This window comes from Duganella rhizosphaerae, from assembly GCF_040364205.1.
GTDB classification, from domain to species: Bacteria; Pseudomonadota; Gammaproteobacteria; order Burkholderiales; family Burkholderiaceae_D; genus Rugamonas; species Rugamonas rhizosphaerae.
The window spans coordinates 55,590-111,360 of sequence record NZ_BPWK01000013.1; the positions used below are offsets into that span (position 1 = coordinate 55,590).

Consider the following 55,771-nt stretch of genomic DNA (forward strand, 5'->3'; position numbering starts at 1 on the left):
ATCGGCGGCCACCCGGTCGGGGCGACGCTGTCGAACACCTCGGCGGCGGTCGGTTTCATCATCATCCGCCTGCCGAACGGCCAGCTGAAGATGATCACCACGCTGGCCGACGGCACCAACAAGACCTCGCCGCTGTCCGAGCAGATCTCGGCCGACGCCCACCGCACGGGCTGGCGCCGGGTGAAAGGGGAGTAAAAGCGGAGCAAAAGCGGGGCCGGCCCGGGGCAACCCGGGCAAACAGTTCACACGGCGGGGCCAAGTATCGGTAAAATCGAGGGTTTTGCAGCCCCGCCTCAGATCGCGAACAAATGGTCAACGATATCGAAAACGCAACACCCGAGAATAACGACGACGCCGGCGCCACGGCCAACGCCAGGACCCCGGCCCTGATCGCACGTGAAGTCCAGCGCCGCCGCACCTTCGGCATCATTTCCCACCCGGATGCCGGCAAGACCACGCTGACGGAAAAACTGCTGCTGTTCTCGGGCGCGATCCAGATGGCCGGCACGGTCAAGGCGCGCAAGAGCGGCCGCCACGCCACCTCCGACTGGATGGAGATCGAGAAGCAGCGCGGCATTTCCGTCGCTTCGTCGGTGATGCAGTTCGAGTTCCGCGACCACGTGGTCAACCTGCTCGACACCCCCGGCCACCAGGACTTTTCGGAAGACACCTACCGCGTGCTGACGGCGGTCGACTCGGCGCTGATGGTGATCGACGCCGCCAAGGGCGTGGAAGCGCAGACCATCAAGCTGCTCGACGTCTGCCGCATGCGCAACACGCCGATCGTCACCTTCATGAACAAGATGGACCGCGAGACCCGCGATCCGCTGGAGCTGCTCGACGAGCTCGAATCGGTGCTGAAGATCCAGTGCGCGCCGGTGACCTGGCCTATCGGCATGGGCAAGAACTTCCGCGGCGTGTACCACCTGCTCAACGACACCATCATGCTGTTCAAGGCCGGCGAGGAAAAGGCCGACGGCGCCTTCGAGATCATCAAGGGCATCGACAATCCGCGCCTGACGGAGATGTTCCCGCTGGAGATGGACCAGCTGAAGATGGAAGTGGAGCTGGTGCACGGCGCCTCGCATCCGTTCGACCTGGAGCAGTTCCTGGCCGGCGTGCAGACGCCGGTGTTCTTCGGCTCGGCGATCAACAACTTCGGCGTGCGCGAGATCCTGTCGGCGCTGGTCGACTGGGCCCCGGCCCCGCGCGAGCGCGACGCCACCGTGCGTTCGGTCGATCCGAAGGAGGAGCCGTTCACCGGCTTCGTGTTCAAGATCCAGGCCAATATGGACCCGGCCCACCGCGACCGCATCGCCTTCCTGCGCGTGTGCTCCGGCCGTTTCGAGCGCGGCATGAAGGTCAAGCACCTGCGCCTGGGGCGCGAGATCAAGGTGTCGTCGGTGGTGACGTTCATGGCGTCCTCGCGCGAGCAGGTGGAGGAGGCGTATGCCGGCGACATCATCGGCCTGCCGAACCACGGCAATATGCAGATCGGCGACTCCTTCTCCGAGGGCGAGCTGCTGACCTTCACCGGCATTCCGTACTTCGCGCCGGACTTCTTCCGCTCGGTGCGCATCCGTAATCCGCTGAAGATCAAGCAGCTGCACAAGGGCTTGCAGCAGCTGGGCGAGGAGGGCGCGGTGCAGGTCTTCAAGCCGGTGCAGGGCGGCGAGCTGGTACTGGGCGCGGTCGGCGTGCTGCAGTTCGAAGTGGTCGCCAGCCGCTTGATGAACGAATACGGCGTCGACGCCGTGTTCGAAGGCACCAGCATCAGCAGCGCGCGCTGGGTTTCCAGCGACGACAAGAAGGCGCTGTCGGACTTCGAGGACGCACTGGGCCACAACGTCGCCTACGACGCCGCCGGCAACCTGGCCTACCTGGCCACCTCCGGCGTCAACCTGCGCCTGACGCAGGAACGCTGGCCCAAGCTGCAATTCCACGCCACCCGCGAACACTCGGCCAAGCTGGTGTAAGCACCCGACCGGGCCGGCGTTACAGGGCCAGTTCGATCCACACCGGCGCGTGGTCGCTGGGCTTGTCGCGGCCGCGCGCGTCGCGGTCGACGTCGGCCGCGATCAGCGCCGGCGCCAGCGAAGGGCTCAGCAGCAAGTGGTCGATGCGCAGGCCGGCGTTGCGCCCGTAGGCGTTGCGGAAGTAATCCCAAAAGGTATAAATCGTTTCGCCCGGATGCTTGCTGCGCAGCGCGTCGCACCAGCCCTGCGCCAGCAGGCGCTGGAAGGCGGTGCGCACCTCGGGCCGGAACAGCGCGTCGTCCACCCAGCGTTCCGGCTTGTAGACGTCGAGTTCGGTCGGTATCACGTTGAAGTCGCCCGCCAGCACCACGTCGGCGCCGCTGTCGATCAGGCCGGCCGCGTGGCCGATCAGCCGCTCCAACCATCTGAGCTTGTAGTCGAACTTGGGGCCGGGCGCCGGGTTGCCGTTGGGTAGATACAGGCCGGCCACCAGCACGCCGTCCACCACCGCCTCGATGTAGCGGCTTTGCTGGTCGTCCGGTTCGCCCGGCAGGCCGCGTCCCACTTCGATCGGCAACTGGCCGCGCGCCAGGATGGCGACCCCGTTCCAGCTTTTCTGGCCGTGCCAGATGGCCTGGTAGCCGGCCGCGTTGAGCGCCGCTTCGGGAAATTTTTCCTGCGGCGCCTTCAGCTCCTGCAGGCAGACCACGTCCGGCCGCGTTTGCTCCAGCCACTGGAGCAGGGCCGGCAGGCGGCTGTTGATGCCGTTGACATTGAAGGTGGCGATGCGCATGCGTCCAGTATGCCGGCCCCGCTGCGGCCGACTGTACGGCCCCGCACATACCGGCCCGGCGCCGCGCCATTTCCCTCCGAATCGTTATTTTGTTTGACAAGGCCGGTTTTTCGGACTAATGTATTAGTCAACTAATACACTGATACAAAACGATGACCTCCCACACAGCCTCCCTCTACTCGATTGCGACCGGTTCGTCCGAACCGATCTATCGCCAGCTGATCGAGCAGACCCGCCGCCTGCTGGCCGCCCGCGTGCTGGCCCCGGGCGACGTGCTGCCCTCGGTGCGCGAAGTGGCGCTGGCGCTGGCCGTCAATCCGATGACCGTGTCCAAGGCCTACAACATGATGGAGACCGAAGGCCTGCTGTCGCGCAGCCGCGGCATCGGCATGCTGGTGGCCGAGCGCAGGGCGCACGCGCACAGCGCCCACGAACGCGAGGCCCTGCTGCGGCCCACGCTGGAACGGGCCGCCGAGGAGGCGCGCCAGCTGGAACTCGATCCCGACGCCGTACTTGCACTGTTCAATAAAATCCTCAAGGAAGAACCATGAAACCATCGATCGTCAATGTCGCCAACCTGCACAAATCGTTCGGCGGCCAGCAGGTGTTGCAGGGCGTGAGCTGGGACATCGCGCCCGGCAAGGTGATCGGCCTGCTGGGCCGCAACGGCGCCGGCAAATCGACGCTGCTCGAATGCCTGCTCGGCCTGCGCGAAGCCGATGCCGGCGCCAGCACGCTGTTCGGCCAGCCCGCCACGCAGCTGGGCGACGAGGCGCGCGCCTGGATCGGCTATGTGCCGCAGAAGTCGGAGCTGTTCGAGTGGCTGACGCCGTTGCAGATGCTGGACTACTTCAAGGCCCTGTACCCGCACTGGAACGCGGCCAAGGTGGCCGGCCTGCTGGAGCGCTGGGGCTTCGCCGGCGAGGCGCGCCACAAGCAGATCGGCCGTTTGTCGGGCGGCGAGAAGCAGCGCCTGTCCATCATCCGCGCGCTGGCGCACGATCCCCGGCTGCTGGTGCTGGACGAACCGGTGGCCAGCCTCGATCCGGTCGGACGCCGCGATTTCCTGCACGAGCTGGTGGACGGCGTGATCGAACGCGATACGACGGTGATCTTCTCCACCCACATCCTGTCGGACCTGGAGCGGGTGGCGCTGGACGTGGCCTTCCTGCAGGGCGGCAAGATCACCCTGCAGGCGCCGCTGGACGAGCTGCTGGAAAGCGCGCACCGCATCACCGGCACGGCGGCGGCGCTGGCGCGCCTGCACTTCCGCGACGAGATCCGCCGCCAGCAGGACCGCAGCGGCGGCGTCAGCATCCTGGCGCGCCTGAACGGGCAGGAGGCCGCCGAGCTGCGGGCCGGCCCGGACCTGCGGGTGGAAACCCTGAGCCTGGAAGACCTGTTCGTCGAGGTGACCAAATGAACGGCGCCTATACGCAACTGCTGTTGCAGGTGGTGCGCGACCGCTGCGCCAACCGCATGATGGTGCGCATCAGCGCCTTGCTGGCGCTGGGCGCTCTGGTGGTGGCGGTGATGGTGTGGAGCCTGCGCTCGCATATGGAGCTGGCGTGGCAGGCGCCGCTCGGCATGTCGGCGATGCTGATCGTGATGTGGTGTGGGGCTTACCTGAAAAGCGCCGTGCAGCAAAATCACCCGGCCAACGCCTGCCTGGTGCCGCAGCTGCGGCGGCGCCTGATCGTGCTGACCGTGGCGCTGTTCACGGCATGCGGGTTGGCGGTGGCGGTGATGGCGGCGGCGGTGTTCGGGCATTTCGGTTATGCGCTGGTCGGCGCCGGGGCGTTTTTCTGCTACATGCTGTACGCGCAGCGCTACACGGTGCTGGCGTTCCTGCCCACGCTGATCATCTTCGGCTCGTTGTCGCTGAAGGCCTGGCTGGCGGCGCTATGGCAAAGCCTGGCCGCGATGGGCGAGCCGGCGCTGGCGGGCGTCGGGCTGATCGCCGTCGCCGCGCTGGGCGCCGCCGGCATCCAGCTGGTCTTTCCACGCGGCGGCGACCGTCATTGGGCCTGGTATGCGCGCAACGCAGCGCTGATACGCCGCGTCCAGGGGGGACTGCTGAAGCCCGAGGACGTCGGCGCCCGCAACCGCCTCAGCATGTTGCTGCGCTTCGGTTACAGCGCCACGCTGCGTCGCGACAGCCAGCCCGGCGCCACGCCGGCGCGCATGCTGATGCACACCATGGGCCCGACCGCCTATGAGGGCGGCTACCTGGCCTATCTGCTGCTGGTGACGGCGGTGGCCGCCGGCGTGGTGCTGTATGCCGGCGGCGATACGTCCGCAGTGCGGGAGATGATGCGCACCTTCGTCATGCAGATTTGCCTGCTGGTGGCGGTGGTGTTGTATGCGGCCGATCTGCTCAAGAGCGCAAGCCGGCACGGCGCGGAGCAGACGCTGTTCTTCCTGGCGCCGCGCGCGCCCGTCGCGGCACAGGTCAATCGGATGCTGGGCGCCGCCTTGCTGGCGCGTTTCCTGCGCGTGTGGCTGCTGGCGGCCGCCGTCGCCTTCCTGGTCGACATGCTGCTGATCGGCGCGCCGAGGATTTACGGCTCCACCTTTTTGCTGGCGGCGCTGCTGCTGCCGTTTTCTTGCGTATTGCTGCGTGATTACGCGGTCACGCCGGCATCGCATCGCCAGATGACGACGTTGACCTGGACGTTTGTATCGATGCTGGCCTACCTGGTCGCGCTGGCGGCCGAGAACAATCTGCCGGAGCTGTCCTTGTTCTGGGTCGGCGGCGCCGTCATGCTGGTGACTTTGCTGGTGTTGCGTTGGCGCTGGCTGCGCCTGATGGCGCTGCCGGCGGTGCTGCCCGCAGGGCGCTTGCTGACCTGAATGTCCTGAATGTCCTGAAGCCGGGCCTTAGTGGGACTGGAACACCAGTCCCACTGTGACCACCGGTTCGCCGCCGCCGCGCGCCAGCCGCCGGCCCCAGGTGGCGTCGATCTGCAGGCGGTCCGGGATCAGCGCGCGGGCGAGGCCGAACTGGTAGCGCGAGCCGCTGTGCTGGCGGCCGAACACTTCGGCCGTCAAGGCGTGGCGCTGGTCCAGCCTGAACTGGGCGCCGCCGCCCCAGGTGGCGTGGTGACGGCGGCTGCTCTCTCCATGCATCACGCCGGCGTTCAAATGCAGCAGCACGGCGTCGTCGCGCAACGACAGGCTGAGCGGGACGTTGAGCGACAAGTCGCCGTCGCCACTGCTGCCGGCGCGGAACTGGTCGGCCAGCACCAAGCCCAGGCCCCAGCCGTTGGTCTCCAGCGGTTTGAACACGGTCTTGGCCTGCAGCCGGAAGTGATGCGTGGTCTGGCTGCGCGGGCCGGACGTGTCGTCGGCCCAGGCGCCGCCGATCGCCAGCTCCCAATCGCCGCCGACGTTGCAGGCAGGGGTGGCCCAGTATTCGGACAGGTGGTCGGCGCGCAGCGCGTAGGTCTCCAGCTGGCATAATCCGGGAGCGGCAATGGCGGCGTCGTCGACCGTCATCGGACGGCCGGCGTGGGCGGCGGGGCAGGCCAGCAGGCCGGCCAGCAGGCAAGCGGCTGCGCGGGCCGGGAGTGGCGCAAAAGTCATCGGTGCTCAGTTTTCAACGAGGGCGTAGATGGCCACTCTAACGCCCGCAGATGAAATCGTGATGACACTACTTGGCCGGCGTGGCCAGCGGCTTGCCTTTCTCGACCACGTACACGCCGACCAGCTTGAGCTGGCCCTTGCCGACGTTGATGGCGTCGTGGATGGTGCCGGCCGGGATCACGAAGGCTTCGCCGGCCTTGACCCGGCGCGGGTCTTCGCCGTCGATGCGCAATTCGCCTTCGCCTTCCATCACGTAGCTGATTTCGTCGCCGGGATGCGAGTGGCGGCCGGCGGTGGCGCCGGCGTCCAGTTCGACCCTGGCGACGACCGCCTCGCGGCCCGGCACGGAAACGTCGGCTTTCTGGACCACGGTGCGGCGGATGGCGGAGGCTTGAGCGTGGACCGCGCCGGCGCTGACGGCAAGCAGCAGGGCGGCGATGGCGGGCAGGGTGTGGCGGGCGAACGAGACAGGTGGCATGGCGCATCCTTTCTGGTAAGTGGCTGCGCCGGGAGGGCGCCAGCCGATTGTACGCCCACGCGTAGCGCTAGCGGTGGCGTCCCAGCCACAGCGCATCGGCCACCGAACCGATCCAGCAGACGATGCAGACCAGCGCCGCCAGGTTGGTGGCCGGATTGTCGATGCCGGAGCTGTGCACGCGCTCGATGATCAGCAGCGGATCGAGTGGCAGCTTGCCGCTGTTGATTTCGGTGACCAGCGTATCGGCCAGAACCAGCGTGGAGCGCAGCAGGTAGCCGGCCGCCAGCAGCGTCGGCACGATGAACAGCAGGCCGCGTGTACCGCGGCGCAGGGCCAGGTGGCCCAGGCCGGGAAATACCAGCGCCGAGATGAGTGCGGCCTTGATCGATGCTTTCATGAACTTCCTGTGGTTGGCCTTGACTAAGCGCAAGATTGCGCCGCTGCATGCGGCGTAGATTACAACATCTTACCTGCCGGAGTGAATCATGCGCGCTTTATTCTGTATCGCCCTGTTGATGTGCTCTGTGTGCGTGCACGCCGCCTCCAATGAGAAAGATGCGGTCGCGCTGGCCGAGAAGGGGGCGCAGTTCTTGCGCGCGCACGGCAAGGCCGAGATGATCGCCCGCATCAACCGCAAGGACCCGGAATTCAACCAGGGCGCCTTGTACCTGGCCATGCGCGACCTGGACGGCATCACGGTGGCCCACCCGACCACCGCGCTGATCGGCAAGAACCTGCTGGATGTGCCGGACGCCGACGGCAAGCCGTTCCGCCAGGAGATGCTGGCGCTGGCCAAGGGCAAGGGCTCCGGCTGGGTCGACTACAAGTTCCGCAATCCGCAAACGGGCAAGGTGGAAGCCAAGAGCACCTACGTGTTGCGGGTCGGGGACGTATCGCTGGAAGCCGGCATCTACAAGCACTAAACCGTGGACATGCTCAGCAAACTGCGAATAGGACCCAAGCTGCTGCTGGCGCCTGGAGTGGTGCTGATCCTGCTGATCGCGCTGTCGGCGGGCGCCTTCGTCGGATTGGTGCGGCAAAACCACCGCCTGGACGACATGGTGCAGCAGCGCGCCGTGCGGCTCAAGGCGGCGGCCGACCTGGTGGCGGGCGCCAACCGCGCGCACACCGAGATCTACCAGCTGCTCACCTGGATCAACGCCAGCTTCTCGCCGGCGCGCATCGACGCGCTGGTGCGCGACATCCACGCCCGCCACGCCACGCTGGACCGCCAGTTCGCGCAGCTGGAGATGACGACCCAGGGCGATCCGGCCGAGCGCCGCTTCGTCGCCCAATCGCAGGCGGCGCATACCTTGTACGTGAAGGCGATCGGCGACGTCATCGAGTTGAGCATGGCCGATCAATCGATGGCGACCAACGCGATGTCCAAGGCCGAGCGGGCGTTCGACGTGGTGGCGCGGCGGCTGGAGGAGTTGTCGCGGCTGGAGCAGGCGCTCAGCGCGCGCGCCTACAACGACGCCGAGGCCGAGTTCAAAACGCTGTCGACCGTGATGCCGGCGGTGGTGGTGCTGTCGATCACGCTGTCGCTGCTGGTGACGATGGCGGTGCGGCGGGCGATGCTGAAGGAGGTGAGCGAAATCGGCGCGGCCGCCATCGACCTGGCCGAGGGTAACCTGACGGTGAAGAACCGGGTCTACGGCAAGGACGAAATCGCCGAGACCTCGCGCGCGCTGGACACCAGCATCCGCAACCTGAACACCACGCTGAAGACCATCCTGGCGTCGGCGCAGTCGATCGACACCGCCTCGCGCGAGATCGCGCAGGGCAACGTCGACCTGACCCAGCGCACCGAGGCGCAGGCCAGCACGCTGGAGGAGGCCAGCAGCTCGATGCAGGAGCTCAGCGCCACCGTCACCCAGACCGCCAACAACGCGCAGCTGGCCAACCAGCTGGCGCGCTGCGCCACCAACTTCGCGGTGCGCGGCGGCAGCGTGGTGCAGCGGCTGGTGGTGACGATGGCGGCGATACGCGGCAGTTCGCGCAAGGTGGTGGAGATCGTCGGCGTCATCGACGGCATCGCCTTCCAGACCAATCTGCTGGCCTTGAACGCCGCGGTGGAGGCGGCGCGCGCGGGCGAGCATGGCGAGGGTTTCGCGCAGGTGGCGGGCGAGGTGCGCACGCTGGCGCAGCGTTCGGCCACGGCGGCGCAGGAGATCAAGGCCTTGATCGCCGAGTCGGTGGCGGAGATCGAAGGCGGCAGCCGCTCGGTGGAGGAAGCCGGCAGCAGCATGGCGGAGATCGTGGCGTCGGTGCAGCAGGTGGGTGATATCATCGACCAGGTCAGCGCCGCCAGCGCGGTGCAGGCGCAGGGCTTGCAGGGCATGCACCAGGCCATCGTCGAGATGGACCAGGTGACGCAGCAGAAGCTGGCGCTGGTGGAACAAGCCGCCAGCGCGGCATCGAGCTTGCAGCGGCAGGCGGTCAATCTATCGGAGGCGGTGGCGATGTTCAAACTGGATGAAGGCATGGAGCCGCCCCCCAAACTTCCCGACGGCTCCCCCCGCGTCGTGCGCCTGCGACTGGCGTCGGTGCGTAATTGAGCGGCAGGCGAAAGCTCGCAGCGGCCTTCGTTGTTGCGGTAAGCCTGCTGGTCTGCTTTTGGCTCGGCGAGCACAATACAGATCTGCTACCAGTCCACCACTTGCTGGCTGCGGTGCCTGCCGCGGTGATCCTGCCGTTCCTGCTATGGCGGCGGAGTCGATTGGCGGGGATGCTTGCGTCGCCTGCGATCATCGCCGCAGCCGTCGCTGTGTGGATGGGAGGTGCGGCAGAGGGGGCTCGCGCTTTTAACGAATGTGTTGTCCATGGCGAAGAGGTGCGTGTGTTGCTGACCCAGTACCGTGCCGCACATGGGCGCTATCCTGCCAGGCTTTCGGAGTTGCATGCTCGCTTGCCCGGTGAGCTATTCTTTCCACCTCATGTCCTGCATTACGAGCTCACCGCCAGCGGCTACCGCCTTGGGTTCGGCGATTGGCTGGTAAGCCATGAGGCGACCGAATCAGACGCGTTCATGGCTCACAAATAAACTTAGGCTCCCTGACGGCTGGCCGGATTGGCGCTGGACCAGCGGTCGCCGGATTGGCGCAGGTATTTCTTGAAGACGTAACCCCACGGCATGGCGATCGGGATGATGATCACGACCAGGCATTGCATGAAGACTTCCATCGTGTCCGCGTCCATCGTACCGGAGCGCCACGCCGGCACGACGACTACCAGCGTCCAGATGGTCTTCCACAACAGTTCCCACAGCAGCACCGGCAGCATCTGCAGCGGATAGCGCACGCCCAACGCACACAAGGCACCGAACGCCGCCATCATGCAATTGACCACGCCTCCCATCAGGCTCCACGGCTTGTCATGGTGAAGCACGCCAGGCCAGATCACCAGACCCAGACCCACGGCGATAATCAGATATACAGCTCGCAGCATATACAGACGTACTAATGAAACTTCGTTCATTTTGCGGCTCCTGGTAGTGGCAAGGGATTACTCGACTTCCTTCAAAATCCTTTCGATTGCCGTAACGCGCGATTTCAACTCCGACAAGGTGGCATCCATGGATGCCAGCGAGGCGGCAGCTTCGGTGTGCGCCGCCACGGCCTTCTCGGCGATCACGCGATAAGCCTCTTCGTGGGAAAACCGCAGTTTGGCCTGCTGGATGGCCGAAAAGTGGCGCATCGCCGCAACCACCACGATCGCCAGCAACGGCAGACCGATCGTCAAAAGATATACGTGTTCGTCCATAATTGTCTCGATTATTCAGGGTTGGTGGACAGCGACTTGGCCGCTTCGGCGATCGCCGCCGGAGTCAGTTCGAAGTCGAAGTTGGTTACGTCAAAATAGTTCAGCGCCTTGCCGTCCGCCGACAGTTCCATCACGCTGGCGACCAGGCCGGCATCCTCCAGCTTCTGCAAGTGCAGATGCAGCAAAGGGCGACTGATGCCCAGCTCGCGCGCCAACTGGCTCACATAATTGCGTCCGCCGGACTTCAGCATCGCGATGATGCGCAGGCGGTGCGGGTTGGACAGCGCCGCAAGCATGCTCAACAATTGATCTCCACTGGGAGTTGGCTTTTTCGATTTCATGTGTAAAGAATATCTGACATGTGAAATGAAGTCAACCACATAGGATTAAAATTTATCCGGCATAAAAAAACGCAGGCCGAACCGGGTGGTTCGCCTGCGTTCTTCAGATAGCGCGGCGAACCGCGCGTCCCTCAGTTACTTATACGCTTACTCGTAGTCGCTCATCGGCGCGCAGCCGCAGAACAGGTTACGGTCGCCGTAGACGTTGTCGGCGCGGCCGACCGGCGGCCAGTACTTCTGCTTGCGCAGCGACGGCACTGGATAGGCCGCCACTTCGCGGCTGTACTTGCGCTCCCACTTGTCGGCGGTCAGCACCTCGGCGGTGTGCGGCGCGAACTTGAGCGGGTTGTCCAGCTTGTCGAACTCGCCGCTTTCCACCTTGGCGATCTCGCCGCGGATGGCGATCATCGCATCGATGAAGCGGTCCATCTCGACCTTCGATTCGCTTTCGGTCGGCTCGATCATCAGCGTGCCCGGTACCGGGAAGCTCATGGTCGGCGCGTGGAAGCCGAAGTCCATCAAGCGCTTGGCCACGTCTTCGTTGCTGATGCCGGTGGCATCCTGCAGCGGACGCAGGTCGATGATGCACTCGTGCGCCACCAGGCCGTCGTGGCCCGAGTACAGCACAGGGAAGTGCGGCGACAGGCGGCGCGCGATGTAGTTGGCGTTCAGGATCGCGGTTTCGGTCGCGGCGGTCAGGCCTTCCGCGCCCATCATCGCGATGTACATCCACGAAATCGGCAGGATGCTGGCCGAACCGTACGGCGCGGCGCTGACCGAACCGATGCCGGCGTTGTCGCGGATGTAGCCGTTCGAACGCTGGTTAGGCAGGAACTTCGCCAGGTGAGCGCCGACGCCGATAGGACCGACGCCAGGACCGCCACCACCGTGAGGAATGCAGAAGGTCTTGTGCAGGTTCAGGTGCGAGACGTCGCCGCCGAACGAGCCAGGAGCCGCCACGCCGACCAGCGCGTTCATGTTGGCGCCGTCGATGTAGACCTGGCCGCCGTGGCCGTGGACGATTTCGCACAGTTCCTGGATGCCTTCTTCGAACACGCCGTGGGTCGATGGGTAGGTCACCATCACGCAGGCCAGGTTCTTCGAGTGCTGTTCGGCTTTCGCCTTCAGGTCGGCCAGGTCGACGTTGCCGCTGGCGTCGCAGGCGGTCACCACCACCTGCATGCCGACCATATTGGCCGATGCCGGGTTGGTGCCGTGCGCCGACGATGGGATCAGGCAGATGTTGCGATGGCCTTCGCCGCGCGACTGGTGGTAAGCCTGGATCACCAGCAGACCGGCGTACTCGCCCTGCGAACCGGCGTTAGGCTGCAGCGAGACAGCGGCGTAGCCGGTCAGCGCGCACAGCATTTCTTCCAGCTGCGAGATCATTTCGCGGTAGCCGACGGTTTGCGCGTCCGGCGCGAACGGGTGGATGTTGGAGAACTCGGGCCAGGTGACCGGGATCATCTCGGACGTCGCGTTCAGCTTCATGGTGCACGAACCCAGCGGGATCATGGTGCGGTCCAGCGCCAGGTCCTTGTCCGCCAGGCTGCGCAGGTAGCGCAGCATTTCGGTTTCGGAGTGGTAGCGGTTGAAGACCGGGTGGCTCAGGTACTCGCTGGTACGCGACAGCGCGGCCGGGAAGGCCTCTGCAACGGCAGCTTCCACGCCATCGAAGTCCGGGCCGTGGGCCGGGCCGCCGACCGGGTGCGCGAACACGGTCCACAGCAGCGCGATGTCTTCGCGGCTGGTGGTTTCGTCCAGCGATACGCCGACGTGGGTGGCGTCGATCACGCGCAGGTTGACGCCGTGCGAGTGAGCCGACGCATGCAGCTGCTCGGCGTTCTTGACGGCGACGGTCAGCGTGTCGAAGAAGGTCTCGTTGGTGACGGTGTAGCCCAGCGATTTCAGGTTGGTTGCCAGCACGCCGGTGTAGCGGTGCACGCGCTGGGCGATCTGCAGCAGGCCTTTCGGACCGTGGTAGACGGCGTACATCGACGCCATCACCGCCAGCAGCACCTGTGCGGTGCAGATGTTGGAGGTGGCTTTTTCGCGGCGGATGTGCTGCTCGCGGGTTTGCAGCGCCAGGCGGTAGGCCTTGTTGCCCTGGGCGTCGATGGTGACGCCGACCAGGCGGCCGGACATGCTGCGCTTGAATTCGTCGCGGGTCGACAGGTAGCCTGCGTGCGGGCCGCCAAAGCCCAGCGGTACGCCGAAGCGCTGGCTGTTACCAACCACCACGTCCGCGCCCCATTCGCCCGGAGGCGTCAGCATGGTCAGCGCCAGCAGGTCGGCGGCGACCACCACCATCGCGCCCTTGGCCTTGACGGCTTCAACGCCGGCCTTGTAGTCGCGCACCACGCCGTTCACGCCCGGGTACTGCAGCAGCACGCCGAAGCATTCGCCGACGGCGGACAGTTCGGCCGGGTGGAAGGTCTTCACTTCGATGCCCAGCGGCTTGGCGCGGGTCTCGACCACTTCGCGGGTTTGCGGCAGCACGTCGTCGGCCACGTAGAACACCATCGATTTCGATTTGCCCACGCGCTGGATCAGCGTCATCGCTTCGGCGGCGGCCGTGCCTTCGTCCAGCATCGACGCGTTGGCGATGCCCATGCCGGTCAGGTCGGTGATGGTTTGCTGGAAGTTCAGGATCGCTTCCAGGCGGCCTTGCGAAATCTCCGGCTGGTACGGGGTGTAGGCGGTGTACCAGGCCGGGTTTTCGAAGATGTTACGCAGCACCACGCCAGGCGTGACGGTGTTGTAGTAGCCCTGGCCGATCAGCGACTTGAGCACCTTGTTCTTCGAGGCGATCTTTTTCAGCTTGGACAGCGCTTCCTGTTCCGGCATCGGCTGCGAGTACGCGCCCAGCGGCAGTGCGCCTTTGTTGCGGATGTTGGATGGGACCAGGGCGTCGATCAGGGCTGCGCGCGAGGCGTAGCCGAGTACCGACAGCATGGCTTCCTGTTCTGCGGCGTCAGGGCCGATGTGGCGGGCGATGAAGGCGTCGCGGGCTTCGAGTTGGGTCAGGCTGGAGCGGGTCATGATTTGTCAGGGCCGAAAAGAGAGTACGGACGGGGCGCGCGCACCCCGTGCTTTTGGGGTCTGACCCCGTGGGGTCAGACCCCGGCGTGCGGGGTGCTTACGCTTCGGTGGTTTTACCGTAGGCGGCGGCGTCCAGCAGGCCGTTGATCGCGGCGGCGTCGGCCGGCTTGATCTTGAACAGCCAGTTGGCGTAGGCGTCGGCGTTGATCGACTCAGGCGTGTTGACCACGTCGTCGTTGACGGCAACCACTTCGCCGGCGATCGGCGCGTAGATGTCGCTGGCCGCTTTGACCGATTCCACCACTGCGGCGTCGTCGCCGGCGCCGTAGGTCGTGCCGACTTTTGGCAGTTCGACGAAGACGATATCGCCCAGCGCATCCTGTGCGAACTCGGTGATGCCGACGGTGACGGTGCCGTCAGCTTCAGCGCGTACCCATTCGTGGGATTCGGTGTACTTCAGGTCGGCAGGAATGTTCATGTAAGGCTCCAGAAGGGTGATGGGGTGATATGAATATAAACAGCGATTAAACAGCCAGGATTTTACCGTTGCGCACGAACGGCAGCTTGACCACCGACGCGGCCAGTTTCTTGTCGCGGATCTCGACGTGCACGGTGTCGCCGACGGCCACGCCGTTGGGCACGCGCGCCAGCGCGATCGCCTGCTGCATCGACGGGCTAAAGGTGCCGCTGGTGATCTCGCCGGTGGCGTCGGTGCCGGCCACGACCACCTTCTGGTGGGCGCGCAGCACGCCGCCTTTTTCGCGCAGGATCAGGCCGACGAACTGGGCGTTCTGGCCCATCGCCTGCAGCGCCGCCTTGCCGATGAAATCGCGCTCGGACACCAGGTCGATGGTCCAGGCCAGGCCGGCGTCCAGTGGATTGACGGTTTCGTCCATGTCCTGGCCGTACAGGTTCATGCCGGCTTCCAGGCGCAGCGTGTCGCGCGCGCCAAGGCCGGCCGGCTTGACGCCCGCTGCGACCAGCGCGTTCCACAGGTTCTCGGCCTGCTCGGCGGCGACGCCGATTTCAAAGCCGTCCTCGCCGGTGTAGCCGGTGCGGGCGATCATCGCCTCGCCAAAGGTCGGGCTCTGCGCGAAGGCGACGTTGAATGGCTTCATGTCGGCCGTGCCTTCTTTCGATTCCGGAATGACTTGCCACACCTTGGCGCGGGCGTTCGGGCCCTGCACGGCGATCAAGGCCATAGCGTTGGCGCCATCGCGGCGCTGGGTGATGGTCAGGCCGGCGTTGGTGGCGGCGTTGTGCTGCTGCATCCAGGCCACGTCTTTTTCGGCGGTGCCGGCGTTGACCACCAGGCGGAACCAGCTCTCGTTGATGAAGTAGACGATCAGGTCGTCGATCACGAAGCCCTGCGGGTTCAGCATGCAGGAGTACAGCGCCTTGCCCGATACCTGCAGCTTGTCGACGTTGTTGGCCAGCAGGCCGCGCAGGAAGCCGCGCACGTTGTCGCCCTTGATGTCGACCACGCACATGTGGGCGACGTCGAACATGCCGACGTCGGTGCGCACGGCGTTGTGTTCTTCGATCTGGGAGCCGTAGTTGACCGGCATGTCCCAGCCGCCGAAATCGACCATCTTGGCGCCGGCTGCGCGGTGGGCATTATTGAGTGGGGTGGCTTTAAGCGTCATAATTCCTCGGTCCAAATCGAATAGGGGTTAACAGAACATACAAGGAAACGCTCAACAAAAGCTGATTCCACAATGATCGCAGACCCCTCTGTCCTTGGTACCTGAGAGATTACGGGAGGAGGCTGGCTCCTGGTTCCCGTGCGCCCCTTCGGTGGGCCGCCAGCTTGCGCCGCGGCCGCTCTCCAGAGTTGGTCCAGTTGGCATCCCGTCGAATGATTCCATCCGACGGCCGCGCTGGTCCCTTGATCGGTCCTTTTGCCTGAGAGTTTTTGGGTAGTGCCCCTTCGGCGGCAAAGCTGGTTTGCCCTCTCCCGATCAAGACTCGGGAATATATGTCAGAAGTACCTTGTTGTCAATCTGCAGTCCCATTTCAGAGGGACGCGACCGTCGCACGAATGAAATGCAATAATAAGGCCCGAAAGACAACTATTTGCTAGAATAAATCACACTTATTCAAGAGCCCAGCCATGAGCCAAGATTCCACCACTTACGAGGGCCACGCGTGGTTCACCCTGTCCGGCGATGTCAACAGCGACATGGTGCGCCGCGTCTTTGACGCGGTCGCCGATATGACCGAGGACCGCATCACCACCGCCCACATCCTGATCCAGTCCAACGGCGGTTACGTCAGCGACGGCATTTGCCTGTACAACTACCTGAGCAAGCTGCCGATCAAGATCATCACCTACAACGCCGGCGCAGTGGCATCGATCGCGGTGATCCTGTTCCTGGCCGGCGCCGAACGCTACGCCAGCGACACGGCGCGCTTCATGGTGCACAAGTCGCACGCCAGCGCGCCGCACGGCGCCCGTCCGGACGCGCTGCGCATCATCGTCGAAGGCTTGCAGGCCGACGACGCCCGCACCGAACAGATCCTGCGCGACCATGTGCAGTTCAGCGACGAGCACTGGCGCATCCATGAGTACTCGGACCTGCACCTGACGGCGGCCGAAGGCTTGAAAGTGGGGATGGTCAATGCGGTGAAGGATTTCGTGCCGCCGCGCGGACAGAGGGTGACGAACATTTGACAAGGTTGCGGCGCCCGGTGACGGCGCCGCAAGGACCGCGCTGGCCTACTTAGCGGTCTTTATTGCCGGATTGCTTGTTGGCGTCGTTTTTGTGGCTTTGACGGCCGGCCTCCACGTGCTGCTCATGAGTGCCGCCCTGGGTGCCGCTGCCGCTGCTGCTGCCGCGCGAGCCGCCGGACGAGCCCTGGCCTCCCGATTGCTTGCTGCTGCCCTGATCCGAGCCTTGCTTGCTACTGCCACCTTTTTGATTCGTGCTCATGTCGATTCCTTTACGAAAGTGAAAGAACGTACTTGCCAGAACCGTGCCGGCGCTTGCATTCCGGCGCGTTTTTGGTATCGCAATGATGCGGGCTCGATCCGGTGATCGCTATCGGAATTTCTCTTGGTGGCGTGTAGGAGTACGCCTTGCCGGCCCCTTAAAATTCCTCCCATTCCACTTCCTTGCTGCGGTGGCCGCCCTGTGGCGCACGAGCGGCGGGCGCGGCTGCTTTGGCTTTGCTGCACGCCGCTGGCCGCCGTCCGCCGACAGCGTCCGCTTGTGCCATGCGCGTCGCCGGCGCAGCGAGCCCGGCAACGGCCACCAGGGCAGGGGCCGGCGCCGCCTCGCCCTGGGCGGAAAATACGCCGATCGCCTCGTTCAGCTTGCCGGTCTCGGCCTGCATCGCCGCCGTTGCCGAGGCCGCCTGCTCGACCAGCGCGGCGTTCTGCTGGGTGGCCTGGTCCATCTCCGCCACCGCCTGGTTGACCTGCTCCAGTCCGGCGGTCTGCTCGGCGCTGGCGTCGGCGATCTCGCCGATCAGACCGGTCACGCGCTTGACGCTGCCGACCACCTCGTCCATCGTGTTGCGCGCCTGGTCGGCCAATTGGGTGCCGCGCGCCACCTTGTCGACCGAATCGGCGATCAGTTCCTTGATCTCCTTGGCGGCCGCCGCGCTGCGCTGCGCCAGGTTGCGCACTTCCGACGCCACCACCGCGAAGCCGCGCCCCTGTTCGCCGGCGCGGGCAGCCTCCACCGCGGCATTCAAGGCCAGGATATTGGTCTGGAAGGCGATGCCATCGATGACGCCGATAATCTCGGCGATCTTGCGCGAGCTGTCGTTGATGGACGCCATCGTCCCCACTACCTGCTCGACGTCGGCGCCGCCGCGCAGCGCCACGGCGGACGCCGACAGCGCCAGCTGGTTGGCCTGCATCGCGTGCTCGGCGTTTTGCTTGACGGTGGCCGTCAGCTGCTCCATCGACGACGCGGTTTCCTCCAGCGACGCGGCCTGTTGCTCGGTGCGGGTCGACAGGTTCAGATTGCCCTCGGCGATCTCGCGCGCGGCGCCGTCGATGGCGCGGGCGCCTTGCTGCACCTGGCCGATGATGCCCAGCAAGCTGTCGTTCATATGCTGCATCGCTTGCAGCAGCTTGCCGGTCTCGTTGTTGCCGGTAGCGCCGATGTGTGTGCTGAGGTCGCCATCGGAGATGCGCTGGGCCGCCTGCATCGCCCGCTGCAACGGCGCCGAGATCGAACGAGCCAACCACAGCGCCAGCAGCGCGCCGCCGAAGACCGCCATGCCCAGCGTGCTCAGCGTGATCAAGCGGGCGCCGTCGTACAGTTCGTCGGCCGCGCGCGCCGCCTGCTGGCTGCCGGCCATCTGCGCCGCCAGCAGCTTGTCGAGCTGGCCGTTGACGGCGTCCAGCGTCTGTTGCGAGCGGCCCTTGAGCAGGGCTGCGGCCTCGTCCTTCTTGCCACCGGCGGCGAGGGCGATCATGCGCTCGTGCTCGGTGGCGTAGTCGGCTGCCAGGCGCAGCAGTTCCGTGCCTTGCGGCGGTTGCTGCGGCCCCGCCAGCAGGCGCGCCACCTGGCCGGCATGGTCGCGCACGGCGGCGTGGGCCACGGCCAGCTTGCGCTCGGCATCGGCGATGCTGTCCTTGTCGCCGATCACCACATGTTCCAGCTTGCGCTCCTCCAGCAAATCGTTGCGCAACGACAGCACTGCTATAGTCTGTGGCAGCCATTTGTCGGACAATTCCGAGGACGCGTCGTCGATGTGGCCCATGCGGGCCAGGGCGCTCAGGCCCAGCAGGGTAGTCAGGCCCAGCAGGGCGGCGAAGGCGGCCAGCAGCTTGCTGGAGGTTTCCAGGTTATGCAGGAATTTCATGGCGGAGACTCGCTGGCGACGGAGGGAAATTGTTATGTTAGAGAAACTTCAATCTTGTCCTTTGCGCCCCGTCAACACTGGGTTTCATGCCATAAAAGTTGTGGGGAAACAGAAAATACCCGGAAAAATACGCGAAATATTGCACAGTCTTTCCTTTCCGGTATTGCCTTGTGGAAAGAATGTGTAAGAATGTCGTAAACGGACTCCCTTATCAAAAGCAGGCCACATCATGGTTGCAACTTCCACAACACCCGCATCGCCGAAAAAGACGGTCTCGCCGCGGCATGCCTTGTTGGAAGAGTTGATCGGCATCGCCACCAAGCATGCCAGCGACCAGTACCTGGACCTGGCGACCCGCTTGGCCGGGGCGCTGATCGACGCCACCGGCGGCGATCCGCGCACCATGCAGCAGCGCATCCGCGCCGGCAACCAGCTGCGCAACCGCAACTTCGCCTTCCTGCATCTGGCCTCGAGCACCTTGGAGAAGGCGCTGCGGCGCGAGCTCGCCGAGTTGTCGCCGACGGTCAAGGGCAAGCCGCGCGAAGCCGAGCAGCCGCTGTCGCTGGTGCCGTTCGAGGAGATGGACAACAAGGTCGCGCTCAGCGGCGTCAGCAAGCCGTTCGAGAGCTTGTACTCCGACCAGTTGCAAACGCTGAACGTGCGCCTGGCGTTCCTGTTGGATCGCGATATTTTGCGCGTCAGCCAGAACCCGTTCCGGCCCGACGTGTTCCTGGTCGCCTTGCAGCAGGCCTGGACCGAATTCGATACCGAGGCCGAAGCCGCGTCGCTGTTGCAGCCGCTAATCAAGCCGGGCATGTTCATCGAACTGGGCCCGATGCTGGACGCCTTGAACCTGGCCTTGCAGAGCAAGGGCGTGTTGCCCGGTTCGGTGGACGGCCATAAGGGACGCAAGGCGGACAAAGCCAAGGCCGCGGCGCCGTCGCGCGTGCGCGGCAATCAGGCGGCGCTGGCCCAGCAGTTGCGGCAGTTCTTTGCCTCCAGCGATGTGGAGGGTTCCGCTGCGGGCGCCATCGTCGACAACATCGCCGATGGCTTGATGTATGGCGTAGACCTGAGCATTCCCGACCTGCCGATGTCGGCGCTGAACGCCGGCGCGGCCTGGGTGCCGAATGCCGGCGACGGCGCGCATGGCGCGGCGCCAGCCGCTGCGCACGGCGTCATGGCGGTTGCGCAAGGCGCTCCGGGTGCGATGACGATGGCTCCGGGTTTTGCGGCCGCGGTTGCTGGTGCGCCAGCCGTCGTTGCAGGCGGATTCGCTCCCGCCGGCGGCGTCTGGGTGCAAGGCGCCGCGCAAGGCGTGCTGCCTGGCGCACTGAGCAACGAAGACGCGCAGCGCCTGTCGCAGATCGGCGCCAAGCAGCCGCTGCTGGCGTATCTGGCGCAGCTGCAAAAAGCCGTGCCATACGAATCCATCGGCACGCTGGGCACGGTGGCCGGCATCGCTACCGGACCGGTGAGCGCCGGCCAGGCCGCCGTCGATGCCGCACCGGCGGCGGGCGGCAACGTCTTCTACCTGCCGAACATCAAAGCCAGCATGCCGCAGGGCAGCCTGTCGCGTACCGACGAAAGCACCATCGATTTGCTGTCGGCGATCTTCGACACCGTTTTCCACGACCAGAACATCTCGCAGGAAATCCGCGACCTGATTCGCTTCCTGCAAATCCCGGTGCTGAAAGCCGCGCTGGTCGACAAGAATTTCTTCTTCCAGGAAGCCCATCCGGCGCGCCGCCTGATCGACCTGCTGTCGCGCATGGGCTGGGAGCAGCGCAAGGGGCCGGAAGATCCGTTGTTCCAGGCGATGCAGCGCAGCGTGGACCGTGTGGGCCGCGATTACGATCATGAGTTGTCGGTCTTCACCGAAGCGGTCAACGAGCTGGAAGCGTCGATCCAGGCCGAGGAGCGCGCCGCCGCCACCGCCATCGCCGAGCCCATCGCCGCCGCGCTGAAGCAGGAACGCATGGCCGAATCGAGCAAGCTGGCCAAGAACGCCGTGGCGCTGCGCATCGGCACCGGCGAAGTGATCGCCGTGGTGGAAGCCTTCCTCGAACAGCGCTGGGTGTCGGTGCTGACCATCGCCTACAGCATCGAGGACGACAAGCCGGGCGCCGTCAACAACGCCACCAAGACCATGGACGACCTGATCTGGAGCGTGCGCCCCAAGCTCAACGCCGATGAGCGCAAGCAGCTGATCGCCAAGCTGCCGGTGCTGTTGACCACGCTGAACAAATGGCTGGACATCATCAAGTGGCAGGATGCCGACCGTCTGCAATTCTTTGCCGAGCTGGCCGAGTGCCACGCCTCCATCGTGCGCGCGCCGCTGGAGATGTCGGCGGAACGCCAGCTGGAAATTTCGATGCAGGTGGCGCAGCAGGCGGCCGAGCGGCGCCTGGAGCTGCAAGCCAAAGCCGACGCGGCCGCCAGGGCGGAAGCCGAAGCGCGCGCCCAACAGCAGCCCGATCCCGAAGAGGAAGACGCCGCCATCGAAGTCGACAGCCTGACGCGCGGCATGTGGCTGGAGTTCGAGCAGGAGGGCGGCGGCAGCCGCAAGGTCAAGCTGGCGTGGATCAGTCCGCTGCGCACGCTGTACATCTTCTCGACGGCGGCGCGGCAGGAAGCGTTCTCGATGTCCGGCGAACAGCTGGCCAAGCGCTTCCTCGAACAGACCGTGCAAGTGGTGCGCAGCGAAGGCGTGGTCGCCGTCGCGCTGTCGCAGGCGCTGGCCCGCAGCGCCGACAACGACGCCTCCATCGACCCGCCAGCCTCGGCGTTCGGTTAAGTCCTTTCGCCGTTTTACTTCGAGTTCGTCAAGGTCAGCAGGGCACCGCCCATGCCGACGAAGATCACGCCGGTGGTGCGCTTCGCCAGGCGGGTGCGGGCGACGCTTTGTTTGACGCTGCGCTTCAGCCACGACGCGCAGGCCACGTAGAAGAAGTGCGACAACAAGGTGCAGCTGGTGAAGGTCGACGTCAGCAGCAGGAAGCGCACCGGGTCCACATGATCCGGCGGCATGAACTGCGGGAACACGGCGGTGAAAAACAAAATCGCCTTCGGATTGCTCACCGCCACCAGCAGGCCGGCGCGGAAGGTGCTCAGGCGGCTGGCTTCGGCCGCGTCCGGCGCCGCGGCCGTCGAGGCGGCGGTCTCCGCCGTTTCAGTCACCAGGCTGGCGTGGCGCCAGGCCTTGATGCCCAGGTAAATCAGGTAGGCCGCGCCGGCCACCTTCAGCGCGCCGAACGCCAGCGCCGACGTCTTCAGCAACAAGCCCAGGCCGGCCACCGCCGTGGTCGCCACGATGAACACGCCCAGCGCATTGCCGGCGGAACTGTAGAGCGCGCGCCGCGGGCCCATGGTGGTCGCGGTCGAGATCGCCATCAGCACGCCCGGTCCGGGGCTGAACGCCGCCGCCAGGGAAACCGATAAGAACAACAGCCAGGTCGATACAGTCATTGCTAACTCCAAAAGTAAGTGTCAGGGGAGGCCGTTGCAGCCGTGGGTGCGAAAGCCGTCGCGCTCGCTCAAGCGGGCAAACCAGGCGTCGACGGCTGCCAGGCTGGGCCGCGCCATCGGCATCGCGCGCCAGCGGTTGGCCGACAGTCCGAGCACGATGTCGGCCAGGGTCATCACTTCGCCGCAGACGAACGGCCCGGAGGCCACCAGCTGCGCGTCCAGCATGCCCATCAGGCGGTTCCATTCCGCCACGCTGGCCACCAGCGCCGCCGCATCGCCATGCGCGGGACTCTGCCGTATCATCGCCATGAAGGCGTAGCGCCAGGCGTTGTTCAGTTCGGTGGCCTGCCAGTCCATCCATTTTTCCACCTGGGCGCGCGCCATCGGCTCTGCCGGCAACAGGTCGGTGCGTCCATGTTTGCCCGCCAGGTAGCGGCAGATGGTGTTCGATTCCCACAGGCTCTGGCCGTCGTCGATGATGACCGGCACCATGCCGTTCGGATTCATGCGCAGGAATTCCGGCGTGGTGGTCGGCTGGAAGCCGCTGCCGTATTCTTCCAGGCGGTAATCGAGACCGATTTCCGCGCACGTCCACAAGACCTTGCGGACGTTGATGGAGGAGGATTTGCCGAGTATGGTGAGCATGACAACAGTATGCCACGCCCCGCCGGAACGCGTCGGGCACCCTCCGATTTTGCTCCAGATCTATTGTTGCATGGCAATTTTCGATAGAATGCGCCTGCATGTGTTTTAATGACGCGGTGCAAAACAACGATGGGGCGCTTTTAGATGATGATGTGGTGGCACGGTTTGAGTGTGACGGGGAGTCTGGCGGTAACCGGGCCAATTGGAATCGCGATCGCCGTCTGGCTGCTGGCGGGTAAGTCCTGGCGTCTGACGGCGGCTTGGTGCGTGCTGTTCGGCATCGGCATGGCGCTGGTCGTGGCCACCAAGATGGCCTTCGTCGGTTGGGGGCTGGGCGTGGAGTCGGTGGAATTCGCCGGCTTCAGCGGCCATGCGATGCGCGCCGCCGCCGTGTTCCCAGTCGCCTTTTACCTGGCCTTCCGCTCGTCGCCGCCGCAATGGCGCGTGCTGGGCACTTTGCTGGGCGTGCTGCTGGCGGTGCTCATCGCCATCTCCCGCGTCTACGTGCAGGCCCATTCGGTGTCCGAGTCGGTGACCGGCTGCCTGCTCGGCCTGGCCGTGGCGGCGGTGTTCATCTGGTACGCCAGCACCGAGCACCACATGGCGCTGAGCCGGCTGCTGGTGGTGCTGTGCATTCCCGTCGTGCTGATCGCGCCGCGCGTGGAGCCGGTGCCGGCCGAAATGTGGATCACCAAGGCGGCGCTCTGGATGTCCGGCCACGACAAACCTTATACCCGTGCCATTTGGCGTGAACCCAAATCCCCGTTACGATAGGCGCATACCCGGTCCATGACGCGTTTTCGGCCAGATTTGATGCGCAAAATGGTATTATTGTGAACTTTTCCAGCCCACACTCCAGATAACAACGTGCGTCTATCTTCCATCAAATTGTCGGGATTTAAGTCTTTCGTTGATCCCACCAATTTCCAGGTGCCGGGTCAGTTGGTGGGCGTGGTGGGTCCCAACGGTTGCGGCAAGTCGAACATCATCGATGCCGTGCGCTGGGTGCTGGGCGAGTCCAAGGCTTCCGAGCTGCGCGGCGAGTCCATGCAGGACGTCATTTTCAATGGTTCGACCCACCGCAAGCCGGCCGGGCGCGCCTCGGTCGAGCTGGTGTTCGACAACAACGACGGCAAGGCTTCCGGCCAGTGGGGGCAGTATGCCGAGATCGCCGTCAAGCGCACGCTGACGCGCGACGGCACCTCGACCTACTACATCAACGGCCAGCCGGTGCGCCGGCGCGACATCCAGGACATTTTCCTCGGCACCGGCCTCGGCCCGCGCGCCTACGCCATCATCGGTCAAGGCATGATCAGCCGCATCATCGAATCGCGCCCGGAGGAACTGCGCGTGTTCCTGGAGGAAGCGGCAGGAGTCTCCAAGTACAAGGAACGCCGCCGCGAGACGGAAAACCGCCTGCACGACACCCGCGAGAACCTGCTGCGGGTGGACGATATCCTGCGCGAGCTGAACTCGAACCTGGAAAAGCTGGAAGGGCAGGCCGCCGTCGCCACCAAGTTCCACCAGCTGCAATCGGACCAGGAAGAAAAGCAAAAGCTGCTGTGGCTGCTGCGCAAGATCGAAGCCGAGAACGAGCAGAAGAAATACTTCCGCGAGATGGAACAGGCGCAGAACGACCTCGAAGAACAGACCGCCAAGCTGCGCAACGTCGAGCTGTCGCTGGAGCAGATGCGCCAGGGCCACTTCGCCGCCGGCGACCGCCTGCACACGGCGCAGGGCAGCCTGTACCAGACCAACGCCGAAATCGGCAGCCTGGAAGCGCAGATCAAGTTCGTCATCGAATCGCGCAGCCGTCTGCAGGCGCAGCTGGCCGCGCTGACCGCGCAGCGCGACCAATGGCAGCAGCAGGCCACCGAATACGGCGGCCAGATCGAGGAAGGCGAGTTCACGCTGGAAGAACTGTCGGCCAAGGTCGAGCAGTCGCAGATGATGGCCGAACAAAAGGCCGAGTCGCTGCCGATGCTGGAGCAGGTGTGGCGCGAGGCGCAGACCAGGAGCACCGAATCGCGCGCCCGCATCATGCAGGCGCAGCAGCAGCTCGAACTGGAATCGGCGCACCAGCGCAACGCCAACAACATCCTCAACGGCCTGGCCGTGCGGCGCGAGCGCCTGCAGCAGGAAAAGAGCGGCCTCAATCTGCCGGACAGCGCGCATCTGAGCAACCTGCGCCTGCAGCTGGAAGAAAAGCAGCAGGCGCTGGAGGAACAGGGCTACCTGCTGGACGAAGCGCTGGAACAGCAGCCCAAGCTGGACGAGGAACGCCAGGCCGCGCAGCACCAGGTCAACGCCGAAACCGCCGCCAACGCCCAGCTGGAAGCGCGCCTGAACGCGCTGCGCCAGTTGCAGGAGCGCGTGCAGACGCAGGGCAAGGTCACGCCGTGGCTGCAAAAGCACGAACTCGACACGCTGCCGCGCCTGTGGCAAAAACTGAACATCGAATCCGGCTGGGAGACCGCGCTGGAATCCGTGCTGCGCGAGCGCACCTCGGCCTTGCAGATGTCGAACATCGAATGGGCCAAGGCCTTCTTCAACGACGCGCCGCCGGCCAAGCTGGCGCTGTTTGCGCCGTCGCACGCGGTGCCTCCGGCGCCGGTGGAAGTGGCGGGCCTGAAGCCGTTCCTGAATCTGCTCAAACTCAACGATCCGGGCCTGCGCGGCCTGCTGCAGGACTGGCTGCACAACGTCTACATCGCCGAGGACACGGCCGAAGCCTTCGCCGACCGCGCCAAGCTGCCGGCCGGCGCCTGCTTCGTCACGCGCCAGGGCCACGCCGTCACCCAAAACAGCGTGCGTTTCTACGCCGCCGACTCGGAGCAGGACGGCATGCTGGGGCGCCAGCAGGAAATCGACAACATCACCAAGCAGCTGCGCGCGCAGCAGATGCTGGCCGACGAAGCGCGCGCCCGTTCGGTGCGCGCCGATGCCGCCGTCTCCGAACTGACGCGCCGCCTGACCGAGTACCGCGCCAAGCTGCAAAGCCTGCAGCAGTCGGTGCATACCTTGCAGCTGGACGTGGTCAAGCTGTCGGAGATCGAGGCGCGCTTCAACCAGCGCAGCAACCAGATCGAAACCGACCTGGCCGAAATCGCCGCGCAGGAAGAGGAGCAAACCCAGGTCAAGATGGAGTCCGAGGAAAAGTTCGAGCAGCTCGACATGGAACTCGGCAATCTGCAGGGCGACCACGAGGAAGGCCAGACCCTGTTCCTCGAAAAAGAACAGCGCCTGTCCGACGCCCGCGAAGCCTTGCGCGACCTGGAACGCGCCGCGCAGGAAGCGCAGTTCGCCGAGAAGTCCCAGCGCAGCAAGATCGAGGAATTCCGCCGCTCGATCGCCACCGCGACCGCGCAGGTGGCGCAGGTCACGCAAAGCCTGGAAGCGGGACAGGCCGAACTGGCCAACCTCGAATCCGGCCAGGCCAACGAGGGCCTGCAGGAACTGCTGGACCGCCGCACCGGCCAGGAAAAAGCGCTGTCCGACGCCCGCCATGAACTCGATCAGATCACGCAGCAGCTGCGCATGTTCGAGGAAGGCCGCATGTCGACCGAACGCGCCCTGCAGCCGCAGCGCGACAAGATCATGGAAATGCAGCTGAAGGAACAGGCCGCGCGCCTGAACCAGGAGCAGTTCGCCGCGCAGCTGGCCGAAGTGCAGGCCGACGAGGCGGCGCTGGCCGAGAAGCTGCATCCCGACATGAAGGCCTCGTACCTGCAAGGCGAGGTGACGCGCCTGACCAATGCGATCTCGATGCTGGGCGCAGTCAACCTGGCGGCGCTGGACGAACTGGCGACGGCCTCCGAACGCAAGAACTTCCTCGACGCGCAGAACGCCGACTTGAACGAGGCGATCAACACGCTGGAAGACGCGATCGCGCGCATCGACAAAGAGACCCGCGATCTGCTGCAAGACACCTTCGACCGCGTCAACGGCCACTTCTCCGAACTGTTCCCGATCCTGTTCGGCGGCGGCCAGGCCAAGCTGATCATGACCGGCGATGAAATCCTCGATTCCGGCGTGCAGGTCATGGCCCAGCCGCCGGGTAAAAAGAACGCCACCATCCACCTGCTGTCCGGCGGTGAAAAAGCGCTGACCGCAACGGCGCTGGTGTTCTCGATGTTCCGACTTAACCCGGCGCCGTTCTGCCTGCTCGACGAAGTCGATGCACCGCTGGACGACGCCAATACCGAACGATTCTGCCGGATGGTCAAACGCATGTCTGACCACACCCAATTCCTCTTCATCTCGCACAACAAAATTGCGATGGAGATGGCCAATCAACTGATCGGTGTGACGATGCAAGAGCAGGGCGTATCGCGCATCGTGGCGGTGGATATGGAATCCGCCGCAAACTTCGCTTCCGAGGCACAAGCAGCATGACAGACCTACAAATGAGTTTGATCGGAATCGCCGGCGTATTCGTCGCCGGCGTTTTCACGTATAACAAAATCCAGGAATACAAGGCCAAGAAGAGTGTCGAACGCGCCTTCTCGAGCGATCATGACGATGTGCTGATGCGCACCGGCGATGCTCCGCCATCGTCCACTGCGCGCCATGAGCCGAGCTTTTCTCTTGATAGCGCCGCTCCCGGCCTGGCCGGAGGCGAAGCCTCCGCCGCAGCCGCTGCGCTGGGCGCTGTGGCCACCGAATTCGAGCCCGATCCAACGGCGCCGCCGGCCGCACCGCGCGTCAACGCCGTGACGCCGGCGGCCGAACAGGCCACCGCGCTGGTGGACCCGCTGATCGATTGCCTGCTGCCGCTGGCGCTGGAAGGCGCGGCGCGCGGCGACAAGCTGCTGCCGGTGCTGCAAACGCTGCGCATGGTCGGCAACAAGCCGGTGCACTACATCGGCCTGGCCGTCAGCGGCGACTGGGAGCCTATCGTCCACGGCGGCGTCTACACCAAGCTGCAAGGCGGCGTGCAGCTGGCCAGCCGCAGCACCGCGCTGAACGAACTGGAATACTCGGAACTGGTCACGCGCCTGCGCGCGATGGCCGACGAAATCGGCGCCGAACCGGAAATCCCGGACATGATCGAAGTGATGGCCGAAGCGCGCAACCTGCACCGCTTCGTCGCCGGCCACGACGCGCAGCTGGGCGTCAACCTGCAAACCAACGGCGCGCCATGGGCCATCTCCACCTTGCTGGGCGCGCTGGAAAAGCAGGGCTTCGACGTGCGTCCCGACGGCCGCTACGTGATGCCGGACGGCGAGGGCGGTCATCTGTTCTCGTTGTCGACCAACGTCACGCTGGCCGAGGAAACCACGCCGCGCCTGACGCTGCTGCTGGACGTGCCATGCGTGGCGCCTTCCCGCGACGGCTTCGGCGCGATGGTGGCCTGCGCCAAATCGCTGGTGGGCCGCCTGGACGCGACCATCGTCGACGACTACAACCAGCCGTTGTCGGACGCCGCGTTGGCGGAGATCGCCGGCCAGGTACAGGATTTCTACGCCGAGATGAACGACGCCGATATTCCGGCCGGTTCGACCCGCGCGTTGCGTTTGTTTAGCTAGGAAGTAGCATGACCGAAGTGGATTACAAGGCGCGTATCGAGTCGTTGAGCGCTGAACTCAACAAGCACCTGCACGCCTATCACGTAGAAGACGCGCCCACCATCCCGGACGCAGAGTACGACAAGCTGTTCGTCGAGCTGCAAAAGCTGGAAGAAGCACACCCGCAATTCGCGCTGCCCGATTCGCCCACCAAGCGCGTGGGCGCGGCGCCGCTGCCGCAGTTCGACCAGGTCACCCATACGGTGCCGATGCTGTCGCTGAATAACGGCTTCACCGACGAGGATATCGAAAACTTCGATCGCCGCGTGCGCGAGGGCCTGGATGCGGCGGCCGCCGTCGAATACGCGGCCGAAGTCAAGTACGACGGCCTGGCCATCAACCTGCGCTACGTCGACGGCCTGCTGGTGCAGGCGGCAACGCGCGGCGATGGTTACACCGGCGAGGACGTCACCACCAATATCCGCACCATCCGCTCGATCCCGCTGCGCCTGAACACCCCGACGCCGCCTGCCATCCTCGACGTGCGCGGCGAAGTGTTGATGTTCAAGAGCGATTTCGAAGCGATGAATGCGCGCCAGCGCGAAGCTGGCCTGAAGGAGTTCGTCAATCCGCGCAACGCGGCGGCGGGTAGCCTGCGCCAGCTCGATTCGCGCATCACCGCGTCGCGCAAGCTGAGTTTCTTCGCCTACGGCGTCGGCGCGTTGGAAGGCGCCGAAATGCCGCTGTCGCACTCCGCGCTGCTGGACTGGTATCGCGGCATGGGCCTGCCTGTGGCGAAAGAAGCCGCCGTGGTGCGCGGCTACGACGGCCTGATGGCCTACTACAAACAGATCGGCGATGCGCGTCCGACCATGCCATACGAGATCGACGGCGTGGTCTACAAAGCCAACCTGCTGCAAGACCAGCGCACGCTGGGCTTCGTCTCGCGCGCGCCGCGTTTCGCGCTGGCGCACAAGTTCCCCGCTGAAGAAGCGTTGACCACCGTATTGGCGATTGAAGTGCAGGTAGGCCGCACCGGCGCCATCACGCCGGTGGCGCGGCTGGCGTCCGTGTTCGTCGGTGGCGTCAACGTCACCAACGCCACGCTGCACAACGAAGATGAAGTGCGCCGCAAGGACGTGCGCATCGGCGACACGGTGATCGTGCGCCGCGCCGGCGACGTCATTCCCGAAGTGCTGTCCGTGGTGCTGGAACGCCGGCCGTCGCCGGAGCCGGAAGCCTATGTGCTGCCGAAGACCTGCCCGGTGTGCGGCTCGCATGTGGTGCGCGAAGAGGGCGAGGCGATCGCCCGCTGCTCCGGCGGTTTGTTCTGCTCGGCCCAGCGCAAGGAGGCGATCCGCCACTTCGCCGGCCGCCGCATGATGGACATCGAAGGCCTGGGCGACCGCTATATCGACAATCTGGTCGAGCACGGCCAGGTGCAGCGCGTGGCAGACCTTTACGCGCTGAAGCTGGAAGACCTGCTGGAAATGAAGCGCCTGGCCGACGAACGCGAAGGCACGACACCGGAGACTGTGGCCCAGGGCAAGATCGCCACCAAGTGGGCGGACAATCTGCTGGAAGCCATCGCCGCCAGCAAGAACCCGCCGCTGGAGCGCCTGCTGTTCGCGCTTGGCATCCGCCACGTCGGCGAATCCACCGCCAAGACGCTGGCCGAATGGCTGGGCCGTTTCGACCTGGTGCGCCGGGTGCCGGCGCCGTTGCTGCGCGTGCTGCCCGATATCGGCGGCATCGTCGCCGATTCGATCGCCGACTTCTTCGCCGAACCGAAGAACCAGGAAGCCATCGACGCCTTGCTGGCCGCCGGCGTGGCGCCGACCGGCGAGCATCCGCCGAGCGCCAAGCTGCGCGAGAAGCTCGACACCGTCAAGCTGATGGCCGCGCTGGGCATCCCCAAGTTGACGGAACCACGCAGCAAACAGCTGGTCGAACAGGAGGTGACGCTGGAAGTGCTGGCGCACCTGCCGGTGTTCACCGTGTTCGGCCTGCCTGCCGGCGTGGCCGAGGCGCTGGAAGCGTGGATGGCGGAGCCGGGACATCGCGAACAGCTGCTGGCACTGCACCAGCTGCGCGACGACCTGCTGGCGCAACTGCCGGAGCAGGCGGCCGAAGGTCCGCTGACCGGCAAGACCTTTGTGTTGACGGGCACGCTGCCCAACCTGAGCCGCGACCAGGCCGCTGCCATGATCGAAGCGCAGGGCGGCAAGGTATCCGGTTCGGTATCGAAGAAAACGCATTATCTGGTCGCAGGGGCCGACGCCGGCAGCAAGCTGGCCAAGGCCCAGGAACTTGAAGTGACAATACTGGACGAGGCGGGCCTGCTGGCGCTGCTGGAAGCCAGATAAAACAAAGTAGATGATCATGTCCAAAATCAGAAAAGCAGTATTCCCGGTGGCCGGCCTTGGCAGCCGGTTCCTTCCGGCGACCAAAGCGCAGCCGAAGGAAATGCTGCCCATCGTCGACAAGCCGCTGATCCAGTACGCCGTGGAAGAGGCGGTCGCCGCCGGCATCACGGAAATGGTGTTCATCACCGGCCGTAACAAACGCGCCATCGAAGACCACTTCGACAAGGCCTACGAACTGGAAGCGGAACTGGAAGCGGCCGACAAGAAGGGCTTGCTGGAACTGGTGCAGAACGTCATTCCGAAGCACGTCAACTGCATCTACATCCGCCAGTCCGAACCACTGGGCCTGGGCCACGCGGTGCTGTGCGCGCGCCCGGTGATCGGCGACGAGCCGTTCGCCGTGCTGCTGGCGGACGACTTCATGGACACTGCCGACGGCATCAAGCCGGTGCTGGCGCAGATGACCGAGCTGCATGCCTATGAGCGTTGCAGCATCCTGGCGGTGCAGGAAGTGGCGCGCGAAGCCACGCGCCAATACGGCATCGTCAGTGCCTCGCCTTACCAGCCGAAGCTGGAAGTGGTGCACGGCATCGTCGAGAAACCGTTGCCGGATGTGGCGCCGTCCACGCTGGCGGTGGTGGGCCGTTACGTACTGTCGGGCCGGATTTTCCAGTACCTGGAAAACCTCGGCACCGGCACCGGCGGCGAGATCCAGCTGACCGACGGCATCGCCGCGCTGCTGAAGGATGAACGCGTGCTGGCCTACCGCTACGACGGCCAGCGCTACGATTGCGGCTCCAAGCTGGGCTACCTGAAGGCGATGACGGCGATGGGCCTCAAGCATCCGGAAACCGGCGCCGAGTACTGCCAGTTCCTGCGCGATATGCAGTGCGAAATCAACGGAGGCGGCAAATGACGGTGCGTGAAATCCTGAAGATGGGCGATCCGCGCCTGCTGCGCGTGGCCGAACCGGTGACCGAGTTCGATACCCCGGCCATGCGCGAGCTGATCGCCGACATGTTCGACACCATGCACGCCGCCAATGGCGCCGGCCTGGCGGCGCCGCAGATCGGCGTCAACCTGCAGCTGGTGATCTTCGGCTTCAAACAGAACGCGCGCTATCCCGATGCGCCGCAAGTGCCGGAAACGGTATTAATCAATCCCATCCTCACGCCCTTGTCGGATGAAATGGAAGAGGGCTTCGAAGGCTGCCTGTCGGTGCCTGGCCTGCGCGGCAGCGTGCCGCGCTTCACCAGCCTGCGCTACGAAGGCGTGGACCAGTTCCAGCAGCCCATCCTGCGCGATGTCGCCGGCTTCCATGCTCGCGTGGTGCAGCATGAAGTGGATCACCTGCTCGGTGTGTTGTACCCGATGCGCATCACCGACTTCTCCCGGTTCGGCTTTACCGAGGTGATGTTCCCCGACCTCGATCCCAACGACGACGATTGAGGCGGCCTGGCGATGAGTGAAGGTCCGGTGCGCAAGCCTGCGCAAAAGGTCATCCGTCCACGGGTGGGCAATGAGCGCGGCGTATTCCAGATGGGGACCTCGCAGATCAAGCGGGTAGGCCTTGGGCGCCGTTATTGGGGCGACGTCTATCACTGGATGCTGACCCTGAGCTGGCCGCGTTTCTTCCTGCTGGTCGGCGGCCTGTACATGGCCACCAACCTGGCGTTCGCGCTGGCGTTCTTCCTGGTTCCCGGTTCGGTTTCCAATGCGCGGCCGGGCTCCTTCCTCGACACCTTCTTCTTTTCGATCGAAACGCTGGCCACCGTCGGCTATGGCTACATGAATCCCGGTTCGACCTATGGCCACATCGTCGCCTCGACCGAGATCCTGCTCGGCATGGTGGAAGTGGCGACCGTGACGGGGCTGTTGTTCGCGCGCTTCTCGCGACCGACCTCGCGCATCATGTTTTCCGACGTCGCGGTGATCACGCCGTTCAACGGCGTGCCGACGCTGATGCTGAGGACCGGCAATGAGCGCGGCAACCTGATACTGGAAGCCTCGGTGCGGGCCACGCTGATCCGCCGCGAGATGACGCTGGAAGGGCAGATCTTCACGCGCTTCTACGATCTGCAGCTGGAGCGCGAGCGTTCCGGCGTGTTCGCGCTGACGTGGACGATACTGCACAAGATCGACGAATCCAGCCCGTTCTGGGGCAAGTCGCAGGAAGACCTGCACAACGAGGGCGCCACGCTGTCGGTGGCCGTCTCCGGCACCGACGACACGCTCAACGATTTCGTCCACGCGCGCCAGACCTACGCGGCGGAGCACATCTTCTTCAACCACCACTTCGCCGACATCATGTCGGACAAGCAGGATGGCAATGTGCGGATCCTGGACTACAGCAAATTCCACGACATCTACCCGGACGGCACGACCGGCGGCAGCATGCCCGGCGCGGCGCTGGCCCATCCCGGCTGATGTGGGAGGGCGCTACTCGGCGCCCAGCAGGTCGCGTGCATTCAGCAGCGCGTAGACGATATCGGGATGTTTGTTGAAGCAGCGGCGCACGGCGGCAGGCACGTTCTCGCGCGTCTTGCGGCACAGGCCCGGCTGCTCCACCAGGCGTATCTGCAGGCCCATGACGGTGCGCACGCCGTTCAGGCTGGGTGTGATGGTCAGGCGGATGCCCAGCTGCTCCAGCATGCGTTGCTCGATGCGGCCCAGCTCCTCGAAGCTGGCGATGTTTTCGATCTTTTCGATCAGCGCCTTTTCCTGCTCACGCGTGAGGCGCAGGATACGGATGTCGGTGTCGTCCGGTGTGCTGTCCCATTGTTCCAGCAGCTCGTCGCGCCCGCACTCGCAGGCGCCGGGCGGGCATTCTTTTCGAATCTGGAAGGGCAGTGCTTGAGGCATGGCGAAACGACCCGACGGCAGTGGCAAAGTTAAATTCTACTCCGAACACCACACTGTGCGGCGCTTGATTGTTATCATGTATATAATATTATTTTTTAATTCAAGCGTACGCTGCATGAAAAACAAATACTCGACTCTGCCGTTACTGGCAGCGCTGTGGGTGGCATTGCCCGCCGCAGCAGGCCCGGAAACACTGGAACGCTGCCCGCCGGCGGCCAAACCATGGTTACCCGCCGGCGCCAGCCAGAACGTGTGTTCGCAGTTTTCGTCCAACGCCGGCGTCGGCGCGACCAACTACGGTGGCTCGTACAAAATGGCGGCGTTTAGCAAGGACGGCAAGCTGGCGGGACTTCGCAATCCCGACCTGGGCCGCGAAGATCCGGCGCCGAAGGACACCTACGACCCCGCAGCGTGGGAGCAGTCCGGCAGCACCGGGCCGGTCGGTGAATTGTGGTGGGGCCGACGCGACAATATGCATTTGTTTGTCGGCCAGGAGTCGAAGGTACGGCTGACTGTGGAAGCCAGCCGCGGGCCGATGCCCGGACCGGCGGAGCGACAGGCGCGCATGCTGGCGATCTTGGCCCAGGCCCAGGCTATGGCGGCCAACAAACCGATTCCGCAATCGGCCTACGACAATCTGCTGTTCATACATCGCAGCATGGAGTACCGCCAGATCGGCGGCACCGACGCGACCTTCCGCGGCGGCCTTGGCGGCGACGGCTTTATCCCGCCCGGTAAAATATCGGACGCCAAGCTGAAACTAGACAATCTGCCGGCCTACAAGGGCGTGCTCAGTTTCGAGATGAAGGTGGACGGGGTTGCGCGTCGCTTCAGTTTTCCGGTGATGCTGGACCAGGCCACCGACCATCTGATCGCCGCCGCCGTCAACGGCGACAGCTACGTCAAATGCGAGAAACGGCCGAATCGCGGGTCGAATGAATCGTTGTCGTGCCCACTGAACAAGGAGAACTTCCCGGAGCGCTACGACGCCGAGGGAGCGTTTTTCGGCGACCACGCTACGCTGGCGGCGGTGAAAATCTACATGACGGTCAACTCGCCGGCGCGCAATCGTCACGAGGACATCGCCACCGCCGTGATCATCCTGCGCGCCGAGGCTTCACCGCCGGTTGCCGCCGGCCGATGAGTGTTGCAGGCGGTGCTGCAATAGCGCCAGTAGCGCCGCCTCCTCGGGCCCCAGCGCATGCATATCCCGCCGCAGCTGTTCGGGGGCGCGTTGGCGCAGCGCCTTCAGCATGCTGCCGTCCAGGTAGGATTCGATCAAGCTGGGATGCACATAGCACTTGCGGCAGATGGTGGGGGTATTGCCCAGTTTTTTCGCGACCGATTCGATGGCCCGCACCACATTCCTTTTGGCCTGGGCCTCGGAATCGAATTTTTCGTACTCGCGCAGCGCCACCGCCGCCAGCACCGTGCCGGACCAGGTGCGGAAGTCCTTGGCGGTGTAGTCCTCGCCGGCGATGGCTTGCAGGTATTCGTTCACGTCGGCCGAACCGATGGCATGCGGCTTGCCGTCGTCGTCGATGTATTGGAACAGCTCCTGGCCGGGCAGGTCGCGCGTGCGGCGGATGATGTTGGCCAGCCGCCGGTCTTCCACCTCGACGGTGTGCTGCACACCGCTCTTGCCGCGAAAGTGGAATTCGACCTTGCGGCCGTCGAGCCGCACATGGCGGCCGCGCAGCGTGGTCAGGCCGAAGGATTTGTTTTCGCGCGCGTACTCCTCGTTCCCGATCCGCATCATGGTCGCTTCCAGCAGGTAGACGATGGTGGCCAGGATCTTCTCGCGCGGCAGGCCTGGCAGCTGGAGCGCAGTGTCGACCGCGCGGCGTATCGCCGGCAGCGACTTGCCGAAGCCGAGCATGCGGTCGTACTTGGATTCGTCGCGGTGGCTGCGCCAGAGCGCGTGATAGCGGTACTGCTTGCGGCCGCGCGCATCGCGCCCCGTGGCTTGCAGGTGGCCGCGCGGATGGCTGCAAATCCAGACGTCGGTCCAGGCGGGAGGGATCACCAGCGCTTTGATGCGGCCCAGCGTGTCGGCGTCCTTGACGACGTCGCCGTTGGCGTCGACGTAGTGAAAGTGCTTGCCGCGCTTGCGGCGGGCGATGCCGGGCTGGTAGTCGTGCACGTAGCGCAGGCCGGCCGACCGGGCGGCGGCGGCGGTGGCGTCGGTGGCGTTGTGCGAGGCAGCTTCGCCGGTGGCTGCGGGCGTATCGCGTTTCATCGCTATCCTTGGAGGGCAGATTATCGGAAATCGTACCCGGCCGGACCGCGCGATGTTGTGCGTTAGCGCACGCTTTAGTCCATGCGTTTGAGGCGCTGGCCGACGATGCTCCATTTGCAGGCCTCGCCGTCGACGGTGCCGGTCAGCACCCAGCCGGTGCCGAGCTTTTCGACGCCGATTTCGCATTCCAGTTCCTTCGCCAGTTTTTCGGCCCAGCCGCGCGCGGCGCCCTGGCCCTTGAAGAGTTCATTGCCTTCGTAGATAACGGTGGCGTCGAAAACCGAAGCGGCAAAAATGGTCATGATGGTGCTCCAAAAAAGTAAGCCGGTATTGTGCCACTAATTTAAAGTCGCCGGCGGCGCATTCTCCTGTCCCTCCGATACCACTACGTCATTCGACGTATTCCTCGCGGCTTGTCTGCTGGCTAATCTTGCAGCATCCAAAACCGAAAAGGGGAACAAGATGGGTGTGAAACGGGGAATGCTGCTGGCCGCAGCAGCGGCAGTGGTAGTGGTAGCAAGCGATGCGCACGCCGGCGCCACGGTCAACTTTGGCGAAGACAAGTCGGTCAGCGTCGGCTTCGGCATGCGCGAGAGCTACACCAGCGCCAAGGACGGGGCGCCCAATGGCACCGACCGCTCCAGCGATTTCAACCTGGATTCGGCGCGCTTGTTCCTGGGCGCCTCGCTCAACAAAAATATCAAGGGCATGTTGAACACCGAGTGGGACGGCGACAAGATCCGCATCCTGGACGCGGCCGGCCAGTTCGCCATATCGCCCGAGTTGAACATCTGGGCCGGCCGCCTGCTGTCGCCGAGCGACCGCGCCAACATGGCCGGGCCGTACTACTCGCTGGGCGGCGGTTACTGGGCCGGTGTGGCTTCGCGCTACGGCTACAACGGCGGCATCTTCCGCGGCCGCGACGACGGCGTGGTGGTCTGGGGCGATGTCGCCGAGGGCAAGCTGGGTTACTCGTTCGGCGTGTTCGAAGGCCATACCTTCGGCATCGGCTCGATGACGCAATCGCAGGCCAAGGCGGCAGGCGTCAAGGCAGACGACTCGCTGATGTACGCAGGCCGCCTGCAGTACGATTTCTGGGACGCGGAACCGGGCTACTACGGCACCGGCAATTATCTGGGCGGCGCCGACATCCTTTCCATCGGCGTGGCGGGGCGCTACCAGAAGGACGGTATCCTGACCGTAGCCAAGAGCGGTAAATACAGCTCCTACAACGTCGACTTCCTGATGGAGAAACGAGTCAAGGGCTCCGGCGCCTTCGCGCTGGAAGCAGCCTGGTACGACTACAACACCGACGACATCATCAAGTCCGAACAGGGCAAGGCCTATTCGGCCGGCGCTTCCTGGATCTTCGAAGAGAAGGCCGGCTGGGGCAAGTTCCAGCCCTTCGTGCGCTGGCAGAAGTTCGCCGCCGACACCGACATCGACACCAAACAGTACGACGCGGGCGTGAACTACATCATCGACGGCTACAACGCGCAGGCCAGCGCCGTGTACTCGAAGACCAAGATGACCAAGGCCGCCGATACGGACAAGTTCTCGGTCACCTTGCAGCTGCAATTCTAATTCCACCACACGGAGCTATCTCATGCAAAATCGTCGCAATTTCATCGCATCCCTGAGCCGTATCGCCGCCGCCACCGCCATGCTGGCCGCCGGCGCTTCATGGTCCACCTACGCCTACGCCGCCGACACCATCAAGGTTGGCATCCTGCATTCGCTGTCGGGCACGATGGCGATTTCCGAAACGTCGCTGAAAGACGTGGCGTTGATGACCATCGACGAAATCAACGCCAAGGGCGGTGTGTTGGGCAAGAAGCTGGAGGCGGTGGTGGTCGATCCGGCCTCCAACTGGCCGCTGTTCGCCGAAAAGGCCCGCGGCCTGATCGCGCAGGACAAGGTGTCCGTGGTGTTTGGCTGCTGGACGTCGGTGTCGCGCAAGTCGGTGCTGCCGGTGTTCAAGGAGCTCAATAGCCTGCTGTTCTACCCGGTGCAGTACGAGGGCGAGGAACTGGAGAAGAACGTGTTCTACACCGGCGCCGCGCCCAACCAGCAGGCGATACCCGCGGTGGAATACCTGATGAGCAAGGAGGGCGGCGGCGCCAAGCGCTTCGTGCTGCTGGGGACCGACTACGTTTATCCGCGCACCACCAACAAGATCCTGCGCGCCTACCTGAAGAGCAAGGGCGTGAAGGATAGCGATATCGACGAGGTGTACACCCCGTTCGGCCACTCGGACTACCAGACCATCGTCGCCAACATCAAGAAGTTCTCGGCCGGCGGCAAGACGGCGGTGATCTCCACCATCAACGGCGATTCCAACGTGCCGTTCTACAAAGAGCTGGGCAACGCCGGCTTGAAGGCGACCGACGTGCCGGTGGTGGCGTTCTCGGTGGGAGAGGAGGAACTGCGCGGTGTGGATACCAAGCCGCTGCTGGGCCACCTGGCGGCGTGGAACTACTTCGAGTCGGTGAAGAATCCGGTGAATACGGAGTTCATCAAGAAGTGGAAGGCCTACGCCGTCGCCAAGAAGCTGCCGAACGCGAACACCGTCGTGACCAACGATCCGATGGAAGCGACCTATGTCGGCATCCATATGTGGGCGCAGGCGGTGGAGAAGGCCAAGTCGACCGACACCGACAAGGTGATCGCGGCGATGGCGGGACAGAGCTTCAAGGCGCCGTCGGGCTTTACGTTGACGATGGATCCGACCAACCATCACCTGCACAAGCCGGTGTTCATCGGCGAGATCCGCCCGGACGGTCAGTTCAGCGTCGTGTGGAAGACGCCAGGCCCGGTGCGCGCGAATCCGTGGAGCCCGTACATTCCGGGTAACGAGGGTAAGCAGAAGCTGTAACCCGATAAGGCTGGGGTCTGACCCGACTGGGTCAGACCCCTGTGCGCCGCTGTGCGGGGTAAACGGTATCACCTGAGGAATCCATTTTGAAAAAACTCCTGCTCCTGGCCTGCCTGCTGCTGTCCTGCGCGGCGCATGCCGCCATCGACAGCGCATTGCTGGCGCCCCTGGCCGGCGGCGATCCCGACGCCCGCGTCGACGCCATCGTCAAGATTGGCGCGCTGGCCAACGACGACGCCATCCGCCTGCTGACGGCGCTCAAAAGCGACGCCCTGTATGCCACGCCGGACGGCGGCATCTACATCGTCACCGACGATAAAGCCTACAACCCGGCCACCGGCGCAACCGGCCCACTGCCCGAGGGCCTGGACGGCGTGATGGTCAACAACCGCCTGCGCGGCGCCGTCGACGATGCGCTCTCGGCGCTCAAACTGTTCTCCCCAGACCGCGCGCAGCGGCTGGCGGCGGCCACCGAGCTGCAAAAAAGCGTCACCCTCGCGCAAGCCCCGTTGATCGAGAAGGCACTGGCGAACGAACAGGACGCCGAGATCCGCCCCATGCTGCAACTGGTTGCCGCCACCGCCAACCTGCAATCGCCTGGCGCCGCCAAGCGCAAGGCCGCCGTCGAAGCGCTGGCTGACAGCAGCAACGCCAATCTGCGCCCGCTGCTGCAAGCGATGCAGAGCGATAAAGAACCCGACCAGGCGGTGCGCGTGGCCGCCGCCCATACCTTGCAAGCGCTGGACAGCCGCCTGGCCCGCACCGAATTTATCGGCAACGTCTTCTACGGTATCTCGCTGGCCAGCGTGCTGCTGCTGACGGCACTCGGCCTGGCCATCACCTTCGGCCTGATGGGCATCATCAATATGGCCCACGGCGAGCTGCTGATGATAGGCGCCTACACCACCTATCTGTGCCAGCTCGGCTTCCGCAACTACTTCCCATCGGCGGTGGACTGCTACCTGATCGCCGCGCTGCCGGCCGCCTTCCTGGTGACGGCGGCCGTCGGCATCGCGCTCGAGCGCACGGTGATCCGCTGGCTCTACGGCCGTCCGCTGGAAACGCTGCTGGCCACCTGGGGCATCAGCCTGATACTGATGCAGGCGGTGCGCACCATCTTCGGCGCGCAGAACGTCGAGGTGGCGAATCCATCTTGGATGTCCGGCGGCGTAACGGTGCTAGGCTCGCTGGTGCTGGCCTATAACCGCATCGTCATCATCGTGTTCGCGCTGTTCGTGGTGGCAGGTGTCTGGCTGATACTGAACAAGACCCGGCTTGGCCTGTTCGTCCGCGCCGTGATGCAGAACCGTCGCATGGCCGGCTGCGTCGGCGTCTCCACCGCCAGGATCGACATGATGACCTTCGGCCTCGGCTCCGGCATCGCGGGACTGGGCGGCGTGGCCCTGTCGCAGCTGGGTAACGTGGGGCCGGACCTGGGCCAGAGCTACATCGTCGATTCCTTCATGGTGGTGGTGCTGGGCGGCGTCGGCCAACTGGCGGGCACCATCATCGCCGCGTTGGGACTGGGCGAAGCGAACAAATTCCTGGAGCCGTTGGCGGGCGCGGTGCTGGCCAAGATCGCCATCTTGGTCTTCATCATCATGTTTATCCAGAAGCGGCCGCAGGGCCTGTTCGCCATGAAAGGCAGGAGCGCAGAATGAATCATCCCTCTCTCTTTTCACGCCGGGCGTGGAGCGGCATCGTCGCCTGCTGCGTGGTGCTGGCCGCGCTGCCTTTGCTGAACCTGGCCTTTACGGACGGCCATCCGCTGCATGTGCCGAGCTACATGGTCAGCCTGGTCGGCAAATTCATGTGCTACGCGCTGGCGGCGCTGGCGCTCGATATGGTGTGGGGCTATGCCGGCATCCTGTCGCTGGGCCACGGCGTGTTCTTCGCGCTGGGCGCCTACGCGCACGGCATGTACCTGATGCGCGCCATCGGCAGGGAAGGCGTGTACCAGAGCGACCTGCCGGACTTCATGGTCTTCCTCGACTGGAAAACTTATCCGTGGTTCTGGTCCGCCACCGACAGCTTCTGGTACTGCCTGGCGTTGGTGGTGCTGGTGCCGGGCGTGCTGGCGTTCGTGTTCGGCTTCTTCGCCTTCCGTTCGCGCATCAAAGGCGTGTACTTCTCGATCATTACGCAAGCCATGACCTACGCCTTCATGCTGCTGTTCTTCCGTAATAACACCGGCTTTGGCGGTAACAACGGCTTCACTGACTTCAAGCGGATACTGGGTTATTCGATCAGCGCTCCCGCCACCAAGGCCACGCTGTACCTGGTCACGCTGGCGATGCTGGCCGGCTCGCTGCTGCTGTGCCGCTGGATCGTCAAATCCAAGCTGGGACGGGTGCTGCAAGCGGTGCGCGATTCGGAATCGCGGCTGATGTTCATCGGCTATAACCCGCTGTGGTTCAAGTTGTTCGTGTGGACCTTGTCCGCCGTGTTGTGCGGGATAGCGGGCGCGCTGTATGTGCCGCAGGTCGGCATCATCAACCCGTCCGAGATGTCGCCGGCGAACTCGATCGAGATGGTGATCTGGGCGGCGGTGGGAGGCCGCGGCACGCTGCTGGGGCCTATCATCGGCGCGTTCTCGGTCAACGGTTTGAAAAGCTGGTTCACCGGCGCCTTCCCGAATCTGTGGTTGTTCGCACTGGGTCTGATCTTCATCCTGGTGACGCGCTATCTGCCGCAGGGCATAGCGGGACTGGCGGCGCGCTGGCGCAAGGAGCAGGCATGAGCGCCAACGAACATTTGAACATTTCGTCGGGCCGCGTGGCGGAACCCGGACTGGACACCACGCACGGCGCCATCCTGTACCTGGAAGAGATCACGGTATCGTTCGACGGCTTCCGCGCGCTGAATAAACTGAGCCTGGATATTTCGGTCGGCGAGCTGCGGTGCATCATCGGCCCTAACGGCGCGGGCAAGACTACGATGATGGACGTCATCACCGGCAAGACGCGGCCGACTTCCGGCACCGCCTTCTTCGGCCAGACCATGGACCTGAGCCGCATGACGGAATACCAGATCGCCCACGCCGGCATAGGCCGCAAGTTCCAGCGGCCGACCATCTTCGAGCAGCACACCGTATTTGAAAATCTCGAACTGGCGATGAAGACCGACAAGCGCGTGCGGCCCACCTTGTTCGCGCGGCTGTCGTCGGAACAGCGGGACAAGATCGACGAGATCCTCAAGCTGATACGCCTGAACGGCGGCGAGCAGCGCCTGGCCGGGCTGCTGTCGCACGGGCAGAAGCAGTGGCTGGAGATCGGCATGCTGCTGATGCAGGAGCCGCAGCTGATCCTGCTGGACGAGCCGGTGGCCGGCATGTCCGACGCCGAGACGGCGCGCACCGCGGAGCTGCTCAACGAATTGCGCGGCAAGCACTCGATCATGGTGGTGGAGCACGACATGGCGTTCGTCACGGAGATCGCGCAGCAGGGCGTGGTGACGGTGCTGCACGAAGGCTCGGTGCTGGCACAGGGCACGATGTCGCAAGTGCAGTCCGACGAGCGGGTGATTGAAGTTTATCTGGGGCGCTGACGAATATGCTGCAAGTCGAAAAAATCAACCAGTACTACGGCTCCTCGCACACGCTGCGCGGCGTTTCGCTGGAGCTGGAGCGGGGCAAGTGCATGGCGCTGTTGGGCCGCAACGGCGTCGGCAAGACCACGCTGCTCAAATGCCTGATGGGCGTGTTGCCTGTGTCGGCCGGCGCGGTGCGGCTGGAAGGGCGCGATATCACGCGCATGGCGCCGCACCAGCGCGCGCGGGCCGGCATCGCCTACGTGCCGCAGGGCCGCGAGATCTTCGCGCGGCTGACGGTGGAGGAGAACCTGCTGATGGGCCTCGCCACGCATAGCGGCAAGAAGGCGTCCACCATCAAGGGCGAGGTGTATGAGCTGTTCCCGGTGCTGAAGGACATGCTGCACCGGCGTGGCGGCGACCTGTCCGGCGGCCAGCAACAGCAGCTGGCGATTGCGCGCGCGTTGCTGGCCGAGCCCAAACTGATCATCCTCGATGAGCCGACCGAAGGCATCCAGCCGTCCATCATCAAGGACATCGGCAACGTGATCCGTCTGCTGCGCCAGCGCGGCGACATGGCGATCCTGCTGTGCGAGCAGTACTTCGACTTCGCCCACGAACTGGCCGACCAGTTCATCGTGCTGTCGCGTGGTGAGGTGGTGGCCGCCGGCGCGCAGGTGGCGATGAACGAGCCTGACGTCAAGCGTCACCTGGCGGTATAGGCGGGCGCGCCGTAATTGTTAATTATGCTACATTCCGGTTTTTTTGACGGGGATGTGGCAAACATGGCCAGACTTAAGCGCGCGGTTTTTTCATTGTTGGTAGTGATTGCCGTGCTGTAGGCATGGGCGTGGTCCTTTACATTTTCGGAGCATGTGCCGAACGGTGTCGCCGGGCGAGACCAGGTACCGATATCGGACAAGGAAAAGGATAAGGTAGCGCTTGATGAATTGCGCGCGGCGTTGCCACCACCGACCTCCGGCGCCGTCTTTTCGGTTGAGGAGTCCGGGGCCTCATCACCGATGACGCAGGCATGCATTGCCTTCGCGATCATGCAGGACCCGCCACTGCATAATGCGCCGGATGCACGGGGGCCGGGCAAGCTCAAGGCCAAGGAACGTACTGCGTTCCAGCATGTCTGCAGCCCACCCAAGGCGGAGACCAAGGCCGAACGTCTGCGCAACCTCGCCACTCTCGCTCAAGCCGGCGTGCATGGCGCAGATGCCGCCCTGTTGCAAGAAGGGCCGCCTGTGGGCGTCAATGAGCAGGAGTGGAAGCGGGAATTGGAGGCGCGGTTGCAGGCGCACGCGGTGCTGGGGGATACGGAGAGCATCGCCGCGCTGGCGCACAACTACAGCGTGGCCAGTTCCCTGCTGGGTAAGAATCCTGTGCTGGCGCTACGCTATGAGTACGCCAACGCCTTGATATTCAACCGCGTGGCGGCGACTGCAGGACAAGCGCTACCGGCGTTTTCCGTCGAGGTGTTGAAGAACGCCAAGGCAGCAGGCGTGTCGGAGCAGCAGCGGGATGCCGCCATTGCCGCCGCCGAGGCGATGGCTGCCAATGCGCGTACGCGCCGGTATCAATGACGGAGGTGACAAAGCACGCATTTTTCGATTGAATTTCCTGCTACATTGTCTTTTTTGTCACTTTGTAGTCATCATGAAACCGCAACACTCGCTTTATGTCGTTCTGCTGTTGCCGCTTGTGTTGGTGGGGCTGTACTGGTCGTCGAGCCGTCCTAACGGAGAGTCCGAGGTGGCCCGGCAGCAGGCGACCACCCGCGCCGCCTTCGCGGAGACCAGCCGGGCCAAGCCGCCAACCCAGTTGCCCAAACACGACCCGCGCTACACGCTGGCGCAGCAGGTGGACCGACTGGCCGCCACCGGCAGGCCGGCTGATGCCTACGATGCGTACTGGCTGGTGCAAAACTGTATCGACTTCCAGCGCACCGGCGATCTGGCGGTGGCGGACGGGGACTTCATGCGGCCGGCGAACGTCGCCGAGAAGTCCGCGGAAAAACTGCTGTGTGCGGACATGACCGAGCGGATGAAGACTGCGCGATTGGAGTACCTGACCCTGGCGGCCAAGGCGGGCATCGATGGCGCGGACCTGACCTTCCTGCAAACCGGCCCGTTCGGCGATCCTTCGGCGTTGGAGTCCCGGCCCGACGACCCGCTGGTACGGGCGTGGAAGGCGGAGGCGCTGGGCTATCTGGAGGCGCAGGCGCAGCAGGGCGACATCCCCAGCATCATTACGCTGCTGGGCGAGTACAACGAGGACAGTGAGCTGTTGAAGCAGCATCAGGTAGAGGCGCTGCGCTATGCGACCGTCGTGCACGACAACTATGAAATGGTGCTGCGTGGTGCTTCAACGGCTATTCCCAATCCGCTGCCGGATGAATTCATGCAGAAGATGTCGCAAGGGCTGTCGCCGGATCAGGTCAGACTTGCGACCGCCGAGGGCAAGCAGCTGCTGGCGCGCGCCATGGAAAGGCGGCAGTGAGTCATTCCGCATAATTTGGCCGCATTGCCGATTGCTGATAAAGTAACGGTCCTTTTTTATTTGTCAGGTTTGCCGTGGAGTTGCGTTTGCTTTTTTATATCCTCGATCTGATCGGCGTGGCCGTATTTGCCGCCAGCGGCACGCTGGCGGCGATGGCTTCCCATCTGGATCTGCTGGGGATCATGGTGCTGGCCGCGATGACCGCCATCGGCGGCGGCACGGTGCGCGACCTGCTGCTGAACCGCCATCCGGTGTTCTGGATCGAAGATCCCAAGCCGCTGCTGGTGATCGTCGCGTCGGCCGTCTTCACCATCGTCTGGGTGCAGGTGCTGCCGGTGCCGACCGACGCCTTGCTGATCGCCGACGCGCTGGGGTTGGCGCTGTTCGCCATGTCCGGCGCCAAGGTGGCGGAGGCGCAGGGCTGCCGCGCGCTGATCGTCATCCTGATGGGCACATTGACCGGCGTCGGCGGAGGCCTGGTGCGCGACATCCTCGCCGCCAAGGTGCCGCTGATACTGCGCCAGGATATCTACGCCACCGCCGCCATCGCCGGCATCCTGCTGTACATCCTGCTGAAGAAGGCCGGCATGCCGCCACGCTGGGCCTTTGGCGTCGGCCTGGTTGCTATCGTGGTGGTGCGTCTGCTGGCGATTCAACTGGGCTTGCGGCTTCCTTCGTTCTGAGTCGCAGCTTGCCCATCGCGACCGCGGCGGCGGAGGTGCGGGTTTCCACGCCCAGTTTGACGAACACGTGTTCCAGGTGTTTGTTCACGGTGCGGGGGCTGGTGCCGAGTATTTCGCCGATGTCGCGGTTGGTCTTGCCCTTGATGACCCAGTTCAGTACCTCCGATTCGCGCTGCGTCAGTTTGAAGGACGCCATCAGTTTCTCTATCTGCGCGCTGTCCGATTCCTCGCGCAGCACGATCATCCACTGTTCGTTTTCGCTGAACTCCGCCGCCGAGAAGATCAGGCGACGGCTGGCCCGCTGCAGCGTCAGCGGCGGATGCGACTGGCCCTGGCTGTGCGCCAGCTGCGTCGCCGCCAGCCACGCCGTCAATTCCGTATCGACCGCATAGCCCTGCATCAGCGTGCGCGCCAGCGGCGTTTGCCAGACGATTTTGCCGTCGCGCGGCGTCATCGCGATCACCGCGTTGCCGAAGGCGTCCAGCGCGCTGCGGGCCTGGTCCACCAGCCGCGCCGTCTGCATGTGGGAGGTGATCCGCGCCAGTACTTCGCTGGTGCGCAGCGGCTTGGTGACGTAATCGTTGCCGCCGGCGGCGAAGGCCGCCACCACGTGCTCCGCTTCCGTCAGTCCGGTCATGAACACCACCGGGATATGGCGTGTGGCCAGGCTGGCTTTCAGTTGGCGGCAGGTTTCAAAGCCGTCCATGCCGGGCATGACGGCGTCCAGCAGGATGATGTCCGGCTGCGCCTCGGCGGCGCGCTGCAACGCCGTGGCGCCGTTGTTCGCCACCAGCACTGTGTAGCCCGATTCGTCCAATGCATCGTGCAGCACGGCCAGGTTTTCCGGCACGTCGTCCACCACCAGCACGACGTCGCCGCGCGCGGGGTCAATGTTGAAGTTCATTGTTCTGGTTCTTTCGGAGGAAGTCGGCCATCGCGTCCAGCTGGAAGCGGGCGGCGAAATTGCGCATGGTTTGCGTGAAGTGCAGGTAGCGCGCATCGAGCGCGCTGATTTCATCGAGCTTGTTCTGGATGCCGCGCACATAGCCGATGCGGATCAGCTCATTCAACGCCGCCAGCTGCGCGGCGGGCGGCAGCACCAGCTGCGCCAGTTCCGGCGCGGCCGCCGCCACCTCGATGCTGATGGCCGGCTGCGTGATCCATTCCAGCGCCAGGCGCTGGCCTATCCAGTCCAGCAGCTCGACCACGTTGACGGGCTTGACGATGAAGTCCGCCGCCGTGATGCCGGCGGCATTTTCCATGCCCTTGTCGAAGGCGTTGGCGGAGACGATGGCGATCGGCACCTGCGACAGCTGGCGGCGGCGCAGGATGTAGCTGGCCTCCCAGCCGTCCATGGCCGGCATGGCCAGGTCCATCAGGATCAGGTCCGGCTTGAAGGAGGCGTGCAGGTCCAGGCATTCGAGGCCGGATTCGGCCAGCGCCACGTCGAAGCCCAGCGGCGTCAGGATGTTGAGCAGCATCTCGCGGTCGACCCGCTCGTTGTCCACCACCAGAATGCGGCGCCGCGTGCCGCGATAGCCGCTGCGCTGCGCCGCCGGCTGTTCCAGCTCCTTCAGCTCCCGCGCCGAGGCGTGCACGCTGGGCAGGAACAGGCGAATGTGGAATACGCTGCCTTGCTGCGGCGTGCTGCGGATATTCAGTTCGCCGCCCATCAGCTGCGTCAGCATCTTGGAGATCGGCAGGCCGAGGCCCGTGCCGCTGGCGTTGGCGTGCGCGCTGGCGCTGCCGCGTGAGAACGGTTCGAAGATGTGGTCGATCTCCTCTTGAAGGATGCCGGGGCCGCTATCCTCGATCTCGAACGAGGCCATTTCGCGCGCGTACTGCAGGCGCAGCACGATGCCGCCGATGCTGGTGAACTTGACCGCGTTGCCAAGGATGTTGATGAGGATCTGCCCTAGGCGCTTGCGGTCGGCGCGCACGATGCGCGGCAATGCGCCGGTCAGCTCGTAGCGGAAGGCCAGTCCCTTGTTGGCTGCCTGCAGTTCGAACATGCGCACGATCTGGCCGATGAAGTCGGGGAAGTTCAACTCCTTCATGTCGAAGTTGAACTTGCCGCCTTCGATGCGGGCGATGTCCAGCGTGCCTTCGATCAGCGACAGCAGATGCTCGCCGCTGCTGCGGATCACGCGGATGGCTTGCTGGCGGTGCTCCGGTATCGACGGATCGTTGTCGAGCAGCTGGGCGTAGCCGAGGATGGAGTTCAGCGGCGTCCTGATCTCGTGGCTGATGCCGGCGATGTAGCGGCTCTTGGCCTGATTGGCCAGGTCGGCGGTCTTCTTGGCTTGCTGCAGCTGGGCGTCGGTCTGGCTGTGCAGTTCGATCTCGCGCGTCAGCAGGCCGGTCTGGCGGTTCGATTCTTCCTGCGCCACGCGGCGGCTTTCGCTGGTCAGCACCAGCCACCATGCGACGATGCCGCTGGTGAGCAGCAGCGCCGCGAAGATCTTGAAGAACACCAGTTGCAGCTGCGGCAGCAGCGCGGCGTCGCCGGCCGGCAGCACCGACTGTTCGTGGTAGTAGATCAGTCCCAGCAGCGCGCCCAGGAACAGCACCGTGACGATCATCAGCAGCAGGTAGTGTCCCAGTCCGCTGCTCAGGTAGCGCCACAGCGATTTGGGCAGCAGCGCCTGCATCGCGGCCTGCCATTGCGATGACACTTTTGCGTGCGGTTTGCAGACGTCGTTGCAGCGCGCGTCCAGGCAGCAGCACAGGGAACAGATCGAACCCTGATAGGCCGGGCAGTGCGCCATGTCCTCGGACTCGTATTCCTTTTCGCAGATCACGCAGGTCTTGCTGTGCACCTGCGCCGGCTTGCGGGCGATGTAGTACTTGCCCTTGGTGGCGATGGCGATCAGCGGCGACGCCACGAACGCCGTCAGCAGCGCGATGAAGGCGGAGAAGGCCTGCGCCTGGTGGCCGAACAATCCCATGAAGGCCGCCACCGACAGCGCCGACGCCAGCAGCATGGCGCCGACGCCGACCGGATTGATGTCGTACAAATAGGCGCGACGGAACTCGATGCCTTTCGGGCTCAGGCCCAGCGGCTTGTTGACCACCAGGTCCGCCACCACGGCCGTGATCCACGAGATGGCGATGTTGGAGTACAGGCCGAGCACCTGGTCCAGCGCCTGGAACACGTCCAGCTCCATCAGCAGCACGGCGATCAGCGCGTTGAACACGGCCCACACCACGCGCCCCGGATGGCTGTGCGTGAGCCGCGCGAAGAAGTTGGACCAGGCCAGCGAGCCCGCATAGGCATTGGTCATGTTGATCTTGACCTGCGAGATCACCACCAGCAGCGCCGTCGCCAGCAATGCGATTGACGGATTCGCGAACACCTGGCCGAAGCCGGCCAGGTACATCTGCGTCGGGTTGACCGCCTGCGCCAGCGGCACCGCGCTGCTGATCGCCAGGAAGGCCAGCAGCGCGCCGCCCAGCATCTTGGCGATGCCGAGCAGGATCCAGCCCGGCCCCGCGATCAGCACGCCCAGATGCCAGCGCAGGCGGTTGGCGGCGGTCTTCTGCGGCATGAAGCGCAGGAAGTCGACCTGCTCGCCGATCTGCGTGATCAGCGCTACGCCGACCGCCGTGGCGGCGCCGAACATCAGCACGTTGAACTGGCCGTTCTCGCCGGAGCGGCCGGCGTAGTGCAGCAACTGCGGCAGCAGCTCCGGCTGTTTTTGCAGGATGGCGATGAAGGGCAGGGCCATCAGCACCAGCCACACCGGCTGCGTCAGCATCTGGATGCGGCTGATCAGCGTGACGCCGTGCGTCACCAGCGGGATCACGACCAGCGCGCTGACCATGTAGCCCAGATAGAGCGGCAGGTGGAAGTACAGCTCCAGCGCATAGGCCATGATGGCCGCTTCCAGCGCGAACAGGATGAAGGTGAACGAGGCGTAGACGAAGGACGAGATCGTCGAGCCGATGTAGCCGAAGCCGGCGCCGCGCGTCAGCAGGTCCATGTCGACGCCGTATTTGGCGGCGTAGTAGCTGATCGGCAGGCCGGTCATGAAGATGATCAGGCCGACCGCCATGATGGCCCACAGCGCGTTGATGAAGCCGTAGTTGACGGTGATGGTGCCGCCGATCGCCTCCAGCACCAGGAACGAGATCGCGCCGAAGGCCGTGTTCGACACACGGAACACCGACCATTTGCGAAACGCGCGCGGCGTGTAGCGCAGCGCGTAGTCCTCGATGGTTTCGTTGGCCACCCAGGTGTTGTAGTCGCGACGGATCTTGACGATGCGTTGCGCCGGTTCGGTCTCTATTTTTGTCATGCCGGGCCCATAAAAAAAGCAGCTGTCTAAGCTGCTTTTCTAAGCAAGTTGCATGCCCGGCAAGGTTGTCGCGTGAGGTTTAGCGCTGCTTGCTGAGGTTGAGCTTGTCCAGCAAACGCGCCAGCTCTTCCTGCATCGACGGCGACAGGTTGACGAATTGGCAGCCGATCTGCACCTGCTCGCCCAGCAGGAAGGAGCGGAAGGTGCGCGACAGACGGATGTCGAGGTCGGCGATCATCACCGAATCCGGACCCAGCTCCAGCCGCACGCGTTGCAGCTTGCGGCCGACGTACAGGCCGACGCAGTCGCGCGGCGGCGCCCGCATGCCGACGCCACCGGCCGAGAAGTCGTACAGCTGCAGCTCGTAAGGCTTACCGTTCAGGACAAACGAGGCCATGTAGTAGATGCCCAGCGGGGTTTCCAGCCGGGTCGAAGCGCGGCGGTTCAGCACCTGGCACTTGGTCGGGAAATCCAGCGGGATCAGGGTCGGCTCGCCGGGCGTGCAAGCCCAGTCAGGCGAGCTGAGCTTGAACTGCACCTTGGCCGCGCGCAGCCAGGCGACAAACACGGCGTCGCCGGGTGGCAGGAACTCACCTTCGTTCAGTTCCAGCACAAAAAACGGATTTTCGGGATCGACCGATTTGATGCGCGCCATCACCACGTTGGTGGTGCTGGCCGGATAAATGGAGATCGGATCGCCGTTGTCGGCGAGCAGGGTGAGAGAATCGCCGATGTCATGCTCATCGGTCATCTCGTGCGGCTTGGAACCCGCCGGAATTGGTTCCACAGCATCTTTTAGGCTGGGAGGACCGCGGCGGAATTCATTCGGTATGGGATCGTTCACGACGGCATATCTCTTTGGTAATGACTCTACGATGCGAGGTCGATCTACACAGTTTACAGTTTATTCGCGCTCTTGGCTTGCAAAAGAGCAAGAATATTTAGAGATTGTGTCAGAACTGCTCTTCCGGCCGCAGGTAGCGCCATTGGCCCACCGGCAAGTCGCCCAGTTTGACTTTGCCGATGCGAACTCGTTTCAAACCGACAACCTTGAGGCCGACCATGTCGCACATGCGGCGGATCTGGCGCTTCTTGCCTTCGCGCAGCGTGATGCTGAGCTGGTCCTCGTTTTGCCAGCGCACCTTGGCCGGCAGCAGCGGCTTGCCATCCATCCACAGGCCATGGCAGAGCTTTTTCAGGTCGCTGTCCGGCAGCTTGCCGGGCTTGGTGTACTCGACGCGCACCAGGTATTCCTTGTCGACGTCGGTGGTTTCGCCGATCAGGTGCTTGGCCACGCGGCCGTCCTGGGTCAGCACCAGCAGGCCGACCGAGTCGATGTCCAGGCGGCCGGCCGGCACCAGCGAGCGCAGTTGGGTAGGGTGGAAGATTTCCGGCGACGGATCGTCTGGCCAGCGGTTCTCCGGCTTGATCAGCACCACGGCCGGCTGGTAGCCGTCTTCGGCCTGGCCGCTGACGTAGCCCATCGGCTTGTTGATCAGCACGGTCACGCGCTTGGACTGCTCGGCGGCGGCCTGGCGCTCGACGGTGACGCGCTGGCTCGGGTAGATCTTGGTGCCGAGTTCGGAGACGACCTGGCCGTCTACCCGTACCCAGCCGCGCGCTATCCACTCGTCGGCCTCACGGCGCGAGCACAGGCCCAGTTCGGACATGCGTTTGGACAGGCGTAATAATTCTTCGGACATGATGCGTTTTTCTGTATTAAAAGGTCAATGCGGGATCCGTCATTCCCGCGCACGCGGGAATGACGCGGTTGGTGTTCAGTTTATACCTTGATCGCGTCCAGCAGGTCGGTTTCAAGCTGGATCTGGCTGCGGGCGTTGTTGAGCGTGGCGCCGTCGATCAGGAACACGTCCTCGACGCGCTCGCCCAGGGTCATGACCTTGGCGGTGTGCAGGTTGATCTTGTACTTGGTGAGCACGTTGGCGATCGAGTACAGCAGGCCGGTGCGGTCGTTGGCGGCCACCGACAGCAGGTAGTACTGGCCGCGCTCGTCCGGGCGCAGGTCCACCGTCGGCTGGATCGGGAAGGTGCGCGACAGGCGCGACAGCCGGCCCTTGCCCGGCGCCGGCAGCGGCTCCGGGTTGGTCAGCAGCGCGCACAGTTCGTGCTCGATCAGGCTGATGATGTCGCGGTAGCTCTTGGCGAAGCTTTGCTCGGTGACCAGGAAGGTGTCGAGCGCGTAGCCGTGGCGCGTGGTGTGGATCTTGGCGTCCAGGATGCTGAAGTTCTTGCGGTCGAAATAGCTGCAGATGCGCGCGAACAGGTCCGGCTGGTCCTTGATATAGACGGCGATCTGCAAGCCTTCGCCGATCGGCGCCAGCCGGCACTTGACCACCGGCTTGTCGCTGGTGAAGCGGTCGTACAGCGCGCGGGTCTGCCAGGCGATGTCGGAGGCGTCGTGGCGCAGGAAGTAGGCGACGTCGAGCTGCTTCCAGAATGCTTCGTGCGCGTCCGGTGGCAGGCCGTACAGGCGCAGCGTGGCCAGCGCTTCCTGCTGGCGGTGCTTCAGTTCGTGGTCGGCGCTGTGCGGCTCGCCGCCCAGCACGCGCAAGGTGATGCGGTACAGGTCTTCGAGCAGCTTGGCCTTCCAGGCGTTCCACACTTTCGGGCTGGTGCCGCGGATGTCGGCCACCGTCAGCAGGTACAGCGCCGTCAGGTGGCGCTCGTCCTTGGCCACCTTGGCGAAGGCGGCGATGACGTCCGGGTCCGACAAGTCCTGCTTCTGCGCGACCTGCGACATGGTCAGGTGGTTTTCGACCAGGAACACCACCAGCTCGGTATCCTCGGCGCTGACGCCGTGTTCGAGGCAGAACTGCTCGGCGTCGACCGTGCCCAGCTTGGAGTGATCGCCGCCGCGGCCCTTGGCGATGTCGTGGAACAGCGCGCCCAGGTACAGCAGCCACGGTTGCGGGAAGTTGGCCATCAGCTGGCTGCAGAACGGGTATTCGTGCGCGTGCTCGGCCATCGTGAAGCGGCGCATATTGCGCACCACCATCAGGATGTGCTGGTCCACCGTGTAGACGTGGAACAGGTCGTGCTGCATCTGGCCGACGATCTTGCGGAAGTTGGGCAGGTAGCGGCCCAGGATGGACAGGTCGTTCATGCGGCGCAGCGCGTGGATGATGCCCACCGGCGCCTGCATGATGCGCAGGAACAGCGCGCGGTTGACCGGATCGGCGCGGAAGGCGGCGTCGATCTTGAAGCGCTCGTGCCACAGCGCGCGCATGGTGCGCGAGGTCATGCCTTGCAGCGAAGGACGCTCCGTCATCAGCACGAAGATCTCCAGCATCGCCGACGGCGTGGTGGCGAAGGTGTCGTCGTCGCTGATGTCGATCAGGCCGTTGACGTCGTTGAAGCGCTCGTTGATGCGCACCGGCACGCCCGCTTTCGGGAACAGCCGTTCCTCGATATTCTGCAGCAGGATGGTGTTGAGCTGGGTGACGGTCTTGGCGGCCCAGTAGTAGCGCTGCATCAGGTATTCGCTGGCGCGGCGCATGTTGACGCCGCTGCCGGTGGCGGTCAGGCCCAGCGATTCGGCGATCGCGGTCTGGACGTCGAACACCAGCCGGTCCTCGCGCCGGCCGGCGTGCAGGTGCAGGCGCACGCGGATGTCCTTGAAGGCGCGTTCCTTTTCCATCAGCTGCTTGGCTTCGGTCTGCGTGATCAGGCCGCTGGTGGCCAGCGTGCGCCAGGAGTTGGCCAGGCCGGCGGCTTTGACCATCCACAGGATCACCTGCAGGTCGCGCAGGCCGCCCGGGCTTTCCTTGCAGTTCGGCTCCAGGCTGAAGGCGGTGTCTTCGTACTTGGCGTGGCGCTGGCGCATCTCCAGCACCTTGGCGTGGTAGAAGGCGCGCGGGTCCATCGCCGCCTGGTAGCGCTGTTGCAGTTGCTGGAACAGCGGCTCGTCGCCGCAGATCAGGCGCGCTTCGAGCAGGCTGGTTTGCACCGTGATGTCGGCCGCCGATTCGCTCAGGCACTCGTCCACCGTGCGGATGCTGTGGCCGATTTCCAGGCCCAGGTCCCACAGCAGCTGCACCAGTTCTTCCAGCTTGCCGGTGGTGGCGGCGTCCGGCGCTTTTTCCAGCAGGATCAAGAGGTCGACGTCGGAATAGGGGAACAGCTCGCCGCGGCCGTAGCCGCCGACGCCGACCAGCGCGGTGTTGGCCGGCAGCCGGGCTTCGTGCCAGGCCGTGGTCAGCACCGCGTCGACGCTCTGGCGCAGGCTGCGCAGCAGCTTTTCCGGCATGCCGTCGGCCTGGAAGCCGGCGATGACGACCTGGCGGTCGGCCTTCAGCTGGCGCTTCAGTTGTTCGCGCAGTTCCTTCTTCATCGCCGCCGTCGTCATGCCGGGCTTAGGCGGCTACGGCGCTGGCGTTGGTGATGAAGGCCGGCGGCGGCGGGCTGCCGGCCGACAGCGTCAGCACTTCGTAGCCGGTCTCGGTGACCAGGATGGTGTGTTCCCACTGGGCCGACAGGCTGCGGTCCTTGGTTTTGATGGTCCAGCCGTCGCCCATTTCGCGGATCTCGCGCTTGCCGGCGTTGATCATCGGCTCGATGGTGAAGATCATGCCCGCCTGCAGCTCGTCCAGCGTGCCGGGACGGCCGTAGTGCAGCACCTGTGGCTCTTCGTGGAAGATCTTGCCGATGCCGTGGCCGCAGAATTCGCGCACCACGCTGTAGCCGGCTTTCTCCGCGTGCTGCTGAATCACGTGGCCGATGTCGCCCAGGTGCGCGCCGGCCTTGACCTTGGCGATGCCCAGCCACATGCATTCGTAGGTGATGTCGGACAGGCGCTTGGCCAGGATCGACGGTTCGCCGATGAAGAACATGCGGCTGTTGTCGCCGTGGTAGCCGTCCTTGATGACGGTGATGTCGAGGTTGACCACGTCGCCGTTTTTCAGCACCTTGTCGCCCGGGATGCCGTGGCAGATGACGTCGTTGACCGAGGTGCAGATGGCTTTGGGGTAGGGCGTGTAGCCCGGCGGGCAGTAGTTCAGCGGCGCCGGGATGGTGCCCTGCACGTTGACCATGTATTCGTGGCAGAGGCGATCCAGTTCGCCCGTGGTCACGCCCGGCTTGACGAAGGGCGTGATGTAGTCCAGCACCTCGGAGCCCAGGCGGCCGGCCACACGCATGCCGGCGATATCTTCGGCGGATTTAATGGAAATAGACATAATGGATCGCAATCAGCAAAGTAAACGGTAAAAACGCAGGCGGCGAGCGGATGGAATCGGCTCGCGGCGTGCAAATATGTCGAAATTATAAACGACGCGGGGCGGCCCCGCTCGGGAATGCAAGGATGGTGCCCGGTGTGGCGCGTGGGCGCCACGCTCGGGCCGGCGCGCCGGGCGTTCTAGCCCTGGCCGGAGCCGGCGCGCCGGCGGCGCGCCACCACGCCGAGCAGGCCCAGGCCGGCCAGCAACATGGCCCAGGTGCCGGCTTCAGGCACCGGGGTGGCCGCAGGCAAGGGTCGGTCGTCGTCGTCGGGGAGGCGTCCCGGGAGTGGGTGCAAGCGTCCGTCCGCCAGCAGGCCGGTGGTGTCGTCGTCGCCGAGGTCGAACACTTCCACGCCTTCCGGTTGTCCGTTGAGCTGGGCTGCCTTGTCGGCGGCCTGGCGCTGTTGACGCTCTCGCAGGTCGCGCTCGGCCAATTCCTGTTCGGTCAACTCCTCAGGCTCTTGCTTGTCGGCGTCGGCCAGGCCCAGGTCCTTGGCGCCCAGTTTGTCAGCCAGTTTGGCGGCGACGGGCGGCGGTGCGGCGGGCGTCTTGGCGACGGCGGCGGGCAGCCGGTTGATCCGGCTGACGTTGCCGCAAATCTTGGGCACCAGGATGCAGTGCCGGTCGACGCAGTAGACGGCGCCCGGTTCCTGGCGCTTCTCGTCCCATTTGCTGCGGGTGACGGTGGCGCACACCGAGGCGGCGCCGAAGTGCATGTCGCGGATGGCCGGGTCGTACTGGTTCTTGCCGCTGATGC

General features: G+C 64.6%; 51 protein-coding genes and 2 riboswitches (2 of these 53 only partly in view). Of the genes, 27 read left to right on the top strand and 24 right to left on the bottom strand.

What is annotated here, in order from left to right; translation table 11 throughout:
• Together RUGAMON1_RS23900 and RUGAMON1_RS23905 are read left to right on the top strand one after the other, a co-directional pair.
• Positions 1-195 carry the 3' portion of a pilus assembly protein gene (locus RUGAMON1_RS23900; protein ID WP_445232866.1) on the top strand. Its footprint begins 4,464 nt before the window's first position, so only the last 195 of its 4,659 coding nucleotides appear in the window; the start codon falls outside the window, past its left edge; it ends in the stop codon at positions 193-195.
• A gap of 113 nt (positions 196-308) precedes the next feature.
• Positions 309-1,976: a peptide chain release factor 3 gene (locus RUGAMON1_RS23905; protein WP_445232867.1), complete on the top strand. Its 1,668-nt coding sequence runs from the start codon at positions 309-311 to the stop codon at positions 1,974-1,976.
• 19 nt (positions 1,977-1,995) lie between these two features.
• Here the strand turns inward: RUGAMON1_RS23905 and xth are convergent, their stop codons facing one another.
• The gene (gene xth, locus RUGAMON1_RS23910) at positions 1,996-2,769 is read right to left on the bottom strand and encodes an exodeoxyribonuclease III (RefSeq protein WP_445232868.1); all 774 of its coding nucleotides are present in this window, start codon (positions 2,767-2,769) and stop codon (positions 1,996-1,998) included.
• Positions 2,770-2,921: 152 nt separating this feature from the next.
• Between xth and RUGAMON1_RS23915 the strand changes: the two genes are divergently transcribed.
• The 3 genes from RUGAMON1_RS23915 to RUGAMON1_RS23925 are packed head-to-tail and all read left to right on the top strand — an operon-like array spanning position 2,922 to position 5,622.
• Positions 2,922-3,320, top strand: coding sequence for a GntR family transcriptional regulator (locus tag RUGAMON1_RS23915; protein ID WP_445232869.1), 399 nt, complete (start codon positions 2,922-2,924; stop codon positions 3,318-3,320).
• Complete coding sequence (locus RUGAMON1_RS23920; RefSeq protein WP_445232870.1) at positions 3,317-4,192, top strand: ABC transporter ATP-binding protein; 876 nt, start codon at positions 3,317-3,319, stop codon at positions 4,190-4,192. The genes RUGAMON1_RS23915 and RUGAMON1_RS23920 overlap by 4 nt, the downstream gene beginning before the upstream one ends.
• Positions 4,189-5,622, top strand: coding sequence for a hypothetical protein (locus RUGAMON1_RS23925; RefSeq protein ID WP_445232871.1), 1,434 nt, complete (start codon positions 4,189-4,191; stop codon positions 5,620-5,622). Before RUGAMON1_RS23920 ends, RUGAMON1_RS23925 begins: the two co-directional genes overlap by 4 nt.
• Positions 5,623-5,649: 27 nt before the next feature.
• Here RUGAMON1_RS23925 and RUGAMON1_RS23930 read toward each other — a convergent pair whose 3' ends face one another.
• From RUGAMON1_RS23930 to RUGAMON1_RS23940, 3 genes are all read right to left on the bottom strand, one after another.
• Entirely contained in the window at positions 5,650-6,354 is a 705-nt protein-coding gene (locus RUGAMON1_RS23930; protein ID WP_445232872.1) for a PA4824 family protein, read from the bottom strand.
• Between the two features lie 67 nt (positions 6,355-6,421).
• On the bottom strand, positions 6,422-6,832 hold the full coding sequence (locus RUGAMON1_RS23935) for a cupin domain-containing protein (RefSeq protein ID WP_445232873.1): 411 nt from the start codon (positions 6,830-6,832) through the stop codon (positions 6,422-6,424).
• Between the two features lie 67 nt (positions 6,833-6,899).
• The gene (locus RUGAMON1_RS23940; RefSeq protein WP_445232874.1) at positions 6,900-7,229 is read right to left on the bottom strand and encodes a DUF6677 family protein; all 330 of its coding nucleotides are present in this window, start codon (positions 7,227-7,229) and stop codon (positions 6,900-6,902) included.
• Positions 7,230-7,317: 88 nt separating this feature from the next.
• Here RUGAMON1_RS23940 and RUGAMON1_RS23945 point away from each other — a divergent pair, with 88 nt between their 5' ends.
• The 3 genes from RUGAMON1_RS23945 to RUGAMON1_RS23955 are packed head-to-tail and all read left to right on the top strand — an operon-like array spanning position 7,318 to position 9,878.
• Positions 7,318-7,755: a cache domain-containing protein gene (locus tag RUGAMON1_RS23945; protein ID WP_445232875.1), complete on the top strand. Its 438-nt coding sequence runs from the start codon at positions 7,318-7,320 to the stop codon at positions 7,753-7,755.
• 9 nt (positions 7,756-7,764) lie between these two features.
• The gene (locus RUGAMON1_RS23950) at positions 7,765-9,393 is read left to right on the top strand and encodes a methyl-accepting chemotaxis protein (RefSeq protein ID WP_445232876.1); all 1,629 of its coding nucleotides are present in this window, start codon (positions 7,765-7,767) and stop codon (positions 9,391-9,393) included.
• On the top strand, positions 9,390-9,878 hold the full coding sequence (locus RUGAMON1_RS23955) for a hypothetical protein (protein ID WP_445232877.1): 489 nt from the start codon (positions 9,390-9,392) through the stop codon (positions 9,876-9,878). The genes RUGAMON1_RS23950 and RUGAMON1_RS23955 overlap by 4 nt, the downstream gene beginning before the upstream one ends.
• A gap of 2 nt (positions 9,879-9,880) precedes the next feature.
• Here the strand turns inward: RUGAMON1_RS23955 and RUGAMON1_RS23960 are convergent, their stop codons facing one another.
• The 6 genes from RUGAMON1_RS23960 to gcvT form a co-directional block, all read right to left on the bottom strand.
• A complete protein-coding gene (locus tag RUGAMON1_RS23960; RefSeq protein WP_445232878.1) occupies positions 9,881-10,312 on the bottom strand; it encodes a hypothetical protein in 432 nt (143 codons plus the stop codon).
• A gap of 27 nt (positions 10,313-10,339) precedes the next feature.
• Positions 10,340-10,597, bottom strand: a complete 258-nt coding sequence (locus RUGAMON1_RS23965) for a hypothetical protein (RefSeq protein WP_445232879.1) — start codon at positions 10,595-10,597, stop codon at positions 10,340-10,342.
• An 11-nt stretch (positions 10,598-10,608) separates the two neighbouring features.
• A complete protein-coding gene (locus tag RUGAMON1_RS23970; RefSeq protein ID WP_229211406.1) occupies positions 10,609-10,893 on the bottom strand; it encodes an ArsR/SmtB family transcription factor in 285 nt (94 codons plus the stop codon).
• A gap of 192 nt (positions 10,894-11,085) precedes the next feature.
• Entirely contained in the window at positions 11,086-13,980 is a 2,895-nt protein-coding gene (gcvP, locus tag RUGAMON1_RS23975) for an aminomethyl-transferring glycine dehydrogenase (RefSeq protein ID WP_445232880.1), read from the bottom strand.
• A gap of 97 nt (positions 13,981-14,077) precedes the next feature.
• The gene (gcvH, locus tag RUGAMON1_RS23980) at positions 14,078-14,458 is read right to left on the bottom strand and encodes a glycine cleavage system protein GcvH (RefSeq protein WP_116988617.1); all 381 of its coding nucleotides are present in this window, start codon (positions 14,456-14,458) and stop codon (positions 14,078-14,080) included.
• Positions 14,459-14,504: 46 nt separating this feature from the next.
• Positions 14,505-15,626, bottom strand: coding sequence for a glycine cleavage system aminomethyltransferase GcvT (gene gcvT / locus RUGAMON1_RS23985; RefSeq protein WP_445232881.1), 1,122 nt, complete (start codon positions 15,624-15,626; stop codon positions 14,505-14,507).
• A 78-nt stretch (positions 15,627-15,704) separates the two neighbouring features.
• A riboswitch (glycine riboswitch) is annotated at positions 15,705-15,822 on the bottom strand.
• A gap of 41 nt (positions 15,823-15,863) precedes the next feature.
• Positions 15,864-15,950, bottom strand: a riboswitch (glycine riboswitch).
• A gap of 143 nt (positions 15,951-16,093) precedes the next feature.
• Here gcvT and RUGAMON1_RS23990 point away from each other — a divergent pair.
• Positions 16,094-16,654, top strand: a complete 561-nt coding sequence (locus tag RUGAMON1_RS23990; protein WP_332851591.1) for an ATP-dependent Clp protease proteolytic subunit — start codon at positions 16,094-16,096, stop codon at positions 16,652-16,654.
• 49 nt (positions 16,655-16,703) lie between these two features.
• Here the strand turns inward: RUGAMON1_RS23990 and RUGAMON1_RS23995 are convergent, their stop codons facing one another.
• Together RUGAMON1_RS23995 and RUGAMON1_RS24000 are read right to left on the bottom strand one after the other, a co-directional pair.
• Positions 16,704-16,913: a hypothetical protein gene (locus RUGAMON1_RS23995; RefSeq protein WP_445232882.1), complete on the bottom strand. Its 210-nt coding sequence runs from the start codon at positions 16,911-16,913 to the stop codon at positions 16,704-16,706.
• Positions 16,914-17,070: 157 nt separating this feature from the next.
• Positions 17,071-18,801 (bottom strand): methyl-accepting chemotaxis protein, encoded by a 1,731-nt coding sequence (locus RUGAMON1_RS24000; protein WP_445232883.1) that lies wholly within the window; start codon positions 18,799-18,801, stop codon positions 17,071-17,073.
• A 229-nt stretch (positions 18,802-19,030) separates the two neighbouring features.
• Between RUGAMON1_RS24000 and RUGAMON1_RS24005 the strand changes: the two genes are divergently transcribed.
• Complete coding sequence (locus tag RUGAMON1_RS24005; RefSeq protein WP_445232884.1) at positions 19,031-21,598, top strand: DUF1631 family protein; 2,568 nt, start codon at positions 19,031-19,033, stop codon at positions 21,596-21,598.
• Between the two features lie 14 nt (positions 21,599-21,612).
• On the opposite strand, the gene RUGAMON1_RS24010 is transcribed toward RUGAMON1_RS24005, so the two are convergent.
• Complete coding sequence (locus RUGAMON1_RS24010; protein ID WP_445232885.1) at positions 21,613-22,269, bottom strand: LysE family translocator; 657 nt, start codon at positions 22,267-22,269, stop codon at positions 21,613-21,615.
• A 21-nt stretch (positions 22,270-22,290) separates the two neighbouring features.
• Entirely contained in the window at positions 22,291-22,914 is a 624-nt protein-coding gene (locus tag RUGAMON1_RS24015) for a glutathione S-transferase family protein (RefSeq protein ID WP_445232886.1), read from the bottom strand.
• A gap of 144 nt (positions 22,915-23,058) precedes the next feature.
• On the opposite strand from RUGAMON1_RS24015, the gene RUGAMON1_RS24020 reads away from it, so the two are divergent.
• The 7 genes from RUGAMON1_RS24020 (at position 23,059) to RUGAMON1_RS24050 (ending at position 33,214) form a co-directional block, all read left to right on the top strand.
• On the top strand, positions 23,059-23,688 hold the full coding sequence (locus tag RUGAMON1_RS24020) for a phosphatase PAP2 family protein (RefSeq protein ID WP_445232887.1): 630 nt from the start codon (positions 23,059-23,061) through the stop codon (positions 23,686-23,688).
• 93 nt (positions 23,689-23,781) lie between these two features.
• On the top strand, positions 23,782-27,309 hold the full coding sequence (gene smc / locus RUGAMON1_RS24025; protein WP_445232888.1) for a chromosome segregation protein SMC: 3,528 nt from the start codon (positions 23,782-23,784) through the stop codon (positions 27,307-27,309).
• Positions 27,306-28,442 carry a cell division protein ZipA C-terminal FtsZ-binding domain-containing protein gene (locus RUGAMON1_RS24030; RefSeq protein WP_445232889.1) on the top strand — a complete coding sequence of 379 codons (1,137 nt, stop codon included), beginning with the start codon at positions 27,306-27,308 and terminating at the stop codon, positions 28,440-28,442. Before smc ends, RUGAMON1_RS24030 begins: the two co-directional genes overlap by 4 nt.
• 8 nt (positions 28,443-28,450) lie before the next feature.
• The gene (ligA, locus tag RUGAMON1_RS24035) at positions 28,451-30,787 is read left to right on the top strand and encodes an NAD-dependent DNA ligase LigA (protein ID WP_445232890.1); all 2,337 of its coding nucleotides are present in this window, start codon (positions 28,451-28,453) and stop codon (positions 30,785-30,787) included.
• 16 nt (positions 30,788-30,803) lie between these two features.
• On the top strand, positions 30,804-31,703 hold the full coding sequence (gene galU / locus RUGAMON1_RS24040) for a UTP--glucose-1-phosphate uridylyltransferase GalU (RefSeq protein ID WP_445232891.1): 900 nt from the start codon (positions 30,804-30,806) through the stop codon (positions 31,701-31,703).
• Positions 31,700-32,236: a peptide deformylase gene (gene def, locus RUGAMON1_RS24045; RefSeq protein ID WP_445232892.1), complete on the top strand. Its 537-nt coding sequence runs from the start codon at positions 31,700-31,702 to the stop codon at positions 32,234-32,236. The genes galU and def overlap by 4 nt, the downstream gene beginning before the upstream one ends.
• A gap of 12 nt (positions 32,237-32,248) precedes the next feature.
• A complete protein-coding gene (locus tag RUGAMON1_RS24050) occupies positions 32,249-33,214 on the top strand; it encodes an ion channel (protein ID WP_445232893.1) in 966 nt (321 codons plus the stop codon).
• Between the two features lie 12 nt (positions 33,215-33,226).
• On the opposite strand, the gene RUGAMON1_RS24055 is transcribed toward RUGAMON1_RS24050, so the two are convergent.
• Positions 33,227-33,649 (bottom strand): hypothetical protein, encoded by a 423-nt coding sequence (locus tag RUGAMON1_RS24055; RefSeq protein WP_445232894.1) that lies wholly within the window; start codon positions 33,647-33,649, stop codon positions 33,227-33,229.
• Between the two features lie 115 nt (positions 33,650-33,764).
• Here RUGAMON1_RS24055 and RUGAMON1_RS24060 point away from each other — a divergent pair, with 115 nt between their 5' ends.
• A complete protein-coding gene (locus RUGAMON1_RS24060; RefSeq protein WP_445232895.1) occupies positions 33,765-34,793 on the top strand; it encodes a hypothetical protein in 1,029 nt (342 codons plus the stop codon).
• On the opposite strand, the gene RUGAMON1_RS24065 is transcribed toward RUGAMON1_RS24060, so the two are convergent.
• Both RUGAMON1_RS24065 and RUGAMON1_RS24070 read right to left on the bottom strand, forming a co-directional pair.
• On the bottom strand, positions 34,767-35,888 hold the full coding sequence (locus tag RUGAMON1_RS24065; protein WP_445232896.1) for a DNA topoisomerase IB: 1,122 nt from the start codon (positions 35,886-35,888) through the stop codon (positions 34,767-34,769). The genes RUGAMON1_RS24060 and RUGAMON1_RS24065 overlap by 27 nt on opposite strands.
• Positions 35,889-35,962: 74 nt before the next feature.
• Complete coding sequence (locus RUGAMON1_RS24070) at positions 35,963-36,190, bottom strand: hypothetical protein (protein ID WP_116988633.1); 228 nt, start codon at positions 36,188-36,190, stop codon at positions 35,963-35,965.
• Between the two features lie 160 nt (positions 36,191-36,350).
• Between RUGAMON1_RS24070 and RUGAMON1_RS24075 the strand changes: the two genes are divergently transcribed.
• The 9 genes from RUGAMON1_RS24075 to RUGAMON1_RS24115 all read left to right on the top strand — a co-directional run bounded on the left by RUGAMON1_RS24075 (position 36,351) and on the right by RUGAMON1_RS24115 (position 45,479).
• On the top strand, positions 36,351-37,472 hold the full coding sequence (locus RUGAMON1_RS24075; RefSeq protein WP_445232897.1) for a porin: 1,122 nt from the start codon (positions 36,351-36,353) through the stop codon (positions 37,470-37,472).
• A 79-nt stretch (positions 37,473-37,551) separates the two neighbouring features.
• On the top strand, positions 37,552-38,763 hold the full coding sequence (gene urtA, locus RUGAMON1_RS24080; RefSeq protein WP_445232986.1) for an urea ABC transporter substrate-binding protein: 1,212 nt from the start codon (positions 37,552-37,554) through the stop codon (positions 38,761-38,763).
• A gap of 86 nt (positions 38,764-38,849) precedes the next feature.
• Positions 38,850-40,424, top strand: coding sequence for an urea ABC transporter permease subunit UrtB (gene urtB / locus RUGAMON1_RS24085; RefSeq protein ID WP_445232898.1), 1,575 nt, complete (start codon positions 38,850-38,852; stop codon positions 40,422-40,424).
• The gene (gene urtC / locus RUGAMON1_RS24090; protein WP_445232899.1) at positions 40,421-41,503 is read left to right on the top strand and encodes an urea ABC transporter permease subunit UrtC; all 1,083 of its coding nucleotides are present in this window, start codon (positions 40,421-40,423) and stop codon (positions 41,501-41,503) included. Before urtB ends, urtC begins: the two co-directional genes overlap by 4 nt.
• Positions 41,500-42,309, top strand: coding sequence for an urea ABC transporter ATP-binding protein UrtD (gene urtD, locus RUGAMON1_RS24095; RefSeq protein ID WP_445232900.1), 810 nt, complete (start codon positions 41,500-41,502; stop codon positions 42,307-42,309). The genes urtC and urtD overlap by 4 nt, the downstream gene beginning before the upstream one ends.
• Before the next feature lie 5 nt (positions 42,310-42,314).
• Complete coding sequence (gene urtE, locus RUGAMON1_RS24100; RefSeq protein WP_445232901.1) at positions 42,315-43,013, top strand: urea ABC transporter ATP-binding subunit UrtE; 699 nt, start codon at positions 42,315-42,317, stop codon at positions 43,011-43,013.
• A gap of 153 nt (positions 43,014-43,166) precedes the next feature.
• The gene (locus RUGAMON1_RS24105; RefSeq protein ID WP_445232902.1) at positions 43,167-43,880 is read left to right on the top strand and encodes a hypothetical protein; all 714 of its coding nucleotides are present in this window, start codon (positions 43,167-43,169) and stop codon (positions 43,878-43,880) included.
• Positions 43,881-43,953: 73 nt separating this feature from the next.
• Positions 43,954-44,796: a hypothetical protein gene (locus RUGAMON1_RS24110; RefSeq protein WP_445232903.1), complete on the top strand. Its 843-nt coding sequence runs from the start codon at positions 43,954-43,956 to the stop codon at positions 44,794-44,796.
• Between the two features lie 86 nt (positions 44,797-44,882).
• Entirely contained in the window at positions 44,883-45,479 is a 597-nt protein-coding gene (locus tag RUGAMON1_RS24115) for a trimeric intracellular cation channel family protein (protein ID WP_445232904.1), read from the top strand.
• On the opposite strand, the gene RUGAMON1_RS24120 is transcribed toward RUGAMON1_RS24115, so the two are convergent.
• From RUGAMON1_RS24120 to RUGAMON1_RS24150, 7 genes are all read right to left on the bottom strand, one after another.
• Positions 45,421-46,383, bottom strand: a complete 963-nt coding sequence (locus tag RUGAMON1_RS24120) for a response regulator (RefSeq protein ID WP_445232905.1) — start codon at positions 46,381-46,383, stop codon at positions 45,421-45,423. The genes RUGAMON1_RS24115 and RUGAMON1_RS24120 overlap by 59 nt on opposite strands.
• On the bottom strand, positions 46,367-49,777 hold the full coding sequence (locus tag RUGAMON1_RS24125) for a hybrid sensor histidine kinase/response regulator (RefSeq protein WP_445232906.1): 3,411 nt from the start codon (positions 49,775-49,777) through the stop codon (positions 46,367-46,369). Before RUGAMON1_RS24125 ends, RUGAMON1_RS24120 begins: the two co-directional genes overlap by 17 nt.
• A gap of 79 nt (positions 49,778-49,856) precedes the next feature.
• The gene (locus RUGAMON1_RS24130) at positions 49,857-50,528 is read right to left on the bottom strand and encodes a flagellar brake protein (protein WP_445232987.1); all 672 of its coding nucleotides are present in this window, start codon (positions 50,526-50,528) and stop codon (positions 49,857-49,859) included.
• A 202-nt stretch (positions 50,529-50,730) separates the two neighbouring features.
• A complete protein-coding gene (locus RUGAMON1_RS24135) occupies positions 50,731-51,480 on the bottom strand; it encodes a pseudouridine synthase (RefSeq protein WP_020702749.1) in 750 nt (249 codons plus the stop codon).
• Between the two features lie 80 nt (positions 51,481-51,560).
• On the bottom strand, positions 51,561-54,143 hold the full coding sequence (locus tag RUGAMON1_RS24140; RefSeq protein ID WP_445232907.1) for a [protein-PII] uridylyltransferase: 2,583 nt from the start codon (positions 54,141-54,143) through the stop codon (positions 51,561-51,563).
• Between the two features lie 7 nt (positions 54,144-54,150).
• Positions 54,151-54,975: a type I methionyl aminopeptidase gene (gene map / locus RUGAMON1_RS24145; protein ID WP_116989358.1), complete on the bottom strand. Its 825-nt coding sequence runs from the start codon at positions 54,973-54,975 to the stop codon at positions 54,151-54,153.
• A gap of 176 nt (positions 54,976-55,151) precedes the next feature.
• Positions 55,152-55,771, bottom strand: the 3' portion of a protein-coding gene (locus RUGAMON1_RS24150; protein WP_445232908.1) for an MHFG family PEP-CTERM protein. Its footprint extends 208 nt past the window's final position; the window shows 620 of its 828 coding nt (coding positions 209-828); its start codon lies off the right edge, out of view; its stop codon occupies positions 55,152-55,154.

What these genes read in the sequence shown, in the direction of transcription:
- RUGAMON1_RS23905 (WP_445232867.1), top strand. Translation starts at nt 309, where the DNA reads ATGGTCAACGATATCGAAAACGCAACACCCGAGAATAACGACGACGCC.
- xth (WP_445232868.1), bottom strand. Translation starts at nt 2,769, where the DNA reads ATGCGCATCGCCACCTTCAATGTCAACGGCATCAACAGCCGCCTGCCG.
- RUGAMON1_RS23915 (WP_445232869.1), top strand. Translation starts at nt 2,922, where the DNA reads ATGACCTCCCACACAGCCTCCCTCTACTCGATTGCGACCGGTTCGTCC.
- RUGAMON1_RS23920 (WP_445232870.1), top strand. Translation starts at nt 3,317, where the DNA reads ATGAAACCATCGATCGTCAATGTCGCCAACCTGCACAAATCGTTCGGC.
- RUGAMON1_RS23925 (WP_445232871.1), top strand. Translation starts at nt 4,189, where the DNA reads ATGAACGGCGCCTATACGCAACTGCTGTTGCAGGTGGTGCGCGACCGC.
- RUGAMON1_RS23930 (WP_445232872.1), bottom strand. Translation starts at nt 6,354, where the DNA reads ATGACTTTTGCGCCACTCCCGGCCCGCGCAGCCGCTTGCCTGCTGGCC.
- RUGAMON1_RS23935 (WP_445232873.1), bottom strand. Translation starts at nt 6,832, where the DNA reads ATGCCACCTGTCTCGTTCGCCCGCCACACCCTGCCCGCCATCGCCGCC.
- RUGAMON1_RS23940 (WP_445232874.1), bottom strand. Translation starts at nt 7,229, where the DNA reads ATGAAAGCATCGATCAAGGCCGCACTCATCTCGGCGCTGGTATTTCCC.
- RUGAMON1_RS23945 (WP_445232875.1), top strand. Translation starts at nt 7,318, where the DNA reads ATGCGCGCTTTATTCTGTATCGCCCTGTTGATGTGCTCTGTGTGCGTG.
- RUGAMON1_RS23950 (WP_445232876.1), top strand. Translation starts at nt 7,765, where the DNA reads ATGCTCAGCAAACTGCGAATAGGACCCAAGCTGCTGCTGGCGCCTGGA.
- RUGAMON1_RS23960 (WP_445232878.1), bottom strand. Translation starts at nt 10,312, where the DNA reads ATGAACGAAGTTTCATTAGTACGTCTGTATATGCTGCGAGCTGTATAT.
- RUGAMON1_RS23965 (WP_445232879.1), bottom strand. Translation starts at nt 10,597, where the DNA reads ATGGACGAACACGTATATCTTTTGACGATCGGTCTGCCGTTGCTGGCG.
- RUGAMON1_RS23970 (WP_229211406.1), bottom strand. Translation starts at nt 10,893, where the DNA reads ATGCTTGCGGCGCTGTCCAACCCGCACCGCCTGCGCATCATCGCGATG.
- gcvP (WP_445232880.1), bottom strand. Translation starts at nt 13,980, where the DNA reads ATGACCCGCTCCAGCCTGACCCAACTCGAAGCCCGCGACGCCTTCATC.
- gcvH (WP_116988617.1), bottom strand. Translation starts at nt 14,458, where the DNA reads ATGAACATTCCTGCCGACCTGAAGTACACCGAATCCCACGAATGGGTA.
- gcvT (WP_445232881.1), bottom strand. Translation starts at nt 15,626, where the DNA reads ATGACGCTTAAAGCCACCCCACTCAATAATGCCCACCGCGCAGCCGGC.
- RUGAMON1_RS23990 (WP_332851591.1), top strand. Translation starts at nt 16,094, where the DNA reads ATGAGCCAAGATTCCACCACTTACGAGGGCCACGCGTGGTTCACCCTG.
- RUGAMON1_RS23995 (WP_445232882.1), bottom strand. Translation starts at nt 16,913, where the DNA reads ATGAGCACGAATCAAAAAGGTGGCAGTAGCAAGCAAGGCTCGGATCAG.
- RUGAMON1_RS24000 (WP_445232883.1), bottom strand. Translation starts at nt 18,801, where the DNA reads ATGAAATTCCTGCATAACCTGGAAACCTCCAGCAAGCTGCTGGCCGCC.
- RUGAMON1_RS24005 (WP_445232884.1), top strand. Translation starts at nt 19,031, where the DNA reads ATGGTTGCAACTTCCACAACACCCGCATCGCCGAAAAAGACGGTCTCG.
- RUGAMON1_RS24010 (WP_445232885.1), bottom strand. Translation starts at nt 22,269, where the DNA reads ATGACTGTATCGACCTGGCTGTTGTTCTTATCGGTTTCCCTGGCGGCG.
- RUGAMON1_RS24015 (WP_445232886.1), bottom strand. Translation starts at nt 22,914, where the DNA reads ATGCTCACCATACTCGGCAAATCCTCCTCCATCAACGTCCGCAAGGTC.
- RUGAMON1_RS24020 (WP_445232887.1), top strand. Translation starts at nt 23,059, where the DNA reads ATGATGATGTGGTGGCACGGTTTGAGTGTGACGGGGAGTCTGGCGGTA.
- RUGAMON1_RS24030 (WP_445232889.1), top strand. Translation starts at nt 27,306, where the DNA reads ATGACAGACCTACAAATGAGTTTGATCGGAATCGCCGGCGTATTCGTC.
- ligA (WP_445232890.1), top strand. Translation starts at nt 28,451, where the DNA reads ATGACCGAAGTGGATTACAAGGCGCGTATCGAGTCGTTGAGCGCTGAA.
- galU (WP_445232891.1), top strand. Translation starts at nt 30,804, where the DNA reads ATGTCCAAAATCAGAAAAGCAGTATTCCCGGTGGCCGGCCTTGGCAGC.
- def (WP_445232892.1), top strand. Translation starts at nt 31,700, where the DNA reads ATGACGGTGCGTGAAATCCTGAAGATGGGCGATCCGCGCCTGCTGCGC.
- RUGAMON1_RS24050 (WP_445232893.1), top strand. Translation starts at nt 32,249, where the DNA reads ATGAGTGAAGGTCCGGTGCGCAAGCCTGCGCAAAAGGTCATCCGTCCA.
- RUGAMON1_RS24055 (WP_445232894.1), bottom strand. Translation starts at nt 33,649, where the DNA reads ATGCCTCAAGCACTGCCCTTCCAGATTCGAAAAGAATGCCCGCCCGGC.
- RUGAMON1_RS24060 (WP_445232895.1), top strand. Translation starts at nt 33,765, where the DNA reads ATGAAAAACAAATACTCGACTCTGCCGTTACTGGCAGCGCTGTGGGTG.
- RUGAMON1_RS24065 (WP_445232896.1), bottom strand. Translation starts at nt 35,888, where the DNA reads ATGAAACGCGATACGCCCGCAGCCACCGGCGAAGCTGCCTCGCACAAC.
- RUGAMON1_RS24070 (WP_116988633.1), bottom strand. Translation starts at nt 36,190, where the DNA reads ATGACCATTTTTGCCGCTTCGGTTTTCGACGCCACCGTTATCTACGAA.
- RUGAMON1_RS24075 (WP_445232897.1), top strand. Translation starts at nt 36,351, where the DNA reads ATGGGTGTGAAACGGGGAATGCTGCTGGCCGCAGCAGCGGCAGTGGTA.
- urtA (WP_445232986.1), top strand. Translation starts at nt 37,552, where the DNA reads ATGCTGGCCGCCGGCGCTTCATGGTCCACCTACGCCTACGCCGCCGAC.
- urtC (WP_445232899.1), top strand. Translation starts at nt 40,421, where the DNA reads ATGAATCATCCCTCTCTCTTTTCACGCCGGGCGTGGAGCGGCATCGTC.
- urtD (WP_445232900.1), top strand. Translation starts at nt 41,500, where the DNA reads ATGAGCGCCAACGAACATTTGAACATTTCGTCGGGCCGCGTGGCGGAA.
- urtE (WP_445232901.1), top strand. Translation starts at nt 42,315, where the DNA reads ATGCTGCAAGTCGAAAAAATCAACCAGTACTACGGCTCCTCGCACACG.
- RUGAMON1_RS24110 (WP_445232903.1), top strand. Translation starts at nt 43,954, where the DNA reads ATGAAACCGCAACACTCGCTTTATGTCGTTCTGCTGTTGCCGCTTGTG.
- RUGAMON1_RS24120 (WP_445232905.1), bottom strand. Translation starts at nt 46,383, where the DNA reads ATGAACTTCAACATTGACCCCGCGCGCGGCGACGTCGTGCTGGTGGTG.
- RUGAMON1_RS24125 (WP_445232906.1), bottom strand. Translation starts at nt 49,777, where the DNA reads ATGACAAAAATAGAGACCGAACCGGCGCAACGCATCGTCAAGATCCGT.
- RUGAMON1_RS24130 (WP_445232987.1), bottom strand. Translation starts at nt 50,528, where the DNA reads ATGACCGATGAGCATGACATCGGCGATTCTCTCACCCTGCTCGCCGAC.
- RUGAMON1_RS24135 (WP_020702749.1), bottom strand. Translation starts at nt 51,480, where the DNA reads ATGTCCGAAGAATTATTACGCCTGTCCAAACGCATGTCCGAACTGGGC.
- RUGAMON1_RS24140 (WP_445232907.1), bottom strand. Translation starts at nt 54,143, where the DNA reads ATGACGACGGCGGCGATGAAGAAGGAACTGCGCGAACAACTGAAGCGC.